The 41928-nt window shown below is 64.7% G+C and carries 41 protein-coding genes, 1 tRNA gene and 1 pseudogene; 12 read left to right on the plus strand and 31 right to left on the minus strand.

Features of this window, described 5'->3' with window-relative positions:
- The 5 genes from H0W65_RS04265 to H0W65_RS04285 form a co-directional block, all read right to left on the minus strand.
- The coding region (locus tag H0W65_RS04265) for an apolipoprotein N-acyltransferase (protein ID WP_367120120.1) at nt 1–960 on the minus strand (960 nt) is incomplete at its 3' end.
- 10 nt (nt 961–970) lie between these two features.
- The gene (locus H0W65_RS04270; protein WP_294004301.1) at nt 971–2296 is read right to left on the minus strand and encodes a sorbosone dehydrogenase family protein; all 1326 of its coding nucleotides are present in this window, start codon (nt 2294–2296) and stop codon (nt 971–973) included.
- Between the two features lie 64 nt (nt 2297–2360).
- On the minus strand, nt 2361–3248 hold the full coding sequence (locus H0W65_RS04275) for a hemolysin family protein (protein WP_294004304.1): 888 nt from the start codon (nt 3246–3248) through the stop codon (nt 2361–2363).
- Complete coding sequence (gene ybeY, locus H0W65_RS04280; protein WP_294004307.1) at nt 3248–3766, minus strand: rRNA maturation RNase YbeY; 519 nt, start codon at nt 3764–3766, stop codon at nt 3248–3250. Before ybeY ends, H0W65_RS04275 begins: the two co-directional genes overlap by 1 nt.
- Nucleotides 3766–4755: a PhoH family protein gene (locus H0W65_RS04285; RefSeq protein WP_294004310.1), complete on the minus strand. Its 990-nt coding sequence runs from the start codon at nt 4753–4755 to the stop codon at nt 3766–3768. Before H0W65_RS04285 ends, ybeY begins: the two co-directional genes overlap by 1 nt.
- A gap of 108 nt (nt 4756–4863) precedes the next feature.
- Here H0W65_RS04285 and H0W65_RS04290 point away from each other — a divergent pair, with 108 nt between their 5' ends.
- Entirely contained in the window at nt 4864–5010 is a 147-nt protein-coding gene (locus tag H0W65_RS04290; RefSeq protein ID WP_294004313.1) for a hypothetical protein, read from the plus strand.
- Here H0W65_RS04290 and miaB read toward each other — a convergent pair.
- The 18 genes from miaB to H0W65_RS04380 form a co-directional block, all read right to left on the minus strand.
- Complete coding sequence (gene miaB / locus H0W65_RS04295) at nt 4994–6295, minus strand: tRNA (N6-isopentenyl adenosine(37)-C2)-methylthiotransferase MiaB (RefSeq protein ID WP_294004316.1); 1302 nt, start codon at nt 6293–6295, stop codon at nt 4994–4996. The genes H0W65_RS04290 and miaB overlap by 17 nt on opposite strands.
- A 10-nt stretch (nt 6296–6305) precedes the next feature.
- Nucleotides 6306–7070, minus strand: a complete 765-nt coding sequence (locus tag H0W65_RS04300; RefSeq protein WP_294004319.1) for a 1-acyl-sn-glycerol-3-phosphate acyltransferase — start codon at nt 7068–7070, stop codon at nt 6306–6308.
- Entirely contained in the window at nt 7054–7476 is a 423-nt protein-coding gene (locus H0W65_RS04305; protein WP_294004322.1) for a Fur family transcriptional regulator, read from the minus strand. Before H0W65_RS04305 ends, H0W65_RS04300 begins: the two co-directional genes overlap by 17 nt.
- Nucleotides 7477–7563: 87 nt before the next feature.
- Nucleotides 7564–7983 carry a MucR family transcriptional regulator gene (locus H0W65_RS04310; RefSeq protein ID WP_294004324.1) on the minus strand — a complete coding sequence of 140 codons (420 nt, stop codon included), beginning with the start codon at nt 7981–7983 and terminating at the stop codon, nt 7564–7566.
- 117 nt (nt 7984–8100) lie between these two features.
- Nucleotides 8101–8589, minus strand: a complete 489-nt coding sequence (gene rimI, locus H0W65_RS04315) for a ribosomal protein S18-alanine N-acetyltransferase (RefSeq protein WP_294004327.1) — start codon at nt 8587–8589, stop codon at nt 8101–8103.
- Complete coding sequence (gene tsaB / locus H0W65_RS04320) at nt 8586–9203, minus strand: tRNA (adenosine(37)-N6)-threonylcarbamoyltransferase complex dimerization subunit type 1 TsaB (protein ID WP_367120121.1); 618 nt, start codon at nt 9201–9203, stop codon at nt 8586–8588. Before tsaB ends, rimI begins: the two co-directional genes overlap by 4 nt.
- Nucleotides 9204–9347: 144 nt before the next feature.
- Nucleotides 9348–9926: a NifU family protein gene (locus H0W65_RS04325; protein WP_294004330.1), complete on the minus strand. Its 579-nt coding sequence runs from the start codon at nt 9924–9926 to the stop codon at nt 9348–9350.
- A 31-nt stretch (nt 9927–9957) separates the two neighbouring features.
- Nucleotides 9958–10860, minus strand: coding sequence for a 3-hydroxyisobutyrate dehydrogenase (gene mmsB / locus H0W65_RS04330; RefSeq protein ID WP_294004333.1), 903 nt, complete (start codon nt 10858–10860; stop codon nt 9958–9960).
- Nucleotides 10861–10870: 10 nt separating this feature from the next.
- Nucleotides 10871–11677, minus strand: a complete 807-nt coding sequence (locus tag H0W65_RS04335) for an arginase family protein (RefSeq protein WP_294004335.1) — start codon at nt 11675–11677, stop codon at nt 10871–10873.
- On the minus strand, nt 11678–12451 hold the full coding sequence (locus H0W65_RS04340) for an enoyl-CoA hydratase (RefSeq protein ID WP_294004338.1): 774 nt from the start codon (nt 12449–12451) through the stop codon (nt 11678–11680).
- 9 nt (nt 12452–12460) lie between these two features.
- Nucleotides 12461–13561 (minus strand): enoyl-CoA hydratase/isomerase family protein, encoded by a 1101-nt coding sequence (locus tag H0W65_RS04345; RefSeq protein ID WP_367120122.1) that lies wholly within the window; start codon nt 13559–13561, stop codon nt 12461–12463.
- Nucleotides 13561–15243, minus strand: a complete 1683-nt coding sequence (locus tag H0W65_RS04350) for a class I poly(R)-hydroxyalkanoic acid synthase (protein ID WP_294004340.1) — start codon at nt 15241–15243, stop codon at nt 13561–13563. Before H0W65_RS04350 ends, H0W65_RS04345 begins: the two co-directional genes overlap by 1 nt.
- On the minus strand, nt 15240–16385 hold the full coding sequence (locus tag H0W65_RS04355; protein WP_294004398.1) for an acyl-CoA dehydrogenase family protein: 1146 nt from the start codon (nt 16383–16385) through the stop codon (nt 15240–15242). Before H0W65_RS04355 ends, H0W65_RS04350 begins: the two co-directional genes overlap by 4 nt.
- Nucleotides 16385–17125 carry an NAD(P)-dependent oxidoreductase gene (locus H0W65_RS04360; RefSeq protein WP_294004342.1) on the minus strand — a complete coding sequence of 247 codons (741 nt, stop codon included), beginning with the start codon at nt 17123–17125 and terminating at the stop codon, nt 16385–16387. The genes H0W65_RS04355 and H0W65_RS04360 overlap by 1 nt, the downstream gene beginning before the upstream one ends.
- 4 nt (nt 17126–17129) lie before the next feature.
- Complete coding sequence (locus H0W65_RS04365) at nt 17130–17270, minus strand: hypothetical protein (protein ID WP_294004344.1); 141 nt, start codon at nt 17268–17270, stop codon at nt 17130–17132.
- Nucleotides 17271–17314: 44 nt separating this feature from the next.
- Nucleotides 17315–17818, minus strand: a complete 504-nt coding sequence (locus H0W65_RS04370) for a hypothetical protein (protein ID WP_294004347.1) — start codon at nt 17816–17818, stop codon at nt 17315–17317.
- A gap of 134 nt (nt 17819–17952) precedes the next feature.
- On the minus strand, nt 17953–18336 hold the full coding sequence (locus H0W65_RS04375; RefSeq protein WP_294004350.1) for a VOC family protein: 384 nt from the start codon (nt 18334–18336) through the stop codon (nt 17953–17955).
- Nucleotides 18337–18339: 3 nt separating this feature from the next.
- The gene (locus H0W65_RS04380) at nt 18340–19842 is read right to left on the minus strand and encodes a CoA-acylating methylmalonate-semialdehyde dehydrogenase (RefSeq protein WP_294004353.1); all 1503 of its coding nucleotides are present in this window, start codon (nt 19840–19842) and stop codon (nt 18340–18342) included.
- A gap of 81 nt (nt 19843–19923) precedes the next feature.
- On the opposite strand from H0W65_RS04380, the gene H0W65_RS04385 reads away from it, so the two are divergent.
- From H0W65_RS04385 to H0W65_RS04400, 4 genes and pseudogenes are all read left to right on the plus strand, one after another.
- Nucleotides 19924–21345 (plus strand): M20/M25/M40 family metallo-hydrolase, encoded by a 1422-nt coding sequence (locus H0W65_RS04385; protein ID WP_294004356.1) that lies wholly within the window; start codon nt 19924–19926, stop codon nt 21343–21345.
- Between the two features lie 103 nt (nt 21346–21448).
- Nucleotides 21449–21774 (plus strand): annotated as a pseudogene (locus tag H0W65_RS04390) (endonuclease domain-containing protein).
- Between the two features lies 1 nt (nt 21775).
- The gene (locus tag H0W65_RS04395) at nt 21776–24043 is read left to right on the plus strand and encodes a ribonuclease R family protein (protein WP_294004359.1); all 2268 of its coding nucleotides are present in this window, start codon (nt 21776–21778) and stop codon (nt 24041–24043) included.
- Nucleotides 24044–24077: 34 nt separating this feature from the next.
- Entirely contained in the window at nt 24078–24683 is a 606-nt protein-coding gene (locus H0W65_RS04400; protein WP_294004362.1) for an NADPH-dependent FMN reductase, read from the plus strand.
- Here H0W65_RS04400 and kynU read toward each other — a convergent pair.
- The 3 genes from kynU to H0W65_RS04415 all read right to left on the minus strand — a co-directional run bounded on the left by kynU (nt 24680) and on the right by H0W65_RS04415 (nt 27032).
- Entirely contained in the window at nt 24680–25903 is a 1224-nt protein-coding gene (gene kynU, locus H0W65_RS04405; protein WP_294004365.1) for a kynureninase, read from the minus strand. The two genes, H0W65_RS04400 and kynU, sit on opposite strands and share 4 nt — an antisense overlap.
- A complete protein-coding gene (dcd, locus tag H0W65_RS04410) occupies nt 25900–26454 on the minus strand; it encodes a dCTP deaminase (protein WP_294004368.1) in 555 nt (184 codons plus the stop codon). Before dcd ends, kynU begins: the two co-directional genes overlap by 4 nt.
- An 89-nt stretch (nt 26455–26543) precedes the next feature.
- Entirely contained in the window at nt 26544–27032 is a 489-nt protein-coding gene (locus H0W65_RS04415) for a hypothetical protein (protein ID WP_367120123.1), read from the minus strand.
- 161 nt (nt 27033–27193) lie between these two features.
- Between H0W65_RS04415 and H0W65_RS04420 the strand changes: the two genes are divergently transcribed.
- A complete protein-coding gene (locus H0W65_RS04420; protein ID WP_294004372.1) occupies nt 27194–28708 on the plus strand; it encodes a replicative DNA helicase in 1515 nt (504 codons plus the stop codon).
- A gap of 226 nt (nt 28709–28934) precedes the next feature.
- On the opposite strand, the gene astD is transcribed toward H0W65_RS04420, so the two are convergent.
- Together astD and H0W65_RS04430 are read right to left on the minus strand one after the other, a co-directional pair.
- The gene (astD, locus tag H0W65_RS04425; protein WP_294004374.1) at nt 28935–30365 is read right to left on the minus strand and encodes a succinylglutamate-semialdehyde dehydrogenase; all 1431 of its coding nucleotides are present in this window, start codon (nt 30363–30365) and stop codon (nt 28935–28937) included.
- A 45-nt stretch (nt 30366–30410) separates the two neighbouring features.
- Nucleotides 30411–31778, minus strand: coding sequence for a protein adenylyltransferase SelO family protein (locus H0W65_RS04430; RefSeq protein WP_294004376.1), 1368 nt, complete (start codon nt 31776–31778; stop codon nt 30411–30413).
- Nucleotides 31779–31819: 41 nt separating this feature from the next.
- Between H0W65_RS04430 and H0W65_RS04435 the strand changes: the two genes are divergently transcribed.
- Nucleotides 31820–32689: an alpha/beta hydrolase gene (locus tag H0W65_RS04435; protein WP_294004378.1), complete on the plus strand. Its 870-nt coding sequence runs from the start codon at nt 31820–31822 to the stop codon at nt 32687–32689.
- Here H0W65_RS04435 and H0W65_RS04440 read toward each other — a convergent pair.
- The 3 genes from H0W65_RS04440 to H0W65_RS04450 form a co-directional block, all read right to left on the minus strand.
- Complete coding sequence (locus H0W65_RS04440) at nt 32686–33276, minus strand: SCO family protein (RefSeq protein ID WP_294004380.1); 591 nt, start codon at nt 33274–33276, stop codon at nt 32686–32688. The genes H0W65_RS04435 and H0W65_RS04440 overlap by 4 nt on opposite strands.
- Nucleotides 33276–33710 (minus strand): copper chaperone PCu(A)C, encoded by a 435-nt coding sequence (locus H0W65_RS04445; protein ID WP_294004382.1) that lies wholly within the window; start codon nt 33708–33710, stop codon nt 33276–33278. The genes H0W65_RS04440 and H0W65_RS04445 overlap by 1 nt, the downstream gene beginning before the upstream one ends.
- Before the next feature lie 134 nt (nt 33711–33844).
- A tRNA-Cys gene (locus tag H0W65_RS04450) sits at nt 33845–33918 on the minus strand.
- 342 nt (nt 33919–34260) lie between these two features.
- Between H0W65_RS04450 and H0W65_RS04455 the strand changes: the two genes are divergently transcribed.
- From H0W65_RS04455 to H0W65_RS04475, 5 genes are all read left to right on the plus strand, one after another.
- A complete protein-coding gene (locus H0W65_RS04455; RefSeq protein ID WP_294004384.1) occupies nt 34261–34893 on the plus strand; it encodes a protein-L-isoaspartate O-methyltransferase in 633 nt (210 codons plus the stop codon).
- 21 nt (nt 34894–34914) lie between these two features.
- A complete protein-coding gene (locus tag H0W65_RS04460; protein WP_294004386.1) occupies nt 34915–36369 on the plus strand; it encodes a TolC family outer membrane protein in 1455 nt (484 codons plus the stop codon).
- A gap of 15 nt (nt 36370–36384) precedes the next feature.
- Entirely contained in the window at nt 36385–36795 is a 411-nt protein-coding gene (locus tag H0W65_RS04465; RefSeq protein WP_294004388.1) for a DUF2497 domain-containing protein, read from the plus strand.
- 39 nt (nt 36796–36834) lie between these two features.
- On the plus strand, nt 36835–38895 hold the full coding sequence (locus H0W65_RS04470; protein ID WP_294004390.1) for a S9 family peptidase: 2061 nt from the start codon (nt 36835–36837) through the stop codon (nt 38893–38895).
- A 126-nt stretch (nt 38896–39021) separates the two neighbouring features.
- On the plus strand, nt 39022–41901 hold the full coding sequence (locus H0W65_RS04475; protein ID WP_294004392.1) for a valine--tRNA ligase: 2880 nt from the start codon (nt 39022–39024) through the stop codon (nt 41899–41901).
- Nucleotides 41902–41928: the final 27 nt, after the last annotated feature.

The following is a 41928-nucleotide window of genomic DNA, read 5'->3' on the forward strand; positions in this document are numbered from 1 at the left end:
GCTGCCGCCGGAGCCGATCACGAACACGCTGTTGGTCGCCCCGCTGACCGTTCGCTGGTCGCGAGATTCCAGGCCGAGGCCGCCGGTGAAAAGATACTCAAACTCCCCGACCGGTGCTGAAGCCTTCACCCGCTCCGTGGTGGCGAGCGCATCGCCACCCCCGCCGCGCGCATCGTCGAGCGGCTCGGTCACCGCCGCCTCGGGCCAGAATAGCAGGCGCGGCCGCTCGCCGCCGGGCTTGATCGACAGCGCCATCAAGCGGCGTTCGGCCTCTTCGGCGAATCCCGGCCGCCACTTGTCCCCCTGTCCGATGTTCGGCTGGATGATTCGGATCGCCCTTGGGTTGGTCGCTGGAGGCAGCGGTGCGAACGGGACGAGCGCGAAAGCAAGCAGTGCGGCGCCGATACCCATCGCGGGCCGTGCTTCCCGCCGGAATGCCAGCCACATGAGCCCGCCGGCCAGCACGACCAGTGCGGAAAGCGAGTAGGTCCCAGTCCACTGACTCGCCGAGAGCCACGGCGTATCGGCCAGGCTCACCCCGACCGGGTTCCAGGCGAAGCCGGTGAACATCGTCGCGCGCAGCCATTCGGTAATCGCCCAGCTTCCGGCCAGCGCCAGCACCAGCGCCAGTCTCCGCTCTTTGCCAAATCGCCACGCGAGGCCGGCGGCAAGCATCGGATAGACGGCCAGATAAAGCGACAGCAGCAGCACCGCGACCCAGCCGAGCCACGCCGGCATCGCCGCCTGAAAGGTGAAGGCGGTCGCGATCCAGTTCAATCCGACGCAAAACTGCCCGACCCCGAATCCCCAGCCGATGAGCAGTGCACGACGAAGACTCGGTGCGCGCGAAATCTCCTCGCAAAGAATGGCCAGGGCAATCGGCATTAATGGCCACAAGCCCGTCGGCTCGAATGCGAAGGCGGAGGCTGCGCCGACCAGCAGCGCGATCAGAAAATGCATGCGGCGACCGCTAGCGGCTGGCGACCTTCTGGGGAAGCGGTTGCGGCGATGCGTTGGTCACCCGCCACACCTTGCCGCCGACATCGTCCGCCACCAGCAAACTCCCGTCCTTGGCAATGGCCACGCTGACCGGGCGGCCGTAGGCGACATCGCCGACGCGAAAGCCGGTCAGGATATTAACCGGCTTGCCCGATGGCTGCGCGCCCGCGAAGGGGACGAAGATCACTCGGTAGCCGCTGGCGGGCTTGCGGTTCCATGAGCCGTGCTGGCCGACAAACGCGCCCTGCGCATATTGCGGGCCGAGCCGCGCGCCATCGCTGAATGTCAGGCCAAGCGAGGCAGTATGTGGCCCGAGCGCATAGTCGGGCTTGATCGCCTTGGCGACCAGCGCCGGGTTGGGCGGTGGCCGGCTGTCGACATGCTGGCCGTAATAACTGAACGGCCAACCGTAGAAGCCGCCGTCCTTCACCGAGGTCATATAATCGGGGACGAGGTCGTTGCCGATCTCGTCGCGCTCATTGACCGCCGTCCACAATTGCCCGCTCCATGGGTTCCAGTCGATCCCGACGGGATTGCGCAGACCGCCGGCGAAGATGCGATAGTCGCCGGTTCTGGCGTCGATCATCCAGACCGCGGCGCGGCCCTTTTCCATCGCTAGCCCGTTTTCGCCGATATTGCTGTTCGACCCGACCCCGACGAACAAATATTTGCCATCGGGTGAGGCGACCATCGATTTGGTCCAATGATGGTTGTAGCCGGACGGCAGCGCGGTGACGTTGCGGGGGCGAACGTCAATCTTCGTTTGGCCCGGCTGAAACGGGTAGGCGATGACCCCGTCGGCATTGGCGAGGTAGAGCTCGCCATTGGACAGCGCCATGCCGAACGGCGAATAAAGCCCGGTCAGCAGCGGCATTTTGGTCTCCGCGATGCCATCGCCATCGCCGTCGCGCAGCAGGCTGATCCGGTTGGCGCTACCCACGCCCGACCCGGCCTTCTTCATCAACAGGCCCTGGATCTTTCCCTTGATTGCGCCGCCGGTCTTGTCGGTGCCCGGGCCGTCGGTTTCGGTCACCAGCACATCGCCGTTGGGCAGCACCAGGAACGATCGCGGATGGACCAGGCCGCCCGCAAACTCATTGACCTTCAGCCCCGTAGCCGCGGTCGGCATCATGCCCGCCGGCCAGCCCTTGGCGTCGGCGACATTGACCGTCGGGAACAGGCTTTTCTGCGGCGCGACCAGCGGCGGGTTGGGACCATAGGCGAGGTCGGGCGAACGGGTCGAAGCCTGCGAGCAGGCGCCGAGGAGGAGGATCAGGGTGAGGGCGGTCGAGCGCATCGGACGGTCCTTCGGTCAACGGGCATCAAGCCGTGACAACGGCGGCGCACGGCAAAGGATGCGTTCAGCCTTCGGCGGGGTGGCGCGACGCAGCCTCCGGCGCTTGCAGCCGCAGCTTGATCATCCGCCTCGCGTCGGCCTCGACTGAAATGATCCGCCAGCCCGACGGATGCTCGACGCTCTCCCCCGGCTGGAGGATGCGACCAGCGAGGAGGAACGTCAGTCCGCCGAGCGTGTCGACTTCGTCGTCCTCGGCGATCAGCCTGGCATCAACATCGCGCGCGATGTCGTCTAGCTCGGCACGGGCGTCGGCCTCCCACAGACCATCTTCGAGCAACTGGAGCGTGCCCAGTGCCTCCTCGTCATGCTCGTCCTCAATCTCGCCGACGATTTCCTCGACGACATCCTCGATCGTCACCAGCCCTTCGGTCCCGCCGAATTCATCGACGACGATTGCCAGGTGGACGCGGCCCTGCCGCATCCGCGCAAGCAGGTCGAGCACGCCCATCGATTCAGGGACGTAGAGCGGGATGCGGAGCAGGCCCTCGATCGAGCGAGGGCGGCTCGCATCGAACTGCGCCTTGAACACGTCCTTGATGTGAATCATGCCGATCACTTCGTCGAGCCCGTCTCCGGTGACCGGCAGACGGCTGTGCTCGGCGTCGGCGAAGGCCTCGATCAGCCCTTCGAACGAAATCGTCTTGGGCACCGAGACGATGTCGCCGCGGGTCACCGCCACCTCGCCGACGGTGCGGTCGCCGAAGTGCAGCAGGTTGCGCAGCATCTGCCGCTCGAGCGGGCTCAGGTCGCCGCGCTTGGGGGCGGCGGCGTCGGCCTCGTCGATGGCGTCCTCGATTTGGTCTCGCAGCGTCGCGTCATCCTCGCCGAAGATCAGCGCGCGCATTCCGCGCCACAGCCGCGAACCGCCTTCGTCGTCGTGCCGCGTCGCCATCAGCCCCCATGCCTTTCCAAAGCACCCCCATAGGGATCGGCAATGCCCAGCCGGGCGAGCGCGCGCACCTCGCGCGCTTCCATATCGATTGCGCTGGCCTCATCCCCATGGTCGTAACCGAGCAGATGGAGCGTGCCGTGAATCATCAGATGCGCCGCATGCTGCGTCAGCGGAATTGCCTTGTCGGCCGCTTCGGCCGCGCACACGCCATGGGCCAGGATGATGTCGCCCAGCATCAGTTCCGGCCCATCGCCGGCCGATGACGTCAGGTCGTCCGCTTCGGCCATTGGAAATGACAGGACGTTGGTTGGCCGGTCCTTGCCGCGCCACTGGGCGTTGAGCAGCCGCACTTCCTCATCGCCGCCCAACCGTAGGCCGATTTCAACGGCGCGCGGCCCGGCCCCAAGTTGCGGAAAAGCGCTTTCGGCTATGGCGGCGTTGGCGGCAGACCGGGACAGGTCGGGCCAACCGGCGCTACTGTCCCATTCCGGATCGGCGTCGATCAGGATGTCGATCATCACTGCCCCGGACCCTCATAGGCTTCGACGATCTTGCCGACCAACGGATGGCGAACGACGTCGGCGGCGGAGAAGCGGATCATCGAGATTTTGGCGATCCCCTCCAACTTGCCGACCGCGTCGTTAAGGCCGGATTCGACGCCGCGCGGCAAATCGGTCTGGTTGGGGTCGCCGCAGATCACCATCCGCGCGCGCATGCCAAATCGGGTCAGGAACATCTTCATCTGCGGCGGCGTGGTGTTCTGCGCTTCGTCGAGGATGATGAAGGCGTCGTTGAGCGTGCGCCCGCGCATGAAGGCGATCGGCGCGATTTCGATCTCACCGCTAGCGATGCGCCGCTCGACCTGCTCGGTCGGCAGCATGTCGTAAAGCGCGTCGTAGAGTGGGCGGAGATAGGGATCGACCTTCTCCTTCATGTCGCCGGGCAGGAACCCCAATCGCTCGCCGGCCTCGACCGCCGGCCGCGACAGGATCAACCGGTCGACCTGGCCCGAGATCAGCATCGCCACCGCCTGCGCGACGGCCAGATAGGTCTTGCCGGTGCCCGCCGGACCCAGCGCGAAGATCATGTCGTCGCGGGCCAGCGATTCCATATAAGCGGTCTGCACAGTCGATCGCGGGACGATCGTCTTCTTGCGCGTGCGGATCATGACCCGCGACGGCGAAGCGACATCCTCGGCGATGATCCCGTCGAGCGACGGCTGCGATGCCATGCCCAACACCGCTTCGACCGCGGCGGCATCGACGTCCTGGCCCTGGTCGAGCCGATTATAGAGCCCCATCAGCACGTCTCGCGCGCGCGCCGCCGCATCGGGCTCGCCCTCGACCATGACCCGGTTGCCGCGCGCGGCGATGTGCACCCCGAGCCGATCCTCGATCATCACCAAATGGCGGTCGTAATCGCCGAACAGCGGGCCAAGCAGATAGGGCTGCTCGAATTCGAGCTCCAATCGGGCGCGGTCGGCGACCGCGACGTCGCGCTTGGCCATTATTCGACTGCCCAGCCGCCGAAGCCCGGGAGCGGGGTCAGCGGGAAAGTCGCTTGATCGCGGAGTAGGTGTAGTATATGAATAATGCACCTTTTGTGGAGATGAGTCGTGGCAAACGAACAGAAACTGAGCGTTGAGGATTTTTTTCGCCTTGGGAACGAGGCCGCAGCAAAAACGGCTGCGCTTAGAGACACGGTCGCCGGGCCGGCGAACGATGAAGATGTGATCGAAGGCGAGTTCACGCCGGTACCTTGACCTTCGCGGTCGCGCCAAGGCTGTTGGGCAGCGCCTTGGCGACCGTCACGTCTATCATGTCGCCGATTCCGGCTCTCGTTTCGACGAACACCGACTGGAACCAGGGCGACTTACCGATCATCTGGCCGGGCAGGCGGCCCTTGCGGTCGATCAGGATTGTTATGTCCTTGCCGACGGTGGCGCGGTTGAAGGCGAGGCTGTGCTCGGCGAGGCGGGCTTGCAGTCGCTGCAATCGATCGTCCATCACCTCTGGTGCCACCGCTCCTTCCATCGTCGCCGCCGGAGTACCCGGACGAGCGCTATATTTGAACGAATAAGCCGAAGCGTAACCGACCGCGTCGACGATGGCGAGGGTCGCGGTGAAATCTTCATCGCTTTCGCCCGGGAAGCCGACGATGAAGTCGCCGGAGATTGCGATATCGGGTCTTGCCGCGCGGACCTTCTCCAACGTTTTCAGATAGGTGTCCGCGCTGTGGCTGCGGTTCATCGCTTTCAAGATTCGATCCGACCCTGACTGCACCGGGAGGTGGAGATAGGGCATCAGCTTGCCGATCTCGCCGTGCGCGGCGATCAGCGCGTCGCTCATGTCAGCCGGGTGGCTGGTGGTGTAGCGGATGCGTTCGATCCCATCGATGCGGGCGACGGCCCGGATCAGCTTGTCGAGCCCGCCCTCATAGGCGTTGACGTTCTGGCCAAGCAGCGTGATCTCGCGCGCTCCGCCGTTGGCCAGCGCCTGCGCCTCGCCGACGATGTCGGCGAACGGCCGGCTGATCTCCGCGCCGCGGGTGTAGGGCACGACGCAGTAGGTGCAGAATTTGTCGCAGCCTTCCTGAACGGTGAGAAAAGCGCTCGGGCCGCTGCGGCGGCGCGCGGGAAGTGCGTCGAACTTGCTGATCGCCGGCATGTCGGTGTCGACTGGGCGTTCGCCTCGCGCGGCGGCGGCGAGCATCTCTGGCAGGCGGTGATAAGCTTGCGGACCGACCACCAGATCGATCATTTTCGAGCGCGTCTTGGCTTCCGCGCCTTCGGCCTGGGCGACGCAGCCGGCTAGCGCGACCATCGGCCGGCTGCCGTCTTCGCGGCGCAGGCGCCCGATGTCGGAATAGGCGCGATCGGCGGCCTTCTCGCGAATGTGACAGGTGTTGAGCACCACGAGGTCGGCATCCTCGCCCAAGGCGGGCGCCATGCCTTGCGCGGATAGGAGTTCGGCCATCCGATCGCCGTCATAGACGTTCATCTGGCAGCCGAAGCTCTTGACGCGGTAAGTCTTGGGAAGATTGGTCATTTCGGCGGCGCTATAGGCCCAAGCCGGCCGAAGTTGAAGCCGCTAGCGCGGCCTCGATCGCCACCTGGGCCGCTCCCGCCAGCGCCTTGCGATTCTCGTTTCGTTCAAGCGGCTTCAATAGCCGGACGATGACTTCGAACGATCCGCTCCGGCCAAGGATTTTGAGGACATTGTCCTTCCCGGCCTCACCACCGCTCCAGCCGATCGCGGCGCGATTGGCGCCATAGTCGATCGCCACCGGCCTGACGCTGGCCCCCTCGAACGGCGGCGCGACCGCGTCGAGCAGGGTCGACCGAAATTTCAGCAGCGCCTTGCCGTCTCCGGTCGTGCCTTCTGGAAAGACGGTCAGCGGCTGGGCCTGCGACAGTCGATCGGAAATGCGCCGCACCTGCCCATGGGCATCGCCGCGTTCGGCCCGCTCGATATATAATGTGTGGTTCTGGTCGGACAGCCAGCCGATCAGCGGCGTGCGCTGAACCTCGGCCTTCGACACGAATGCGGTGCCGGTCGCGCCGCCGAGGATGAGAATGTCGAGCCAGCTGGTGTGATTGACGACGGCCAGCGTGTGCGCGCCGAGCGGCTTGCCTTCGACTCTCACGCGCGCCCCAGCGATCCGGGCGGCAGCGGCGAGGAAGCGGCGCGGCCAGCGCGACCGGCCGAGCAGCCATTTCGACAGCAGGTGAGGCGGCAGGCAGGTGACGAACAGCGCCGCCAGCCCGGCGATGCGGACATAAGCGCGCCAGGTCGATAATGTGGTGCTAGTGGTCCCGACCAAGCGCGACGCCGTAGAGTTCCATTCGATGATCGACCAGCCGGTAACCGAGTCGCTCGGCAATCCGGCGCTGCAGCGCTTCCAGCTCGTCGTCGGCGAACTCGATGACCTGGCCGGTCTCCACATCGATCAAATGGTCGTGGTGGGTTTCCGACGCGGCCTCATAGCGCGAGCGGCCGTCGCCGAATTCGTGCCGCTCGAGAATGCCGGCCTCTTCGAACAGGCGGACGGTGCGATAGACAGTGGCGATCGAGATGTTCGGATCGATCGTCGCCGCGCGGGCGTGAAGCGTTTCGACATCGGGATGGTCTTCGCTTTCGCCGAGCACGCGCGCGATCGTCTTGCGCTGCTCGGTGATGCGCAGGCCCTTGTCCGCGCAGAGCTGCTCGATGTCGATCTGGCGATGCATGGAGATGGAGGTAGGGCGCGGCTCGCCAATCGTCAAAGGGAGAAACGCCGTCATCCCGGGCCAAGCCCGGGATGAAGCGTCAACGCATCACTTCTTCGCGGTTTTTCGGCGCTTGGTGCCCAGCCCGATCGACTTGGCCAGCATCCGGCGCTGTTCGGCATAGTTGGGGGCGACCATCGGATAGTCGGCATTGAGGCCCCACTTCTGGCGATATTGATCCGGAGTCATCTGATAATGGGTCATCAGATGGCGCTTGAGCATCTTCAGTCGTTTGCCGTCTTCTAGGCAGACAATATAGTCCGGCTTGATCGACGAACGGATCGGAACCTTGGGTTCTGGCTTGGCTTCGGCGGCCGCGCCCGCACCCGACAGACCCGCAAGGGCGCCGTGTACGTTGGAGATAAGTTGCGGCAAATCGTTCACCGCGACGCTGTTGTTGCTGACATGAGCCGCGACGATGTCCGCCGTCAGCGTGATCAAGGTGTCGTCGTTCCCTGGATTGTCCATAATCTTTCTTCCCGAGCATGAATTAGTAAAGGACAGTCAATCGACTACCGTCCTAATCACATTAATCGTACGTTATTCTCCCGTAAAGAGTAAATCTTTGCCCCTATCAAATCCTCATCAATCGGCGAGGACTAGAGTCAGCGCATCGTGACGGTCCCCATTCAACCCACAATAATAGTCGCGGCGACGTCCGCCCAGGACGAAACCAGCCGATCGATAGAGGGCCACCGCGGGGTTGCCGTCGCGCACCTCGAGATGAAGCCGGTGGCAGCCGGCCGCGCGCGTGGCCGCGATGAACTGGGTCAGCAGCGCAGCGCCGACTCCTTGGCGTTGAGCGGCCGGGTCGACCGCGATCAGCAGCAGCTCTGCTTCCTCGGTGATCGACCGCGCCAAAGAAAAGCCGACGCAGGCTCTACCTTTTTCGGCCAGGATCAATTCGACGCCGGCCATCGGCAGGATGCCGGCGCACTGCGAGCGGGTCCACGCCTCGCCGAATGTGGGCGGAAAAGCGGCGTTCATGATCCGCATGACCTGATCGAGGTCATGGCCGGTGCCGGGGCGGAGCCTGACGGCGCCGGCCGCGAATTCGGGCCGCGCTCCGATCATGCGGCCGCCATCGGTCGTGCGTCGGGCGCGCGGGCATAGATCGGCTTGCAATCGAGCATTCTCAGCAATTCGGGAAGCCGCAGCGCGTGGCTGGCGGTAGGCAATAGGTTCAACGCCTCACCCGACCCGCGCGCATCCACCAACGCGTTGGCACCGCTCCCGACCACCAGTTGGGCGGTGGTCGACGCCGCGGCCGCCTCGGGCGGTAGGTTGCGCACCGGACCGAACGGAATCAACGAATGGCGTTCAAACGACTGGACGAACAGCTCGCCGTGGCCGCCCGCCACCGCCACTGCGATCGGGCGATCGCCCGGCGGCGCGCCCGCGGCGATCAGCGCCAGCGAACTCATACCCGCCAGCGGTACGCTCCAGCCGATTGCCAGGCCATGCGCGGCGGAGATCCCGACGCGAAGCCCGGTGAAGCTGCCGGGGCCGACCCCGGCCAGCACGCGGGTCGGGATATGGCCATCCAGCATTTCGGCAATCATCGGAACGAGCCGCTCGGCATGGCCGCGGCCGATCACTTCGTCGCGCGCCGCGACGATCGTCCCATCCGGCTCCAGCAGCGCGGCGGTGCAGGCGGCGGTCGATGTGTCGAGCGCGAGGATCAGCAACGTTCTCCGGACATGCCTTGGTCTATCGAGGCACAGGCGCCGTTCCCCGGCAAGGAAAAAGCGAAAATGTCAGGGCCTGATCGTTTGAGGAGGAAGCGCTTCGCGCTTCCGCCGATGACGTGAACCAGGCTCTAATTAAATGCTCTAGACCGTTTCGATGGTCTCCACCTCGGGGACGTAATGCTTGATCAGCCCCTCGATCCCGCGTTTCAGCGTCACCGCCGACGACGGGCAACCCGCGCAGGCGCCCTGCATCGTCAGGTAGAGTTTACCATCGCGGTAGCCATGATAGACGATATCGCCGCCGTCCTGCGCGACCGCCGGGCGGACACGGGTTTCCAGCAGATCCTTGATCTGGTCGATGATATCGGCGTCGGCGGGGTCTTCCTCAAAGTCGGTCGCTCCATCGGAGGCGATCTCGATCCCCGCCGCGCTGCCTTGCCGAAACAGCGGCGCACCCAGGGAAAAATGGTCGAGCAGGACCGAGATGACGTCGGGCTCAAGCAATTCCCATTCGACCGTCGGCGCGGCCGATACCGAGACGAAATCGCGCCCGAAATAGACGCCATCGACCTGGCCGGTGGCGAACAAGGCTTCGGCGAGCGGGCTGGCCTCGGCGGCGTCGGCATTGGGAAAGTCGCGCCCGCCGGCCTCCATCACGGTGCGGCCGGGCAGGAATTTGCGGGTCGCCGGGTTTGGCGTCTTTTCGATCTCGATCAGCATGGTCGCGATGTGGCCCTCAACCGCTTCGCAATCAAGACTTCTCGGCAGGCGCGATCCAGCTGTCGTCGATCATCTTGATCAGCGCCGAGAAATCCCGGGCACCGCCGCCGCGGTCGACGAAGCGCTGGTAAAGCTCTTCCGCCTCGCCGCCCATCGGCGTGTAGGCGCCGGCCGCCTGCGCGGCTTCCATCGCCAATTTGAGGTCCTTGAGCATCAGCGCGGCGGCGAACCCACCCTGGTAATCGCGGTCGGCGGGGGTTTGCGGACCGACGCCGGGCACCGGGCAGTAGCTCGTCATCGACCAACTCTGCCCGCTCGCCTTGGACGATATGTCGTAGAACGTCTGGAGGTCCAGGCCAAGCTTTCCGGCCAGCACGAACGCCTCGCAGGTTGCCGCCATGGTCGCGCCGAGCAGCATATTGTTGCAGATTTTTGCCGCCTGGCCCGCGCCCGGACCGCCGGCGTGAATCACCGCCTTGCCCATCTTTTCCAGGAACGGCCGGGCTCGTTCAAAGCCGTCGTCCGACCCGCCAATCATGAAGGTCAACGTGCCGCCGTCGGCCGCGGCGATGCCGCCCGACACAGGCGCGTCGACCATGGTGTAGCCCGCCGCCTGCGCTTCGCCCTCGACCGCCTTGGCGGTGGCGACGTCGATCGTCGAGCAGTCCATCAGGATGGCGGATTTGGGCGCGTTGAGCAGCACGTTGGTGCGGAAAACCTCGGCGACATGCTTGCCCGCGGGGAGCATCGTCACGACCGCTTCGGCATCCTTTATCGCGGCTTCGGCGCTTTTAGCGACGGTGCAGCCATTGGCCTTGGCCCGGTCGAGCGCATCCTGGCTCAAGTCGAAGGCGACCACCTTATGCCCCGCCTTGGCGAGGTTCGCGGCCATCCCGCCACCCATGTTGCCTAATCCGATGAATGCGATCCTCATAGTATCTTCCTTATCGCCCCACGACCGCGTCACAGAGCCGCTCGATGACTTTGCTTCCTTCCTGCGCATCTTGATCGTTCGCAGGGGCGAACTCCGTCACGGTGAAGCCAACTACGTCGCTTTCGCGCGCGATTCTATGCACCAGCGAGATGGCGTCTTCGACCGGTAATCCGCCGGGCACGCCGTATGCGAGATACGGAAATTCGGCGGGATCGAGTACGTCGAGATCGAAATGGATGTGCACCGGGCCCTCAACGCGCATGTCCGGGTCGAGGGTTTTGAGATCGTGCGCACGCTGGAACTGCCATTCGCCTTCATCGCCGATCCGGATGCCGAAGTAACGGAATTGTGTTGGACTGACGGGCGAACGTAGCCGGCTGCGAATGGGCCCTGGCGCCTGGCCCATGATCGCACTCACCGGCATTCCGTGAAAGCTCCCGCTTGGCGAAGTTTCAGGCGTGTTCGTGTCGAGATGGGTGTCGATCCAGATCACATTGAGGCTTGGGTAAAGACCGTTGAGATAGTCGATCACGGCAATATCCACGGCGCAATCGCCGCCCGCCGTTAGCACGCGTTTAGGACGGTGGGTGCCCATGATTTCCTGAGCGCTGCAAAACTGGTCGAAGATCGCGCCCCAACGCTTAACCCCGTAGGCATCGCTGTCGTCGTCGCTCAACTGAACCGATGCGACAGGTCCGAACCGCGCACAGACCTGTTCGACCGCTCGGGCCCCGCGAAGCAGGTTCTCGTAGCGCGCGGACCCCTGCCATTGGGGATAGGCGAGCACCAAGTCGAACGCTTGAGGGTGCGGCTGCATTTACCGTCCGCTCCAATTACCTGGTCGTTTCTCGACGAACGCAGCCATGCCTTCCTTCTGGTCGGCGGTGCCGAACAGGCCGTGGAACAGCCGCCGCTCGAAATTGATCCCTTGGGCGAGCGGGAGCTCGAATGCGGCGTTGACCATTTCCTTGGTCGCGATTGCCGCCAGCGGGGCCATACCCGCGATTGCCTCGGCGGTCTTCAGCGCTTCGTCGAGCAGTTCGGCGGCGGGAACGACCTTCGCCACCAGCCCGGCGCGCTCGGCCTCCTCGGCGCCCATCATCCGGCCGGTCAGGCACATCTCCATCGCCTTGGCCTTGCCGACTGCCCAGGTCAGCCGCTGCGAGCCGCCCATGCCCGGGGTCACACCCAGCTTGATCTCGGGCTGGCCAAACTTCGCCGTGTCGGCGGCAATGATGAAGTCGGCCATCATCGCCACTTCGCAGCCGCCGCCCAAGGCGAAGCCCGCGACCGCCGCGATCCATGGCTTGCGGGTGCGCGTGACCTGTTCCCAACCGGCGAAGAAGTTCGATCCGTACATGTCCGCGAAGTTTTGCGCCTGCATCTCCTTGATGTCGGCTCCTGCGGCGAACGCCTTTTCGGACCCGGTCAGGACAAGGCAGCGCTGGCCAGCTTCAGCGTCATAGGCCGCGAACGCCGCGATCAATTCCTTGAGCACGGTCGAATTCAGCGCGTTCAGCGCCTGCGGGCGATTGAGCGTGACGAGGGTCACCGCGCCGCGCTGCTCGACCAACAGGGTTTCGTAGGTCATTGTCACTCCCTAAAAATCGAGCGGCCGCCACTGCTCCTCGACTGGCAGCGGCTCAAAGAAGGCGTCGACGTCGCGCTCGCCGATCGCCTCGGGCCGGGTCGGGTGCCAGTTGGGCGCACCGTCCTTATCGATCAGCAATGCGCGTACGCCTTCGCGAAAATCGGGATGGCGGATCATGCGGACCATGATTCCATATTCCATCCGCATCTCGTCGACGAAATGGAGTTGATAGGGGCTTTCGACCAGCATCTTGAGGCTGACCTTGCACGCCATCGGCGATTTTTTGGCGATCGACGCCGCTTCCTTGGCGCACCATTCGTCCCCCTCCGCCACGCCGACATTGAGCGCCTCGAGAATTTCCTCGAGCCTGTCGCTGGCGAAGTAGCGGTCGATCTTGTTCAAATTGCCGGTGATCCGCGCCTCAGGGACCTGCTCTTCCGAAAGCTCGTCGAGGATCGCCTCGACCCGGAACGGCTGGGCGATGATCCGTTCCTTGGCTTCCTCCAGCCGGTCGGACGCGAGATAATGCGTCGCCAGCCTGAGCTTAAGACATTCTGCGCCATCGAGCCGCGCCCCGGTCAGTGCCAGGAATTGCGCCAGGCGCCCGCGCAGCCGCGACAGGTAGCGGCCACCGCCGACATCTGGGAAAATGCCGATCGTCGTCTCGGGCATCGCCAGCACCGTGCGCTCGGTCGCGACGCGGTAGCGGCACGGGCAAGCGATGCCGACCCCGCCGCCCATCGTCACCCCGTCCATGAAGGCGACGCCGGGCTTGGGGTAGGTATATTCGAGGTGATTGAGGCGATATTCGTCGAAGAAGAAGGCGCGCGCGGCGGCTTCATGACCCTCGACGCTGTTGGCAATGTCAACCACATCGCCCCCAGCGCAGAATCCGCGATTTAATTTGGGATCGCCGTCCGGCTTGGCGGCATGATCGATCAGGATGATCCGCACTTCGGGATCATCACGCCATTCGATCAGCGCCGACGCCATGTCGCGCACCATTTGCCGGTTGAGGCTGTGCAGCGCCTTGGGCCGATTGAGCCGCAGCCGCCCGGCCGAGCCCTGCTTGATCGCCAGCACGTCGGAAGAAATGGTCGCCATGTCCATCACGCCATCGTCGCGTAGCGGCCGGGGGCGGGCTCAATCCCGTCGGCGATGGTTCGCGCCGCGACCTGCTTGCCGCCGCCCTTGGCAGTGAGCCATTGCGTCCAGTGCGGCCACCAGCTGCCCTCGTATCGGGTCGCGCTTGATAGCCAGTCGACCGCCGCCCCGGGCTGGTCGGCGTTGGTCCAATAGCCGTGCTTGTTGGCGGCCGGCGGGTTGATCACCCCGGCGTTGTGCCCCGACCCGCCCAAGATGAAGTCGGCGCCGATGTCGCGAGCGCCGCGATAGACCGCTTCCCACGCCGATACATGATCGTCCTTCAAGGCGATGACCAGCATCGGGGCCGTTATGTCGGCGAGATCGATCGCGGTCCCGCGCACCTCGAACCCCGCCGGATCGCGCAAGCGATTGTTGAGCAGCAGGTCGCGGTTGTAGCTTTTGAGGAACGCCGTTGGGATCCGCGCGCCATCCTCGAACCAATAAAGCAGGTCGGAGTGGGGCGCCGGTTTGTCGAGCAGGTAATGCTGGACCACCGACGACCAGATCAAATCGTTGGCGCGCATCGCCGCGAAGAGCCGCTGCAGCTCGACGCTGTCGATATAACCCTGCCCCTCGAGATGATCCTCGAGTGCGGCCAGATGCCCTTCGTGGACGAACGCCGACCAGTCGCGCATGTCGGCGAAATCGACCAGACTCCCGATCAGCGTCGCCGAATGCGCTTCCTTTCCACGCCCCTTCGCCGCCAGCCACGCGAGCGCGATCGCGACCAATGTCCCGCCAAGGCAGAAGGCGAACAGGTCGGGCGCGACGCCGGTCCGCTCCCGAGCCACCTCGATCGCGCGAACCACCCCGTCGAGCACATAATCCTCGACGCCCTTGGCCTTGAGTTCGGGCCCAGGGTTGACCCAGCTGACGACGAACACGGTGCGGCCTTCGTCGACCAGCCATTTGACCAGGCTTTGGCGCGGCACCAGGTCGATCATATAGTAGCGGTTCACCAGCGGTGGGACGTAGAGCAAGGGCTCGGTCGCGACCTTCTCGGTGGCCGGCGTATATTGGATCAGCTGGAAGAGTTCGTTTTCGAATACCACCTCGCCCGGCGTCGCGGCGATGGTCTTGCCCTTTTCGAACGCGTCGGGATCGGTCCGCCGCTGGACGATGCCCTTGCCGCTCGACACATCCTCGAGGAAATGGGCGAATCCCTGGACCAGATTGGCACCGCCCGTCTCCTTGATCCGCTTGACCACGTCGGGATTGGTCGCGGCATGGTTGCTTGGGCTGACGGCATTGAGATATTGGTCGAGCAGGAAGCGCACCATCGCTTGGCCATTGCCCTCGTCGCCGCCGAGCGAGACGACCTCGCGCAATTGCTGCGAAGCGAGGAGATAGGCATCGCGTAGCGATCGATAATAAGCATCGTCCTGCCACTCGGGCGCTGAGAAACGCCGGTCGCGCGGCTTTTCGCCGGCCTGGTTGGCGAGCGCGCCGATCCAGAAATCGCCCCATTGCTTAGCCGCCTCGACCTGCACCCGCATCAGGTCGGCCGGCCGCATCGCCAGCCCCATCGCGAACTCGTTGGTTGCCCGGGCGATAGCGAACGGATCGAACGGCATGGTCGCCTTGACCTCGCCTTTCATCATCTTCTCTGCCGCCTCGGTCAGGCGGCGGGTCAAGTCGCCAATCACTGCCGCGTCAGCTCCCGCCCGACGATCATTCTCATCACCTGGTTGGTGCCCTCGAGGATCGAATGGACGCGGAGGTCGCGCCAGAATCGCTCGATCGGATAATCCTGCAAATAGCCGTAGCCGCCGTGCAGCTGTAGCGCCCGGTCGACCACCGAGCTTCCAGTGTCAGTCGCCAGCCGCTTGGCCATCGCCGCAAATTTGGTCTTGTCGGGGTCGTTGGCGGTGACCTTGGCCGCCGCGACGTAGAGCAGCATTCGCGCTGCCTGAAGCTCGGTCTCCATGTCCGCGAGCATGAACTGGGTGTTCTGGAAATCGGCGATCGCCTTGCCGAACTGCTTGCGCTCCTTGGTATAGTTGACGGCCTCGTCGAGGCAGCGCTGCGCCCCGCCCAATGAGCAGGCGCCGATGTTGAGCCGCCCGCCGTCAAGGCCCATCATGGCAATGCGAAAACCCTCGCCTTCGCCGCCGACGCGGTTGGCGACCGGCACCCGGACCTCATCGAAATTGACCTGCGCCGTCGGCTGCGAATGCCAACCGAGCTTCTTCTCCTGCGCGCCGAAGCTGACGCCTGGCATATCTTTTTCGATCACCAGCGCGCTGATGCCCTTGGGCCCGTCCTCACCGGTGCGGACCATGGTGACGTATACCTCATTCTCGCCGGCGCCTGAAATGAACGCCTTCGAGCCCGAGACGACATAGTCGTCGCCGTCCTTAACCGCCTTGGTCTTGAGCGCCGCCGCGTCGGAGCCGGACGACGGTTCGGTCAGGCAATAGCTGCCGATCCGCTCCATGCTGATCATGGAGGGCAAGTACTTCGCCTTGACCTCGACCGATCCGAAGCGGTCGATCATCCAGCTCGCCATATTGTGGATCGAGATGAAAGCGCTGGTCGACGGGCAGCCGTAGGCCATAGCCTCCATGATCAGCGCTGCTTCCAATCGCCCGAGCCCGATCCCGCCGCTCTCCTCCGACACATAGATCGACCCGAAGCCCAGCTCGGCCGCGGCGCGGATCGTATCGCGCGGGAAGATATGCTTCTCGTCCCACTCGGCCGCGAGCGGGGTGATCGCGTCGGCGGTGAATTTCTGCGCCATCTCCTGGATCTGGCGCTGGTCGTCGGTGAGGTCGAACTGGGTCGCCATCATATTACCTTGGATAAAAGTTCAGGAAACGCGCTGAAGGCATCGTCCTGAGGCTCGTAGCCCAACCGGCGCCTGGTGTCGTCTAAGGCAAGGCGCTTCAAGCGGTTATTGGAGATTCCGTTGGCGACCAAGAAACCCTCCACGGGAGCCTCCAACGCCCGCTGAAAGAGCTGAATCGCGTCGCGCGGGCTTAGCCAAGCCGTCAGGTCCCGAAGGGTCAGGAGGTTCGGCGACTCATAAGGCTCGAACGCCCCGATTCGAAGCGCCACGACAGACATCGTCCCCAAAGACGCGTAATAAGCGCCTAACGCCTCGCCGAACGCTTTGGTCGCGCCATAAAGGTTCGCCGGCTTTGGCAGCACGTCTGACCTTAATTGAAGGTCAAGCGGATAGCCCTCTATAACTTGCGCGCTGGATGCGAACACGAGGCGCCGGATATTAAATTTAGACGCTTGCTCGTATATTCTTTGCGTCGCCAAGATGTTCGCCGGCAGCAATTCATCGAAAGAGGCCGAGGCATGGGGAATGGCCGCGAGGTGAATAATGGCATCAACGTCCAAAAAAGCGGCGTTCGGCAATTCTTGTCGCACAATGTCGATCGAAATGAATTCGTCTTGGCTTCCCAAATCAATGTCGCATTCCGCGCGATCGATCAGTACGAGCCGGAATTTTTCGCGAAAGGCATTGGACAACACTCGACCAATTCGGCCCATCGCACCCGTTATCATCACTCGTTTCATGATCTTAGCGAGCGCTCATGGCGAATGCGGTCTTTAGGCTGATCGATGACAACTGTCCGGCGAACGGAGTGATCGCGTCGGCGGTGAATTTCTGCGCCATCTCCTGGATCTGGCGCTGGTCGTCGGTGAGGTCGAACTGGCTCATGGACGCGGCCCCTAGCATTGGCGAGGGGCCGCTTTCCAGTGGCGTCACGCGCAGCGCGTGTAGCGGTAGCTGCCTTCATCGTCGGCACGGACGAGCGTCTTATTGCTATTGGTTAGCTTGAGGCTCTCGCTCTTGGCCCAAGTCTGGCCCTCGCCCGCAAAGGCGAAGTTGGCGGTGAAATTCTCGGGCGCATTTAAAGTCACCTTGCCGAGCGTCGCGGTCGATTCGTAGAAGCGGATCTTGTCGTTGCTGACGCTGATCAGCCCTTTGGCGTCACCCTTGGTGGTCGTGCAGTCCACCGCTACCAATCCCCAACGACCTTGGAAAGCGGCGGGGATCGCTATCGCGGCCGGCTCGGTTGTGGCGCTGTTTTCGGTCGCGTTGTCCATTGCGTCATTCGCGGGCGTCTCATCGGGTGGCAGGGTCTCGATACTGTTCATCGTGCGATTGGTGTCGTCGATCGCGATGTTGTTGGGATCGGCCTGGCTGCAGGCCACGAGCGCAAAGGCGGTAAGGGCCGCGGGGAGGAGGGAACTAACGGGCTTCATCCTCCTCTAACGCCCGCGCCGCCAATTCGATGCGCTGCCGACCGGGGTCGCGGCGCCGCGGACCTCCGTGCATGGACCCAGTTGCTTGCCGGTAGAATAAACGGCCGCGCGGATGAGTGGAATCGCCTTCTGCATCACTCCTTTGGCGGCCCGACCAGGTCCCAGCGATTGCCGTACAGATCGCGAAACACCGCCACTTTGCCGTAAGGCTCGTTGCGCGGTTCCTCCTCGAAGTGGATGCCTGCCAACGTCAGGCGCTCGAGCGCCGCGTCGAACTTCCTGACCTCGAGGAAGAAGCCGACCCGCCCGCCATGCTGATTTCCTACTGCTGCCAGCTCCTCGGGCTTCCTTGCCTTGGCCAGCAGCAGGCCGCGCCCGCCGTCATCCTCGATCACCACCCAGCGCTTGCCGGCGCCCTGGTCATCGTCACGGGCATGGCGAAACCCGAGCGCTCGCGTGTACCAGTCGATTGCCTCGTCATAGTCTCGAACGAGCAATGCGGTCAGCGCGAGCTTCAAGTGTCACCCCATCGTCGGAATATGAAACGCTTCCTTGTGATCGCCGGCTGCCGTGCCGACGGGCCAGCGCTGGGTGATCGTCTTGACCTTGGTCCAGAACTTGACCCCTTCCATGCCGTGCTGGTTGGTGTCGCCGAAGCCTGAGCGCTTCCATCCGCCGAAGGTGTGATAGGCGACCGGCACAGGGATAGGCACGTTGATCCCGACCATCCCGACATTGACGCGCGCCGCGAATTCGCGGGCGGCGTGGCCGTTGCGAGTGAAGATGGCGACGCCGTTTCCGTAGGGATGCTCCGACGGCAGGCGCACGGCCTCCTCGAAGCTGTCGGCGCGGACCATTTGCAGCACCGGACCAAAGATTTCCTCCTGGTAGCTGCGGAAGTGCGGCTTGACATGGTCGAACAGGGTCGGGCCGACGAAGAAGCCCTTCTCATGCCCCTGCAGCGTAAAGCCGCGCCCGTCGACGACCAGCTCGCCGCCCTCGTCGGCGCACAGCTGAATGTAATTTTCGACCTTCTGCTTGTGCGCAGCGTTGACCACCGGGCCGTAATGCGCCTCGGGGTCGGTCGAGATTCCGACCCGCAACTTCTCGATGGCCGGGACCAGCTTCTCGCGCAAGGCGGCGGCGGTATCGTCGCCCACCGGCACCACTACCGGCAGCGCCATGCAGCGTTCGCCGGCTGATCCGAACGCCGCGCCGGCAAGGTCGACCACCACCTGGTCGAGGTCGGCATCGGGCATGACGATGCCGTGGTTCTTGGCCCCGCCGAACGCCTGAACCCGTTTCCCGTTGGCCGTCCCGCGCGAGTAGATATATTGCGCAATGTCGGACGATCCGACGAAGCTGACCGCCTTGATGTCGTCATGGTCGAGGATCGCGTCGACCATTTCTTTGTCGCCATGCACTACGCTCAAAATGCCGTCGGGCAGCCCGGCCTCGCTTATCAGCTCGGCCAGCCGCACGGGAACCGAGGGGTCGCGCTCGCTGGGCTTCAGGATGAACGCGTTGCCGCAGGCGATGGCGACGCCGAACATCCACATCGGGATCATCGCCGGGAAGTTGAATGGGGTGATGCCCGCGCAGATGCCGAGCGGCTGACGCATCGAGTAAACGTCGATGCCGGGACCCGCTCCCTGGGTATATTCGCCCTTCAGCGCGTGCGGGATGCCGCAGCAGAATTCGATCACCTCGAGCCCGCGCTGGATGTCGCCCTTGGCGTCGGCGATAACCTTACCGTGCTCGCTGGCGAGCAGCTCGGCGAGCTCGTCCATGTGCGCTTCGATCAGTGCCTTGAAGTTGAACATGACGCGCGCCCGCCGCTGCGGATTGGTCGCGGCCCAAGCGGGCTGCGCGGCCTTGGCGGCGTCGATCGCGAGGTCGAGCGTCGTGGCGGTGCCAAGGCCGACGGTCGCCTGCACTTCGCCCTGGCTCGGGTTCCACACGTCGCCGCTGCGCGTAGCGTCGGATAGTGCGCTGCCGTTGATGAAATGCTCGATGCTGCGCATGGGATACCTCGTGATTTTGATTTGGCCACGCCCTAGCCAAGCGCGCTTCCGAATGCCAGCGTGCGCCGACGAGGAGAATATATGACGCGTTCGATGTTGCTTGCCGCCCTGCTCATCACCACCGGGGCCGCCGTTGCCGCGCCTCGACCGGGCGGGCCCGATGCGAGGTTGGCGGCGATCGCCAAAGGCGTCGATTCGCAGCGGATGAAGGCGACCGTCGAGAATCTGGTCGGCTTCGGCACTCGCCACACCCTGTCGTCGCAAACCGATTCGAAGCGCGGGATCGGCGCGGCGCTCAACTGGGCCGATGCTGAGTTCAGGAACCTCGGACTGCCAACCGTTCGGCCGAGCGACGTCGTCACCGGCAAGCGCGTGCCCAACCCCACCAAAATCACCGACATCCTCGCCATCCAGCGCGGGACCGAGCGGCCCAACGACGTGGTCATCATCTCCGGCCATATCGACAGCCGGGTGACCGACGTGATGAACTCAGCCGCCGACGCGCCCGGCGCCAACGACGACGGGTCGGGGACGGCGGCGGTGCTGGAGGCGGCGCGGGTGCTGTCGAAGCACAAGTTTCCCGGCACCATCGTCTACGCCGCGCTGATGGGGGAGGAGCAGGGGCTCTTGGGCGGCAAGGTGCTCGCCGACTATGCCAAGGCGCAGGGCTGGAACGTCGTCGCCAATCTCAACAACGACATCATCGGCAACAGCTGCGGCTCTGACGGGGAGTGCGATGCCAAGACCGTGCGCGTTTTCTCCGAAGGCCCGCGCTGGCAGGGGCGTGAGGAACTGGCCGCGCAAATCCGCAGCCTCGGTGGGGAGAATGACAGCCCGTCGCGCAACATCTCGCGCTTCCTCGATAGCCTCGCCGAGCGCATCCCGGCGATCGGCCTCGATGTCCGGCAAATTTGGCGCAACGACCGCTTCGGCCGTGGCGGCGACCATACCGAGTTGCTCAACGCCGGCTATCCCGCGGTCCGCCTGTCGGTCGCGGTCGAGAATTACGACCAGCAACATCAGGATGTCCGCGTCGAAAAGGGCAAGCGCTACGGTGACACCGTCGCGGCCATGGATTTTCCCTATCTGGCCAAGGTTACCAAACTCAACGTCGCCGCGCTCGCCGCCCTCGCCAGCGCCCCGCCGCCGCCCGAACCGACGGTCGAGGGGGCGGTGAGCACCGACACGGAAGTTAGCTGGCTTCCGGGCATAGAGCGCGATTTCTACGTGCGCTGGCGTCGAACGGATACAAATCAATGGCAGGCACAGCTGAAAGTACAGTTTTACGATGGCCGTGATCAGGGTCCGCCCAATAGCTGTTTCAAATCTACCCAGTACCCGGCGGGCGAATGCCACGTCGTCCTGCCCCACATCCGCGTCGACGACTGGGTGTTTGGAGTCTCTTCGGTCAGCAAGGACGGCTTCGAAAGCCCGGTCGCCTCGGCGGTGCCGGGCGGGGCGTTCAAGCCCTGGGTCGAGCCGGCCAAAAGCCCCTCCCCTTGATGGGGAGGGGTTGGGGTGGGGTGATGCTGGACGTAAAGCAATACGCTTGAAGCATCATCCATCACCCGGCGCCGTCACACGCGCCAGACACTTGCGCCGCGACATGACCGATTCGGAACGCGCCCTCTGGCGCTTGCTCCGCGAAGCTTTTCCCAAGGAGCATTTCCGCCACCAAGTGTCGATCCGTCATTTTATCGCAGACTTGCCAGCCATCGCGCGAAGTTGGTGATCGAGGTTGATGGCGGGGAGCATAATGACGAAGTCGATGTGGCGCGGACGGCGGTTATCGAGCAAAAAGGATATTGCGTGATCAGGTTCTGGAATCACGATGTGCTTGGCAACACGGACGGAGTCTGGACAGTGATCGATGCTGCGCTGCACGGGCGTCACCCCCACCCAACCCTCCCCCATCAAGGGGGAGGGCTTTAGCATGCCCCGCAAACCTCCTCCCAGCCTGCCCACTCCCAAACAGATCCTCGATTTCATCGCGCAGTCGGGCCAGCCGGCCGGCAAGCGCGAGATTGCGCGCGCGTTCGGGCTGTCGGGGCATGAGAAGATTTTGCTCAAATCGCTGCTCAAGGACATGGCCGACGAGGGGCTGATCGATAGCGCCCCCGGCCGCGCGTTCCACAAGGCGGGCGGGGTACCGCGCGTGACGGTGTTGCGCGTCATCTCGGTCGACGATGGCCAAGTGTGGGCGACGCCCGAAAGCTGGCACGCCGACACGCCCGCGCCGCGGCTGCGCGTGATTGAGAAAGGGCGGCGCTCGGCGCTAGCGCTCAACGACCGCATCCTCGCGCGGACCGAGGAGGCTGGGAAGGGACATGTCGCCCATGTCATGAAGACGCTCGCGCGCTCGGCCGAGTTGGTGCTGGGCGTGGTGCGCAAGGAGGGCGACCGCCACTTCCTGACCCCGGTCGACAAGCGCGAGCGGCGCGAGCTGACGATTTCGGACTTGAAGGATGCACAGCCCGGCGACCTCGTGCTGGCGGAGCCGTCGGGCCGACCGCCGCGCACCACGGCCCGGGTCGACGCCATCCTCGGCGATCCGTTCGCGCCGCGCAGCTTCTCGATGATCGCGATCCATAAGCACGGCCTCAGCGACGAATTTCGCGACGAGGCAATCGAGGAGGCTGGGAGGGTGGCGAAGCTGCCACTCGGCGACCGCGAAGACCTGACGCACCTCCCGATTGTCGCCATCGACCCCGAGGACGCGCGGGATCATGACGACGCTATCGGGGCGGCGGCGCGCGAGGATGGCGGTGGCTGGGACGCGATCGTCGCGATCGCCGACGTCAGCTTCTACGTCCGCCCCGGCTCGGCGCTTGACAAGGAAGCGCGCGCGCGCGGCAACAGCGTCTATTTTCCCGACCGCGTGGTGCCGATGCTCCCCCACGAACTGTCGTCGGACATCTGTTCGCTGAAGCAGGGCGAGGTCCGCGCCGCGATTGCCTGCCACTTGCATGTCGGCAAGGACGGTGCGCTTAAAAGCTGGCGATTCTCACGTGCCAAGATTTGTGTGACCGCAAACATTGCATATGAGGATGCGCAGGCGGCGATCGACAATTTGGATGAGGAAAGCTTCGAAGTGGCCTCATCGCCCTGCTCGATGCCGGCAGTGGACGGACCGGTCTCGCGCGACCTCGTCGACAAGGCGCTCAAACCCCTTTGGGCTTGCTGGAAGGCGTTGCTCGCCGCGCGCAACAAGCGCGATCCGCTCGAACTCGACCTGCCCGAGCGACGAGTGGTGCTCGACGAGAAGGGGCGGATCATGTCGGTCGCGCCGCGCGAGCGGCTCGACGCGCACCGGCTGGTGGAGGATTTTATGATCGCCGCCAACGTCGCCACGGCCAGGGCGCTCGAAAAGAAAAAGGCGCCGGTGATGTATCGCATCCACGAGGCGCCGGGCCGCGAGAAACTGGTCGCGCTGAAGGACTATCTCGCGACCTTCGGGGTCGAATTCGCGCTCGGCCAAGTGATCAAGCCGGCGACCTTCAACCATATTCTGGATCGCGTCGGCGAGCATGACGCACGGCCCGAGATCATGGAACAGGTGCTGCGGACGCAGATGCAGGCGCGCTACGGGCCCGAACCGCTCGGCCATTTCGGGCTGGCGCTGGCGAGCTATGCTCATTTCACCTCGCCGATCCGGCGCTACGCCGACTTGCTGGTCCATCGCGCGCTGGTTGGGTCCCATGGCTTGGGCGAGGGCGGCTTGCCCAAGGAGGATGCCGATAATTTCGCGGCGGTAGGCGAGCAGATTTCGATGCTCGAACGCCGCGCGATGGAGGCCGAGCGCGAGACCATCGACCGTTACGTCGCCGCCTTCCTCGCCGACCGCGTTGGGCAGATTCTCAAATGCCGGATCAGCGGCGTGCAGCCGTTCGGCTTCTTCGCCACAGTCGAAGGGCTGGGCGGAGACGGCCTCGTCCCGGCGGCGATCCTCGGCAACGAATATTTCCGCTATGACGAGGCGGCAAAAGCGCTGGTCGGCGAGCAAAGCGGCGAGACGTTCAAGCAGGGTCAGAAGATCGAATTGAAACTGGTCGAGGCCAATCCGGCATCGGGTGCGCTTCGGTTCGAACTGCCCGAGGGCAAGTTCGCCGCGCCGCCGCGCGATCGCCGCGACCGCACCGTCTCGCGCGGCCCCCGCCGCGGCCGTCCCGCGAATATTCGGCATCAGGGCCGCAAGCGTTAAGGGAACTTCCCCGCGCCCCACACCTTCAAACGCCATGACCAAGCCCCGCATCGCCTTCCTCTGCGGCTCGCTCCGCAAGGACAGTTTTCACCGCCGCCTCGGTCAGGCGATCTTCGCCGCGACCGACCGGATCGAATGCGTTCCGGTCGAGCTTGGCGACCTGCCGCTTTACAACCAGGATCTCGACGGCAAGCAAGCGCTCGAAGCCTGGGCCCGCTTTCGCGATGCGGTCCGACCGACGGACGGCGTGCTTTTCGGCAGCCCCGAATATAACCGCTCGATGACCGGTGCGCTTAAGAACGCGCTTGATGTCGGCTCTCGGCCCTATGGCCGGAGCGTGTTCGCCAAGAAGCCCGCGGCCGTTTTCTCCGCTTCGAGCGGCATGACTGGCGGGTTCGGCTCCAACCATGCGCTGCGCCAGAGCTGTGTGTTCCTCGACATGCCGGTGATGCAGCAGCCGGAGGCCTATTGGGGCCTCATCAACGACGACAAAATCGGCCTCGATGGGACGGTTCATGACGAGACGGTGGCCAAGCTGGTCAAGGCCTTCGCGAACGCCTTCGCCGACTGGGTCGATCTGATCGGCCACGGTCGCGCCAAAATTGCTCCCGATCCGACCCAGCAGGCACAGGCGAGCTAAGTTACTCGCGCGCGGGCCTTGAACCGCGGGACGTCCCACAGCTTTCGATCGAGCACCTCGCTCAGCGCGTCGGCGGCGCGCCACGCGTCGTCGAAGCCGTTGTAAAGCGGCGCGAAGCCGAAGCGGATCAGGTCGGGTGCGCGAAAGTCGCCGATCACGCCGCGCTCGATCAACGCTTGCATTACGGCATAGGCGTCGGCGTGGGCGAACACGACATGACTGCCGCGCTTCGCCGCATCGCGCGGGCTGGCAAGCGCAAGGGCGGGGCAGCGCCCCTCGACACAACCAATGAAATAGTCGGTCAGCGCGCGTGCCTTGGCCTCGATCGCCGCCATCTTCACGCCGGCAAAGCTGTCGAGCCCGGCGTCGAGCGCGGTCATAGCCAGGATCGAGGGGGTTCCGGTCTGGAAGCGGGCAATGCCGGGGCGCGGCGCATAGGCCCGGTCGAACGCGAACGGGTCGGCATGGCCCATCCAGCCCGACAGCGGGTTGTCGAGCTGATCCTGCAGCGCGCGGGCGATGAACAGCCAGGCCGGCGCACCGGGTCCGCCGTTCAGATATTTATATCCGCACCCGACCGCCATGTCGGCGGCCGATCCGGCCAGGTCGATCTCGATCGCCCCGGCGCTGTGCGACAGGTCCCATAACGTCAGCGCCCCCGCCCGATGCGCGGCCGCGGTGCGCGCAGCCAAGTCGTGGCGACGGCCGCTGCGATAATCGACCTGGGTGAGCGTCAGCACCGCCACTTGGTCGTCGAGTGCCTGGTCGATGGTGTCGGCCGGTACGGTGCGCAGTGTTACGCCAGGCAGCATTCGTGCCAGGCCCTGTGCGATATAGAGGTCGGCCGGGAAGTTGCCTTGGTCGGACAGGATCACCGTTCGCCCCGGCCGCGCCGCGAGCGCCGCCGCGAGCAGCTTGAACAAATTGACCGAGGTCGAATCCGCGATGAGCATCTCGTCCGCGCCGGCTCCGACGATTGGCGCCAGCTTGGCCGCGATCCGGCTCGGCGCGTCGATCCAGTGATGCTTGTTCCAGCTGACGATGAGGTCGTCGCCCCACTCGCGCTCGACGACGCCAGCAATGCGTCCGGCTGTCGAGAGCGGCAGCGCGCCAAGTGAATTGCCGTCGAGATAGATTTTACCCTCGGGTAATCGGAATCGCTGGCGCGTTTCCCTCAGCGGATCGGCGGCGTCGAGCGCGCGGGCTTCGTCGAGGGTCACAACTTCGGCAAAGTCACGCCGCGCTGGCCCATATATTTGCCGGCGCGGTCCTTGTAGCTCGTCTCGCAGCGCTCGTTGCCCTTGAGGAACAGGAACTGGCAGGCGCCTTCGTTGGCGTAGATTTTGGCCGGTAACGGCGTGGTGTTGGAAAATTCGAGGGTGACGTGCCCCTCCCAGCCGGGCTCCAAGGGTGTCACGTTGACGATAATCCCGCATCGCGCATAGGTCGATTTGCCCAGGCAGATCACAAGCACATCCTCGGGCACCCGGAAATATTCGACCGTCCGGGCCAGCGCGAAGCTGTTGGGCGGGATGATGCAGACGTCGGTCTTCCTGTCGACGAAGCTGTTGGCGGCGAAGTTTTTCGGGTCGACCACCGCCGAATCGACGTTGGTGAAAATCTTAAAATCGTCGGCGACGCGGGCGTCGTAGCCATAGGACGACAGGCCATAGCTGATGCACCCGTCGCGCCGCTGCGCCTCGACGAACGGCTCGATCATCTGGCGGTTGGTGGCCTGTTCGCGAATCCAGCGATCGGATAAAATGCTCATGGGGTGTTGCTAGCGGGGGAAGGACGGGGTGAGCAATCGGCGCGATGGGGTGGGACGGCACATTATTGGATTGAGGCCAGGTCCCAAGCTCAACGTTTGCCGATTTCATCGAGAAGCCGGTCGATCCGTTGGAGGAGGTCCGCTCGCGCCGCGGGATAATCGGCGTTCATCGATCCAAGATCCGACCAATCGCGACTCTTGCCCAACGCAGCAACCGCAGGCGCCTTGTCAAACAGAATGACGATGTCCACCGCAGCCGCGTCCCTAATCGCGAACTGGCGAAGCGGATCGGCGGCGGAATTGATTCCGTCCGCCTTCAGTGCCGCGGCCAGGGCTGGGGAAACATGCGCTTCGGGCGTCAGGCCGCGCGATTCGACGGTCAGGGGCATATGGCGCTCTGCCGCGCGGCGGCGAAGCCATTCACGCGCAACCGCGCTCTTCACCGAACCAAATTGACAGACAAACAGAAGGCGCGCCGGCGCGGCGTGGCTTCGACCGGTCGCGCAAGACACGGCGAACGCGCCCGCTCCCACCAGGAACAAGCGGCGCGAAAGGGGTATCCGCATGATCGCGTCCATCGATTCTGACCTATCAGTCTTCGAATCGGTTTACCAGCTGTCGGCTGTGCCAAACCAGATACCAAACTCGCGCTTGTCCACCGGCTTTTTCCACAGGTCGGTCCACGAAAATCGTAGCGTGCCCGCTTCATCGTTTCGCGCGATGGGCGTAGGATGCGCGCATGGCCGAGATTATCCGCATCACCGAATCCGCCGAGCCGCCCGCGAGCGCAGCGCTGCCCCAGAATATCGAAGCGGAGGCGGCGCTGCTCGGCGCGTTGATGATCGACAACCGGCTGGTCGAGGACGTTCAGCTGCGCCTCAAGCCGCACCATTTCTTCGAGCCGTTGCATGGGCGGATCTACGAAGGCATCCTTCGGATGACCGACAAGAATATGGTCGCCAATCCTGTCACGCTGCGGCCGATTTTCGACGCCGACGAGGCGATGAAGGAGGTCGGCGGACCGTCCTATCTCGCCCAGCTGACCGGTTCGGGCGCGGCGATCATCGGCGCGCGCGACTTCGCCGCGCAGATTTACGACCTGGCCTTGCTCCGTGCCCTGATCGGGGTCGGCCGCGACCTGGTCGAAAGCGCATTGGACACGTCAGAGGAGGTCGCCCCGCTCGCCCAGATCGAGCGTGCCGAGAGCGAACTTTACCGTGTGGCCGAAGAAGGGGGCAGCGAAAGCAAGGTCAAGAGCTTCGGCGAAGCCAGCCAACTGGCAATCAAACAGGCCGAGAAGGCGCTCAACAGCGGCGGGCATTTGTCGGGCGTCACCACCGGGCTCGACGGGATCAATGCCAAGATCGGCGGCCTCCACAAGAGCGACCTCACCATCCTCGCCGGGCGCCCGGGCATGGGTAAGACCGCGCTTGCGACCAACATGGCGTTCGCCTGCGCCCAGCGGTTCATTCGCGAGCAGGAGGAGGGGGTCGACCCGGCCAAGGGCGCGGGCGCCGCGGTCGCCTTTTTCAGCCTCGAAATGTCGGCCGATCAGCTGGCGACGCGTATCCTCGCCGAGCAATCGGGCATCAGCTCGGAAAACCTCCGCATGGGCAAGATCAGCCAGCAGGAATTTCGCAGCCTCGCCCGCGCCGCCGGCGAGCTGTCGACGCTGCCCTTGTACATCGACGATACCCCCGGCTTGACCATCGCCTCGCTCCGCGCCCGCGCGCGGCGGCTCAAGCGGCAGAAGGGGATCGGCATGGTGGTGGTCGATTATCTCCAGCTGCTCCAGGGAACCGGCAAAAGCAGCAACGACAACCGCGTTCAGGAAATTTCCGAGATCAGCCGCGGTTTGAAGCAACTCGCCAAGGAACTCGACGTGCCAGTGCTGGCGCTGTCGCAATTGAGCCGTGCAGTCGAGCAGCGCGAAGACAAGAAACCGATGCTGTCGGACCTGCGCGAATCGGGCTCGATTGAGCAGGACGCCGACATCGTGCTGTTCGTCTATCGTGAGGATTATTATGTCGCCGCGAAGGAGCCCAAGTTTCCTAAAGAGGACTCCGACGCCAAAGTTCGTCAAGACTACGAAGATTGGCGACGAGAAATGGACAGCGTCTATGGCATGGCCGAACTGATCGTCGCCAAGCAGCGCCACGGCGCCACCGGCAAGGTCAAGATGCGCTTCGACAGCCGCGTGACTAAGTTCAGCGACCCGGTGGACGAGGGGTATATCCCGGAGATGCGGGGGTAAGCCAAAGCCGCCGAGCGTAACGAACGCGCAGCGAAGCGAGCGAGCGTTACTCGAAGAGACGGCGAAGGCCGGCCGACGACCGGCAAGGCCGTGTCGATCGACGTCACGGATTTACTCCGTGACGGCCCGCGCATTCCCGCTTCGATCATATCGCGCTAGCTTAGGTTCCCGCTTTCGCGGGAATGAAGAGCGTGAGAACGTCCACTTTTTCATCCTTAGCGGCCCCTCAATCCTTCCCCGGCACATAAGCCTCCCGCAACCCCTCGGTGATCCCGCCGCGCGTCACCTCCGCCTCAACGCTGGTCACCGGGTAGGCACAGTAATCGGCGGCGTAGTAGGCGCTGGGGCGGTGGTTGCCGCTCATGCCGACTCCGCCGAACGGGGCGGCCGAGGGGGCGCCGTTAGTGGGCCGGTTCCAGTTGATCACGCCCGAACGAATGTTGGCCCAGAAGCGGTCGTAGAGCGCCGGATCCTTGGACAATAGGCTGGCCGCCAAGCCGAAACGCGTGTTGTTGGCCTCGTCGATCGCCGCGTCGAAATCCTTGACCCGGATCAGTTGCAGCACCGGCCCGAACAATTCCTCGTCGAGGCGGTTCTTGGCGTCGGTCATGTCGATCAGCGCCGGGGTCAGGTAGGGCCGCTCTTCATGCGGGCGGTCCAGTCGGCGGATAGGCTTTCCACCTTTCATCATCAGGCCGAGGAAGCGGTCTTGGAGGATGTCGGCGGTGATAAGGTCGATGACCGGGCCCATGAACGGTTGGGGATCGGCATGGGGATGGTCGACGATGATCCGGTCGATCAGCTTGACGATTTCGTCGATCAGGGGCTGGTGCGCGCCATCCTCGACGATCAGGCGGCGCGCCGCGGTGCAGCGCTGCCCCGCCGACAGGTAAGCCGACTGGACGATGATCGCCGCCGCGGCGGGCAGGTCGGCGACATCCCACGCGACGATCGGGCTGTTGCCGCCAAGCTCGAGCGCGAGGATTTTCTGCGGCGTCTCGGCGAACTGCCGGGCGAGTGAGGCACCGGCACCTACCGACCCAGTGAACAGAAGCCCGTCGATCCCGGGTTCGGCGGCGAGCGCTTTGCCCTCGGTGATGCCGCCGATGAGCAGGCGGATCACGCCCTTGGGCACGCCCGCTTCGTGGAAGCAATCGACCAGGAAAGCGCCGGTCGCGGGAGTCTTTTCGGACGGTTTGAACACCACCGCATTGCCGGCGACCAGCGCCGGGACGATGTGGCCGTTGGGAAGGTGGGCCGGGAAATTATAGGGGCCGAGCACCGCCAGCACGCCGTGCGGTTTGTGCCGGACCGCGACCTTGTTGCCCATCGCCGCCTCCAGCTTGCGCGTCGGCGTTCGCTCGGAATAGGCGTTGATCGAAATGTCGACCTTGGCGATGGCCGAGGCGACTTCGGTCTTCGCTTCCCAATAGGGTTTGCCGGTTTCGCGCGCGATCAGGTCGGCGAACTCGGGCTCCCTCGCCCGCACGACGTTGGCGAAGCGGCGCAGCGCTTCCATCCGGTAGGTGACCGAATGGGCCGCCCACTCGGGCCAGGCGGCGCGCGCCGCAGCAACTTCGGACGCCGCATCGCCGACCGGGCCTGACCAGAGTTCCACGCCGGTTGCCGGCTCGGTCGAAACGATCAACTCGTTCATCTACACTCCCCGCCCGGCGGGCGTTCCCACGGCGCTGCGCACGGGTCAAGCATCGGATGTCATGGCGTCGGCCATTCGTCGGATCGCGGCGATCTTGGCTTCGAATGGCGCCCAGTCGTCATGGTCGGCAATCGCCGTCCAGATCGCCTCTACCTCGTCGATCAGCATCGAACAGGGCGCCGGGTCGGACCAATAGGGGGGGGGCGGTGGCCGCCCCCGCTCGGCGAACAGAATGAAAAGATCCTCGAAGGACGGGTCTGAATATTGCTCGGCCCGTGGCAGGCGCCCGCCGCGCCAGTCGAAGAACAAGCGGTCGAGCCCGACCTTGCGCGATCGCAGCGCCTTGAGAACGGCCGGGAGCAAACCCGGCTCGGCCTCGACGCCGAGCCGCCGCGCGAACCGCTCGCCCAGCGCCGCCTCAAACCGCGCGGGCCATTGCGCCAGCACGTCCGACAATGCGGGAGCGTCCGCCACCAGCGCCAGGCAGCCGGCCAGTTGCGCCATGTTCCACTGGATCGCCTCGGGCTGGCGGCCGAAGGAGTAGAGGCCATATTCGTCGAAATAAGCGGCGGTGAAGCCCTCGTCCCAGTCGGGCGCAAACCGCCATGGGCCATAGTCGAAGCTCTCGCCGGTAATGGCGATATTGTCGCTGTTGAGCACGCCATGGACGAACCCTGCGGCGATGTACGACGCGGCGAGGGTCGCGGTCGCGGTGCAGACCAGGTCGAACAGGCGGAGCGGATCGTCGCCCGGCTCCTCATATAATTGACCAAGGCAGTAAGCAGTCAGCCGCTTCAACTCCTCTGTATCATTGAAAAACGCCAGCCGTTGAAACGTGCCGATGCGGATATGGCCGTGACTGAGCCGGGTCAGCACCGCCGAACGGGTCGGGGAGGGCTCATCGCCGCGGAGGAGTGCCTCGCCGGTCTCGAATAGCGCGAAGCTCTTCGACGTGTTAACCCCCAACGCCTCGAGCATCTCGGTCGCTAAAACCTCTCGCACCCCGCCTTTGAGGGTAAGGCGGCCATCACCTCGCCGGCTCCACGGCGTCTGCCCGCTGCCCTTGGTGCCGAGGTCGAGCAGGCGGCCGCTTCGCCCGTGCAGCGTATCGGAAACCTCACGCAGCTGGGCGAACAGGAAGCCGCGCCCGTCGCCGAGATCGGGGTTGTAGTGACGGAACTGATGGCCGTGATAGCGCAGCGCAAGCGCCTGCGGCAGATTGTCGGGCAGCGGTTCGAACCGGGCGAAGTGCGCCTCCCAATCCAGGTGGGTCAGACCAATCCGCTCGGCCCATCGGCGATTGAGAAATCGCGGGATCGCTTGCGGGAACCGGGCCGGCGCCACCACGTCGTAAAACGCATCGCCAAGGCCCAGAATCGCGGGGTCGGCACGATAAGGTTGCGGCGCGGCCATCGGCCCGCGATAGGGGAGGTGACCTATGGGGGAAAGCGCCGATGGCGAAATGGACCGACCGCAGCTTCAACAGCGCCGATGGGCTGCGGCTCCATTATCGCGACTATGACGGACCGCACGAACGTCCGCCGATCCTCTGCCTGCCCGGTCTCACCCGAAATTCCCGCGATTTCGAGCCGGTCGCCGATCGCTTTGCCGGCGAATGGCGAATTCTGTCGCTCGACTTTCGCGGGCGCGGATTGAGTGAGCATGATCCCGACCCCACCCGCTACATGCCGATCGTCTACGCCGCCGACGTCATGAAGATGCTCGACCAGCTAGGCATCGCCGATGCGGTATTCCTCGGAACGTCGCTGGGGGGACTCGTGACCATGATCGTTGCCCGGTCGGATAATGAGCGGATCGCCGGCGCCCTGCTCAATGACATCGGGCCGGAGCTCGATCCGGCCGGCGTTGCCTGGATCGGATCCTACGTCGGACAGGAAGTCATCTATGCCGACTGGGCCGAAGCCGCGGCCCGACTGGCGGCCCGCAGCGCCGCGAAGTTCCCGCGCTGGGCTGCGGCGGACTGGGAACGCTTCACCCGCCGCGTCGCGCGCGAGCGGCCGGATGGCTCGGTAGGTTTCGACTATGACATGGCGATCGCCGACAATTTTCGCGTGGCGGCCGAGGCTCCGCCGGTCGACATGTGGTCCTATTACCGGTCGCTCGATGGGCGGCCGGTGACCGTGCTTCGGGGCGCACTGAGCGATCTGCTCGATCCGGGCGTAGCGGAGCGGATGGCGCGCGAGGTTTCCGATGCCGAGCTGGTCACCGTCCCCGACGTGGGCCATACTCCCAGTCTGGACGAGCCCGAATCGATCGCGGCCATCGAGCGGCTGCTGGACCGGGTGCTCGCACGGCAGGACTAGCCAGCAACCCGCCGCAATTTGGCAAGCGCGGCGACATCGTCTTCATCGGGCGCGATGGTCGAGACGAATTTGCCGTCGCGGTCCATCACGAACACCGCGGCGGTATGATTGACGCCATATTCCCCGCCGGGCTCCGGTACCTTTTGCGAAAAGACACCGAATAGTTGCTTGACCTTTTCGACCTGCGCCTCGCTGCCAGTCAGGGCGATGACTTTGTTATCGAAAAGCTCGGCGAAGCGGGCGAGGTCGGCCGGTCGATCGCGCGCGGGATCGACGCTGACGAAGACGATTGCCAGGTCATCGTTGCCCAACTGGCGGCGCAACTTGATCAAGCGCGCCAGCGTGGTGGGGCAAACATCGGGACAATGGATGAAGCCGAAGAAGATCGCCGCCGGCTTGCCGGTCAGCCGGCTGCTGGCGAACGGTTGCCCGTCGCTGTTGACCAGGGTGAACGGTCCGCCGATTGGGCCAAGCTGGGCCTGTTCGGCCTGGCGCATTGGTTGGGCGGGCCGCAAGACCAGGAACAAGGCCCCCGCCGCAGCGAATGCGACTAGCAGCCACAGTGCCACCCTTGTCTTGCCCAGCATTAGCGAGCGCCCGCGACGGCGACCTTGCCGGATGCGGTCTGATGTCCGCTCCTTTCGAACGTGAAATCGACAAAGAAACGGTCGCCCGGCGAGAGCGGCACGGTCAGCCCGGTCATCATCAAATGCGTCCCGCCAGGCGCCAGCACCGCTTTTCCATGCGCTGGAATGTCGAGCGACTTGACCATTTCCATCGACACGATGCCGTTCGTGGTGGTCGAGCGATGGAGCATCGCGGAAGGCGCTACCGAGGCTTTTGCCGCGAGCAGGCGATCGCCGTCGTCTCCCTTATTGGCGATCGTCATGTAGACGGCGCCGGTCGTCTGGCCCGGGGCGACAGCGCGCGCCCATACCTCGGTCACCATGACCTCCGGGGCAGCGGGCGAGCCGCATCCCGTTATCATCAGCAACGGCAGGAGATTGGCGAGGTAGCGCATGGCCGAGCCAGTAATTGTGTCGACTGAGGAGCGCAATGCCCACGCTCAAGGGCGCGGCGAATTGGCTAACCTATTTTTACGAATTGGCTAACCAGTTCAAAAACTCGCGCAATTCCGCCATTTCCAAAATGAATTGGAGGCCCGACCGGGAATCGAACCCGGGTGCAAGGATTTGCAGTCCTCTGCGTCACCACTCCGCCATCGGGCCTTTTGGCTGATTTCCGCTGGTTTTTCGCGACGCGGCGGTGGAGTTTCCACTTTGCGTCCCGGTCAGTTTCCACCTTCCTGCTTTGTTCCGCCCGGAACCCGGGAGCCCATGGCGGCGACAGCGCTTCGTGCCCTTACCCGCTGGCCGACATATTTCAAGGCCATTTGGAAGGTGCGCTGGGTTTTGGGTCGGCCTGCCGCTTGTCAACCGGGGTGCGCGGACGCAACCATTCGACGAACGGCAACGGGGTTCGCTTGGCGGACGCGGTGCCACAGGATATGGGTCGCTTGAACCGCAGCTGTATTAGTGTCATATGACAGCTTGCCGATGACGAGGGAATCGATGACCGACTACAGCCTTGCCCGCCGGGCGATGGTCGACAGCCAGCTTCGCCCCCAAGGGGTGACCGATCGCCGCGTCCTGGCGGCGATGGGCACGATCGAGCGCGAGCGGTTCGTGCCTGAGGCGGCGCGCGCGCTGGCCTATTTCGACCGGCCGTTGCGGATCGGCGGCGGTCGCGCGATGATGCCGCCGGCGGCGCTTGGCTTACTGCTCAGCGAAATTGCGCCGATCGCCGGCGAAAAGGCGTTGGTGGTCGGGTCGGCCATCGGCTATTCGGCCGCGCTGCTGAAGGCGCTTGGGCTCGATGTCGTCGCGCTCGAGCGGGACGCGGCGCTGGCTGCAATGGCGGTCGAAGCCGGTGTGCCGACGGATATCGGCGCGCTTGTCGAGGGCTTCGGCAGCAAGGCGCCCTACGATCTCATCCTGCTCGATGGCGCGGTCGAGCAAATTCCGCCGGCGCTGATTGAGCAGCTTGCGCCCGGTGGCAGGCTTGCCGGCGCCATCGCCGATCGCGGCGTCACTCGACTGGTCATCGGCCATGCCGCGCGCGGCGCGCTTGGGCTGAGGACGCTGGCCGACGCCGACGTTGCCTTTCTGCCGGGCTTCGAGCGGCCGCGCGTCTTCACCTTCTGATTGCATCGGAGAAATATCCCCGTGACGCGTTACTTCGCCATTGCCACGCTGATCGCCGCGCTCGCGGCCGGCACCGCCTCCGCCGACACGCTGCGAGAGGCGCTGGCCTCGACCTATCGCGCCAACCCGACGCTGACCGGCCAGCGCGAGGCGCTCAAGTCGACCGATGCCGGAGTCGCCATCGCCCGCGCCGCCGGCCGGCCGACGGTGGCTGCTACTATCGGAGTGAGCCGCGACATCACCCAGGCGGGGACACTGCGGCGGACCAGCAACGGCCCGTTTCTCAACGGTGGGCTCGACCTCTCTTATCCGCTGTTTCAGGGCGGCAGCGTCCGCAATGGCATAAGGGCGGCAAAGACCCGGACCGAGGCCGGCCGAGCCACGCTCCGCGCGGTCGAGGGCGACATCTTCACCGAAGCGGTCGCCGCCTATATGGACGTGATCCGCGACTGGGCGATCGTCGAACTGAACCAGAACCAAGTGCGCGTGCTATCGACCAATTTGGAGGCGACCCGCGACCGGTTTCAGATCGGCGACCTGACGCGAACCGATGTCGCCCAGTCCGAAGCCCGTCAGTCGCTCGGCCGCTCGACGCTTGCCACCGCGCAAGGCCGGTTGACCTCAAGCGAGGAGAATTACCGGCGGGTGATCGGGCAGGCACCCGGCGCGCTCGCTCCGCCACCGCCGCTCCCTCCGTTGCCGACCAGCCCCGATCAAGCGGCGCAAATCGCGCTCGCCAACAATCCGGACCTGATCGCAGTCACCCGCCAAGCCGAGGCCGCCGGGTTCGACGTCCGCTCGGCGCGCGCCAGCAGGCTCCCGACCGTGTCGGCGCTCGGCTCCGCCGATTACGTCCGGACCTTCGGTGGGTCGGCCGGTTTCAACCCCAATACAGGCGAATCAAGCACGCTGACCGGCACCGCGACCTCGATCGGCGTCCAGGGCCGCGTTCCACTCTACCAGGGCGGGCTTCCCGCCGCGCGCATCCGGCAGGCGCAGGCGATCGAAGGGCAAACCCTTGAGCAGCGCGTCGCCACCGAACGGGCCGTCGTCGCCAACACCCGCGCCGCCTTCGCCACCTATCAGGCGGCGACCAACGCTATTGCCTCGAATCAGGTCGCGGTCAGCGCGAATGAGCTGGCTCTGGAAGGCGCCCGTGCCGAAAATGGCGTCGGCACCCGCACCATCCTCGACGTGCTGAACGCCGAGCAGGAGTTGCTCAACAGCCAGGTCGCGCTGGTTACCGCGCGCCGCGATCAATATGTTGCCGGTTTTCAGCTCTTGAACGCCATGGGCCAGGCCGAGGCCGACGACCTCGGGCTTGATGGCGGACCGCTTTACGATCCGCTCGGCAATTACCGCCGCGTCGCGGGCGACTGGAACGACTGGTCGGGTGATCGGCATCACGATCCGGTGGCGACCAGCACGGTGACTCCGGCCGAGCAACCGCAGGGCGTGACACCGGCTCCGCGATAAGCGATAGGGTTGGCCATGGCAGCCGCCCGCGAACCGTCGATGGAAGACATATTGGCGTCGATCAAGCGCGTGATCGCCGAGGAAAAGGAGATTCGCGCCGCGGCGCCACCTCCCTCGCCAGTGTCTGAAGACGACGACATCCTCGAACTCGATGAGACGATGGCAGCCGAACCGCTGGCGCCGCCGGTCGATCTTGGCCCGCCGCTGGTCGCGGACGCGCTCGCCGACAGCAGTCGCTTGCGGATCGAGGAGCTGGTCAGCGTCGCCGCGGCCGCGCCGCCGCCGCCGACGGTCAACCCCCTGGAGGAATTGGTGCGCGAGATGCTCCGCCCGATCCTCAAACAATGGCTCGATGACCATTTGCCGGGCATTGTCGACGAGCATGTGAAGCGCGAGATCACGCGCATCACCGGTCGGCCCGTCTAGGGCTGGCGAAGGAGCGAGGGCGCTGCTAGCCCTTGCGTCATGATCGCACGCACCTTGCTCGCCGCGGCCGTTGCCGCCTCCGCCCTGATCGCCGCCGCCCCCGTGCTGGCGCGGCCGATGACCGTCACCGACATGCACATGATGCACCGCGTGGGCGCCCCCAGCGTTTCACCCGACGGCCGTTATGCGGTCTTCACTTTGTCGACCACCGACATGGCGAAGAACAAGCGCAACAATCCCATCCAATTGCTCGATCTGAGGAGAGCCGGCGCCACACCGCAGCCGGTGGCTGCGCTGACGGGCGGCCATGACGCGGTGTTCGGTGCCGACGGCGCGATCTGGTACCTCGCCCCGGTCAAGGACCAGGATCAGCTGTTTCGCATGGCGATCGGCGGGAAGCCGGTCCAGATTTCATCGCTCAAGGGCGACATTTCGGGCTTCACGGTCAGCCGCGACGGCAGCCGGCTGCTGATCTGGGCCGACCGCGATACGCGTTGTCCCGATTTCGCCTGCTCCGGGCTTCCGCCCAAGCCCGCGACCGGAACGGGCCGCACCTACGACCAATTGTTCGTGCGCCATTGGGACACCTGGGCCGAGCCGGGCGTCAAGGGTCGCCTGTTCGCCTTTCCGATCGCCAATGGGCGGGTCACCGGCGCCGGGGTTCCGGTCAGCGGCGCGCTGGTCGGCGACACGCCGTCGAAGCCGTTCGGCGGGGCTGAGGAGATTGCCCTCTCCCCCGACGGCCGCACCGCCTTTTTCGCGCTGCGTGAGACCGGGCGGATCGAGGCGACCTCGACCAACCTCGATATTTTCGCGGCGCCCACCGACGGATCGGCTCGGCCGGTCAATTTGACCGACGCCAACGATGGCACCGACACGCTGCCGACCGTCTCGCCCGATGGCCGCACGCTAGCCTATGTCTCGATGGCCCGCGCTGGTTATGAAAGCGATCGCCAGGTGATCATGCTGCGCGATCTAGCCTCGGGCCAGACCCGTGCCTTGACCGCTGCATGGGACCGCTCGGCCGGCTCGCTTGCCTGGAGCCCTGACGGCCGCAGCCTGCTGATCACTGCCGAGGATGTCATGGAGCTGCCGATCTTTCGGGTCGACGTCGCCACCGGCCGCATTAAACGCGTGACCGGCAACGGCCACGCCGGCAATGTCGTCGCCACCGCCGACGGCGGCGCGATCTTTACCCAGAACAGTATCATTGCGCCCGACGATCTGTTCCGCGTCGACGCCCGCGGCCGCGTCACTCGCCTGACCGACGTCAATCGCGCCCTCATCTCCCAGCTCGACCCGGTTACGTTCGAAAAATTCGCATTCAAGGGCGCCCGCGGCGACCAGGTGTGGGGCATGAAGTTGAAGCCCGCCGGTGCCCGCAACCAGCCGAAAATGCCGATCGCCTTCGTCGTCCACGGCGGGCCGCAAGGGAGCTTCGGCAACGCCTGGTCCTACCGCTGGAACTCGCGCCTTATCTCTTCGCCGGGCTATGCCGTGGTCAGCGTCGATTTCCACGGCTCGACCGGCTACGGCCAGGCATTCACCGACGCGATCCGGGGCGACTGGGGCGGCAAGCCGCTGGAGGATTTGAAGCGCGGCCTGGCTTTCGCCGCCGCCGCCGACCCCTCGCTCGACGCCGACCGCGCCTGCGCATTGGGCGCCAGCTACGGCGGCTATATGATGAACTGGATCGAAAGCCAGTGGCCCGACCGCTTCCGCTGCCTGGTCCAGCATGACGGCGTGTTCGACGCCCGCGCCATGGCCTACGAGACCGAGGAACTATGGTTCGACGAGTGGGAGCATGGCGGCAAGGCCTATTACGAGGATCCGGCCGCGTTCGAGCGCTGGAACCCGGTCAACCATGTCGCCAAGTGGAAGACGCCGATGCTGGTCATCACCAGCGAAAAGGATTTCCGCATCCCCTATACGCAGGGACTGGCGTCGTTCACCGCCCTGCAGCGCCGCGGCATTCCCTCGAAACTGCTGGTCTTCCCCGACGAGAACCACTGGGTCCTCAAGCCGAAGAATTCGATTCAGTGGTATGGCGAGGTGTTCGGCTGGTTGAATCGTTACATCGGCGACGGCGCCGCTCGCTAGATTCCTTGTCATTGCGAGGAGAGTTGCGACGAAGCGAACCAGTCGGCGCTAAGCTGGAATGCTTCGTTTCGCCCGCAATGACGACAGGCGGTTGAGTATGACTCAGCGCCCCGCTAACCGCGCTCCATGACCGAATTGGCCAAAACTTTCGAACCCGGCGTCATTGAGGCGCGCTGGTATGCCCATTGGGAGGCCAGCGGCCAGTTCCGGCCCGAGCGACTCGACGCCACCCCCTTCACCATCGTCATGCCGCCGCCCAACGTCACCGGCAGCTTGCACATCGGCCATGCGCTCGATGTCACACTGCAGGACATTTTGACCCGCCATGCTCGGCTGCAAGGGAAGGATGCGCTGTGGGTGGTCGGCACTGACCATGCCGGAATCGCCACGCAGATGGTCGTCGAACGAAATCTCGACAGCCAGGGCATCAAGCGCGCCGAGATCGGCCGCGAGGCGTTCCTCGAGCATGTCTGGGAATGGAAGGCGCAGTCCGGCGGCCAAATCACCCAGCAGCTCCGCCGCCTCGGCGCCAGTTGCGACTGGGCCAACGAGCGCTTCACCATGGACGAGGGCTTTTCGAAAGCCGTCACCCATGTCTTCGTCGAGCTGCACAAACGCGGGTTGCTCTATCGCGACAAACGGCTCGTCAATTGGGACCCCAAATTCCAGACCGCGATCAGCGACCTCGAAGTCGAGCAGCGCGAGGTCAACGGCAAGTTCTGGCACTTCCGCTATCCATTGGAAGACGGCAGCGGCTTCATCGCAATCGCGACGACGCGGCCCGAAACGATCCTCGGCGACGGAGCGGTCGCGGTGCATCCCGACGATCCCAAATATGCGCACCTCGTCGGCAAGCGCTGCCTGTTGCCGATCGTCGATCGACTGATCCCGATCATTACCGACGCGCATGTCAGGATGGATTTCGGGTCGGGCGCGGTAAAGATTACCGCGGCGCACGACTGGAACGATTATGAGGTCGCGCTGCGCCATCCCGCGGCGAACATCCCGTTCATCAACCTGCTCAACGCCGACGCGACGATGAGCGACAATTGCCCACCGGAGTATCGCGGCCTCGACCGCTACCAAGCGCGTGAAAAGGTCGTCGCCGATTTCACCGTGCGCGGGCTGCTCGACAAGGTCGAGGACCATGTCCACATGGTGCCGTTCGGCGACCGTTCGGGGGTGGTGATCGAGCCATGGCTGACCGACCAATGGTATGTCGATGCTAAGACGCTGGCCCAGCCGGCGATCGAGGCGGTCAAGTCCGGCGCGATCAAGATCGTTCCCGAAACCTGGGCCAAGACCTGGTTCAACTGGCTCGAGAACATCCAGCCGTGGTGCGTCTCGCGCCAACTGTGGTGGGGGCATCGGATTCCGGCGTGGTACGGTCCGAAAGACAGGGGGATCGGTATTCCCGCACCGGGAGAGAGTTGGGCCAATGCATCGACGGCGTTTGATGAGACCTTCGTCGCCGAAACCGAACAAGATGCCAAACAGGCGGCCGCATCATATTATTCTGAGCAAGTCGGTGAACGGGAAATCGTGGTTTGCGCTGACCGTGGAGAGGCGCTTTGGAAAGTGCTTTCAAAAGAAATCGACGTCGAGCGTCAGCGCCCCATCTGGCGCGACAACGACGTGCTCGACACTTGGTTCTCGTCTGCCCTCTGGCCCTTCGCCACCCTCGGCTGGCCCGAGCAGACCGAAGACCTCAAGCGCCACTACCCCAATGACGTGCTCATCTCGGGCTTCGACATCCTGTTCTTCTGGGATGCGCGGATGGCGATGCAAGGGATCGAGTTCATGAAGGAGGTGCCGTGGAAGACGCTCTATCTCCACGGCCTGGTCCGCGACGCGGCGGGCCAGAAAATGTCCAAGTCGAAGGGCAACACGGTCGATCCGCTCGGCCTGATCGATCGCTTCGGCGCCGATGCGCTGCGCTTCACCATGGCGGCGATGGAAAGCCAGGGCCGCGACATCAAGCTCGATGAGAAACGCGTCGAAGGCTACCGCAACTTCGCCACCAAACTGTGGAACGCCGCGCGCTTTCTTCAGGGCAACGGCGTGGGCGCTTCAACGTCAATCAAGGCGCCCGACGCCACGCTTCCAGTCAACCGCTGGATTATTGGCGAGGTGGTCGACACCTTGGCCAAGCTCGACAAGGCTTTCGCCGAGCTACGCTTCGACGACATGGCCGACGCCATCTACCATTTCACCTGGGGCAGTTTCTGCGACTGGTATGTCGAGTTCATTAAGGGTGTTGTGTCCCCCTTCCCGCAAGCGGGAGGGGAAGAGCCGCGCAGCGGCGAAGGGGTGGGGGCGTCGGAAGGCGCAACTTCCCCCACCCCCAACCCCTCCCGCGAGCGGGAGGGGAGTGAAGAGACCAAGGCCGTCGCCGCCTGGGCGTTCGACCAGATCCTCGTCATGCTCCACCCGCTGATGCCGTTCATCACCGAAGAGCTGTGGCACTCGATGGGTGAGCGGCCCTACGACCTGATCGTCGCTAAGTGGCCGGAGCCCGAGGCGCAGCGTGACCTGCCAGCGACGGCCGCCATCGACGGCCTGATCGCGATCGTCACCGAGGTCCGGGCGGTACGCGCCGAGCTCAATATCCCGTGGACCGCGATTCTGGTTCCACACGTTATTGGCGGCGACGCGGCGATGACTGACCGACTGACGAGCAATGCCGCGACGCTGTCACGCATGGCCAAGCTTGGCGCACCAGTGGCGGCGGCCTCGGTCCCCGCCGGATCGGCACAGATTGGGGTCAGCGGCACCACCATCGCGTTTCCGCTCGAAGGCGCAATCGACCTCGACACCGAGAAGGCCCGCCTCGCCAAGGCCATCGCCGCTGCGGAGAAAGACCGCGACGGCCTCGCCGCGCGGCTCGCCAACTCGGCGTTTGCCGAGCGCGCTAAGCCTGAGGCTGTCGCCAAGGCGCGCGAGGACCACGACTCCCGCGCCTCCGAGGCCGAGCGGTTGGCGGCGGCGCTGGCGCGATTGGGCTAACTGTTCCCCGGCGGAGGCCGGGGCCCA

It is taken from the genome of Sphingomonas sp. (genome assembly GCF_013816785.1).
Classification (GTDB): Bacteria; Pseudomonadota; Alphaproteobacteria; order Sphingomonadales; family Sphingomonadaceae; genus Sphingomicrobium.

Bases quoted from the DNA above. Each gene is read 5' to 3' on its own strand.
- H0W65_RS04365 (WP_294004344.1), bottom strand. From the start codon at position 17,270: ATGAGCCAGTTCGACCTCACCGACGACCAGCGCCAGATCCAGGAGATG.
- H0W65_RS04470 (WP_294004390.1), top strand. From the start codon at position 36,835: ATGATCGCACGCACCTTGCTCGCCGCGGCCGTTGCCGCCTCCGCCCTG.
- rimI (WP_294004327.1), bottom strand. From the start codon at position 8,589: ATGATCGGAGCGCGGCCCGAATTCGCGGCCGGCGCCGTCAGGCTCCGC.
- H0W65_RS04430 (WP_294004376.1), bottom strand. From the start codon at position 31,778: ATGGCCGCGCCGCAACCTTATCGTGCCGACCCCGCGATTCTGGGCCTT.
- H0W65_RS04305 (WP_294004322.1), bottom strand. From the start codon at position 7,476: ATGCATCGCCAGATCGACATCGAGCAGCTCTGCGCGGACAAGGGCCTG.
- H0W65_RS04415 (WP_367120123.1), bottom strand. From the start codon at position 27,032: ATGGACGCGATCATGCGGATACCCCTTTCGCGCCGCTTGTTCCTGGTG.
- H0W65_RS04355 (WP_294004398.1), bottom strand. From the start codon at position 16,385: ATGGCGACCCAGTTCGACCTCACCGACGACCAGCGCCAGATCCAGGAG.
- miaB (WP_294004316.1), bottom strand. From the start codon at position 6,295: ATGACCAATCTTCCCAAGACTTACCGCGTCAAGAGCTTCGGCTGCCAG.
- H0W65_RS04385 (WP_294004356.1), top strand. From the start codon at position 19,924: ATGACGCGTTCGATGTTGCTTGCCGCCCTGCTCATCACCACCGGGGCC.
- H0W65_RS04445 (WP_294004382.1), bottom strand. From the start codon at position 33,710: ATGCGCTACCTCGCCAATCTCCTGCCGTTGCTGATGATAACGGGATGC.
- H0W65_RS04435 (WP_294004378.1), top strand. From the start codon at position 31,820: ATGGCGAAATGGACCGACCGCAGCTTCAACAGCGCCGATGGGCTGCGG.
- H0W65_RS04475 (WP_294004392.1), top strand. From the start codon at position 39,022: ATGACCGAATTGGCCAAAACTTTCGAACCCGGCGTCATTGAGGCGCGC.
- H0W65_RS04275 (WP_294004304.1), bottom strand. From the start codon at position 3,248: ATGGCGACGCGGCACGACGACGAAGGCGGTTCGCGGCTGTGGCGCGGA.
- H0W65_RS04335 (WP_294004335.1), bottom strand. From the start codon at position 11,677: ATGCAGCCGCACCCTCAAGCGTTCGACTTGGTGCTCGCCTATCCCCAA.
- H0W65_RS04400 (WP_294004362.1), top strand. From the start codon at position 24,078: ATGACCAAGCCCCGCATCGCCTTCCTCTGCGGCTCGCTCCGCAAGGAC.
- H0W65_RS04370 (WP_294004347.1), bottom strand. From the start codon at position 17,818: ATGAAGCCCGTTAGTTCCCTCCTCCCCGCGGCCCTTACCGCCTTTGCG.
- astD (WP_294004374.1), bottom strand. From the start codon at position 30,365: ATGAACGAGTTGATCGTTTCGACCGAGCCGGCAACCGGCGTGGAACTC.
- H0W65_RS04325 (WP_294004330.1), bottom strand. From the start codon at position 9,926: ATGCTGATCGAGATCGAAAAGACGCCAAACCCGGCGACCCGCAAATTC.
- dcd (WP_294004368.1), bottom strand. From the start codon at position 26,454: ATGAGCATTTTATCCGATCGCTGGATTCGCGAACAGGCCACCAACCGC.
- H0W65_RS04465 (WP_294004388.1), top strand. From the start codon at position 36,385: ATGGCAGCCGCCCGCGAACCGTCGATGGAAGACATATTGGCGTCGATC.
- ybeY (WP_294004307.1), bottom strand. From the start codon at position 3,766: ATGATCGACATCCTGATCGACGCCGATCCGGAATGGGACAGTAGCGCC.
- H0W65_RS04380 (WP_294004353.1), bottom strand. From the start codon at position 19,842: ATGCGCAGCATCGAGCATTTCATCAACGGCAGCGCACTATCCGACGCT.
- H0W65_RS04345 (WP_367120122.1), bottom strand. From the start codon at position 13,561: ATGGACATGGCGACCATTTCTTCCGACGTGCTGGCGATCAAGCAGGGC.
- H0W65_RS04270 (WP_294004301.1), bottom strand. From the start codon at position 2,296: ATGCGCTCGACCGCCCTCACCCTGATCCTCCTCCTCGGCGCCTGCTCG.
- H0W65_RS04340 (WP_294004338.1), bottom strand. From the start codon at position 12,451: ATGACCTACGAAACCCTGTTGGTCGAGCAGCGCGGCGCGGTGACCCTC.
- H0W65_RS04285 (WP_294004310.1), bottom strand. From the start codon at position 4,755: ATGGCCAAGCGCGACGTCGCGGTCGCCGACCGCGCCCGATTGGAGCTC.
- H0W65_RS04440 (WP_294004380.1), bottom strand. From the start codon at position 33,276: ATGCTGGGCAAGACAAGGGTGGCACTGTGGCTGCTAGTCGCATTCGCT.
- H0W65_RS04310 (WP_294004324.1), bottom strand. From the start codon at position 7,983: ATGGACAATCCAGGGAACGACGACACCTTGATCACGCTGACGGCGGAC.
- mmsB (WP_294004333.1), bottom strand. From the start codon at position 10,860: ATGAGGATCGCATTCATCGGATTAGGCAACATGGGTGGCGGGATGGCC.
- H0W65_RS04395 (WP_294004359.1), top strand. From the start codon at position 21,776: ATGCCCCGCAAACCTCCTCCCAGCCTGCCCACTCCCAAACAGATCCTC.
- H0W65_RS04420 (WP_294004372.1), top strand. From the start codon at position 27,194: ATGGCCGAGATTATCCGCATCACCGAATCCGCCGAGCCGCCCGCGAGC.
- H0W65_RS04455 (WP_294004384.1), top strand. From the start codon at position 34,261: ATGACCGACTACAGCCTTGCCCGCCGGGCGATGGTCGACAGCCAGCTT.
- H0W65_RS04360 (WP_294004342.1), bottom strand. From the start codon at position 17,125: ATGAAACGAGTGATGATAACGGGTGCGATGGGCCGAATTGGTCGAGTG.